Source organism: Rhodopseudomonas infernalis (genome assembly GCF_022271405.1).
Classification (GTDB): Bacteria; Pseudomonadota; Alphaproteobacteria; order Rhizobiales; family Xanthobacteraceae; genus Rhodopseudomonas; species Rhodopseudomonas infernalis.
Genome location: NZ_JAJNAL010000013.1, coordinates 1 through 57,671, shown reverse-complemented (window position 1 = coordinate 57,671; position 57,671 = coordinate 1). Strand labels below are relative to the sequence as shown.

Below are 57,671 nucleotides of genomic sequence, written 5' to 3'. Positions count from 1 at the left end.
GGCCAGAACATCACCAGCCTGTCGCCGTCGGCGATGCGTCCGATCCGCTCGAAGATGCAGATGATCTTCCAGGATCCGCACAATTCGCTCAATCCGCGGCGCACGGTCGGCAATCTGATCGCGCAGCCGTTGCAGGTCGCGGGCTACGACAAGGCCGCCATCTCGGCGCGCGTCGCCGAGCTGATGACTCAAGTCGGTCTGGCGCCGGATGCGGCATCTCGCTATCCGCACGAGTTTTCCGGCGGCCAGCGGCAGCGCATAGGTATCGCCCGTGCGCTCGCGTTGAAGCCCAAGCTGGTGATCTGCGATGAGCCGGTGTCGGCGCTCGACGTATCGATCCGGGCGCAGGTGATCAATCTGCTGCAGGATCTGTCGGACAAGCTCGGCGTGTCCTACCTGTTCATCTCGCACGATTTGACCATGGTCCAGCACATCGCCAACAAGCTGATCGTGATGTATCTCGGCCGAGTCGTCGAGACGGGCTCCGCCGAGACGATCTGGAAGCACCCCGCGCATCCCTACACCCAGGCGCTGCTCGCCGCGGCGCCGGTGGCCGACCCGCACGTCATGCGCAGCCGCAAGCGTTTCGTGCTGCAGGGCGATCTGCCCAGCCCGACCGATCTTCCGGAAGGTTGCGCGTTCTCGACGCGTTGTCCGTTCGCGACGGATCGCTGCCGGCAGGAGAGGCCGATCCTTCGGCCGCTCGGCGAAAATCGCAGAACGGCCTGTCACTACGATCTCGTCGATCAGATCGAGAACGCGGCGAGCGCGTCTGTTTCATCGCTCAGTCGGAAAGCCGAAGAGAAGTACAAGGTAGGAGCACGAGCATGAGCTTCCGATGGAAGAACCTCGGAGATTTGGTGGATCGCTCCCGCGATCTCGATCGTCCCGCGATCATCGATCTGCGGTCCCCGGAGCCGAGGGTCTGGACCCATAGCGAGATCGATCGGCTCGCAAATGGCGTGGCGTCTTATTTGACCGGGCTTGGCTTGGCGCGTGGAACGACGGTCGCCATTCTCTCGCTCAACCGTGCGGAGTACATTGCGGCGTATTTCGGCATCATGCGCGCCGGCTTCGTCGCGCTGCCGGTCAACACCAAGCAGCCGGCCGAAACGATCGATTTCGTGCTGCGCGACTCCGACACCAAGTTTGCCTTCGTCGATACAGCTTCGCGTCAGCTTCTGCCGGCGGGATTCGCGTTCCTCGACTTCGACGATGCGGGACCCGAAGGTTTTGCCGCGCGCATCGTGCCCGGCGAATTCGAAACGGTGGAGGCGCAGCCGGGCGAACTCGGACAGATCCTCTACACCTCCGGTTCCACCGGACGGCCGAAGGGCGTCGAGCTCAGCCACGACAGCCAACTGTGGGCGCTTGCCGCTAAGGGCGTCAGCGCCGACACCTGCGACGAGGTCTACATCATCGCTCAGCCGCTGTTCCACATGAACGGCCTGTTCGGCGCCAAGAGCATCTTCGCCAGCAATGCGAGCATGGTTCTGATGCCGGGCTTCGACAGCCGGCGTTATCTGCAGGCCATGGCGGATCATGGCGTCACCGCGGTGACTGCGGTGCCGACAATGTTCGCGCGGCTGCTGCGCGAGCCCGACCTCTTGGCCGCCAACGATTATAGCCGGCTGAAGCGGCTGGCGCTGGCCTCTGCGCCGATCACCAGGGCCATGGCCGACAAGATTCAGGCGGCGTTTCCGCATGCCATGCTGACTCACGGCTACGGCACCACGGAGGCCGGCCCGTCCGTATTCGGGCCTCACCCGGAGGGCAAGCCGCTGCCGCCGCTCACGATCGGCTATCCGATCGATCCGTCGATGGTGAAGCTGGTCGACGGCCCCAGCGACGACGAGGGCGTGCTGCTGATGCGCAATCCGGCGCTGATGACGCGCTATCGCGGCATGCCGGAGAAGACCGCCTCGGTGATGCGCGACGGCTGGTACTACAGCGGCGACGTCATGCGGCGCGACGCGGACGGCTTCTATTACTTCATCGGCCGCGCCGACGACATGTTCGTGTGCGGCGGCGAGAACATCTATCCGGGCGACGTCGAGAAGATGCTGGAGACGCATCCGGCGGTACGCCAGGCTGCGGTCGTTCCGCTCGCCGACGAGGAGCGCGGCCAAATGCCGGTGGCTTTCCTCGTGCTGGCCGACGGCCAAAGCGCTACGACCGAAGACATCAAGGCCTACGCGCTGCGCAACGGGCCGACCTATCAGCATCCGCGCCGCGTCAGCTTCGTGGCCGATCTGCCGTGGGCCGGCACCAACAAGATCGATCGCGCGGCGCTGATCCGCGAGGCCAAGGAACTGGAAGCCAGCAATCGCTGGTCGGTTTCCTCCCACGCCGAAGCCGCCGCATGACCGGGGCATTGGTTGGTAAGACGGCGCTGGTCACCGGCTCGAGCCGCGGCATCGGACGGGCGATCGCGATCGCTGCTGCGCGTGAAGGCGCGGTTGTCGGCGTGCACTACGCCGGTGGCGCCGATGCGGCCCAGGAAACCCTCAAGGCGATCCAGGCCGGGGGCGGCGACGGTTTTCTGCTTCAGGCGGATCTCTCCGAAAGAACGGGCCCCGACAGACTTGCGGCGACCTTCCTCGAAGCGGTCGAGCAGCGGACGGGCGAACGCAAGTTCGATCTCCTGATCAACAATGCCGGTTACGGTGGACGCTACCGGATCGATCAGGTCGACGACGAGATCTTCGATCGCATGATCGCGGTGAACTTCCGGGCGCCGTTCTTTCTGACCCGCGCGCTGCATCCGGCGATCAGGGACGGAGGCCGCATCGTCAACGTCTCGTCGATGGGTACCCGCGCGGCGTTTCCGGATATGAGCATCTACGCGCCGTCGAAGGCGGCGCTGGAGACGCTGAGCATCGTGCTCGCCAAACAGCTTGGCCCGCGCGGCATCACCGTCAACGCTGTTCTGCCGGGCGCGACGGTCACCGACATGAATCCGCTCGACAAGGATCCGGCGCGGGCGACTGCCGCCATCCAGACCATCGCGCTGGGGCGGCTCGGCCAGACCGACGATATCGCCTCGGTGGTGATGTTTCTGCTGTCGCAGGCCGGCGGCTGGGTCACCGGCCAGCGCATCGACGCGTCCGGCGGGCAGAGAATTTGATGGCCTCGTGCAAGCGGTCGGTGAGAGGCCGCTTGCATCCTCCTTCAGCCTAGATCACCAGCAGATTGATGCGGTGCTCGATTAGGCGGACCAGGCTCAGCGCAGTCAGTTCCGAGGATTTCGGATTGGTGACGAGCGGTCGGTTCTCCAGCGTGATCTCCATCCGGCCGAAGGCGCCTTTCGCCGCGATACGGTGACCGTTCATCGTCGCCGCGGGATCGGCGATCATCTCGACCCGGGTCCGATCCATGCCGATGCCGGCCAGCGCCGTCACCACCGTGGCGTTGGCGTTCTGTGGATAGTCCGCCGCCGCCTGTCTGGCGGTCCCTGAGAAGAACACGGCGCGCTCGCTCATCCGCTCCAGATCGAGCAGCCGCTCGGCCGGGGTGGCCTTCCAGGCGCGCGGCGGCTTGACGATCTGGTGCACGACGTCGTCCAGTCCGAGCACAGCCGCGCTCGCCAGCGCGTCCAGGCCGCCAATCGCGCCGGATGGAATCTCGATGCGGCTGCCATGGCGATCCGCCAGGTCGGCCAGCTTGGCCAGCACGCCGTCGTCGGCGAGGGCGCTGGTGGATGCCAGGATCACGGCGGGCGCCGCCGCCAACGCGGCCGGCCCCCATTGCAGGATCGCGGCGCGGCCGGCGGCCTCGACCACGAGATCCGGCTTGAGCCCGCGGAGCTGATCCTCGGAGGCGAGAAATTCAACGCCCTCGGGCATTTGGCTGCGTGCCTCGGGGCTGTCGATCGTCGCGATCGCCGCGATCTCGACCGGCTCGCCGCGCTCGCGCAACAGATCTCCGACGCGCGAGTTGATCGCGCCCCAGCCGATGAACACCAGTCGGAGCGGCGCCGATCGGGATCGACGCGGCAAGCGGCTCTGGTTCGGCAGCGTAGCAGCCCGCGCCATTGCGGCTCAGCCCCCGCGCGCCGGAACGACGTCGGCCAGCGTGAAGCCGGCGACCTGTTTGTAGTTCTCCGACAGCTGCCGGAGTTCGTCCTGGGTGATGTAGTCGTCGAGCTTGTCGAACGGCTTGTCGCCGACCAGCCGTTCCACCGTCGTGTTGATGAAGTCCGGCGGCGACTGCCGGTTGGTGCGAACCACTGCGGCGGCGGCCTTGGCGCGCACCGCCTCATAGGCTTTGAGCGCCTGCTTCATGTCCTGATGCGCCACCAGGGTGTCCGCGAGCGTTCGCGCGTCGATCAGGCTTTGCGCCGCACCGTTGGAGCCGCGTGGATACATCGGGTGTGCAGCGTCGCCGGCGAGCGTCACCCGGTCGAACGTCCAGGTCTCGATCGGGTCCTTGTCGACCATCGGGTATTCGAGGATCTGATGCGCGTCGCGGATCATCTGCGCGACGTCGAGCCAGTCGAACTTCCAGTCCTGGTACACCGGCAGAAAATCCTCGAGCTTGCCCGGCTGGTTCCAGTCGTTGCGAACGAAGGTGTCCCGCTCGATATCGGCCATCCAATTGATCAGCTGATTGCCCTCGTCGTCGAAGTTGTCGATGATCGGATAGATCACTATCTTGCCGGTTCGGATGGAGCCGACCCGCATGTAGGTCCGCCCGCCGAGGATCGGCTTGTGCCGGGTCACGCCGCGCCAACTGTTGATGCCGGCGAACGCCAGCTTGTCGTCCGGATAGTACTGCTTGCGGATCGCGGAGTTGACGCCGTCGCAGGCGACGACGATATCGCCGTGAACGCTGTCCAGCGTCTGCCCGGTGGTCGTCTGCCGGAAGTTCACCGTGACGCCGTCCTCGTTCTGCGTCACGCCGGTGCACTCGCAATCCGTCACCACCGCCTCGGCGCCGAGCCGGCTGCGCACTGCGTCAGCCAGGATGACATGAAGCCGCCCGCGATGGATGCCGATCTCGGGAACATCGTAGCCGGCGTATCTGCCGCGCGGCTCCTTGTAGATGAGCTGGCCGAACCGGTTGAAGAACGCGCTCTCGCGATTCTCGATGCCGACCGCGACCAGTTCGTCGCGCAGGCCCAGCGCGGTCAGTTCGCGCATCGCGTGGGGGAGCAGCGTGATGCCGACGCCGAGCGGCTTGATTTCCGGCGCCCGCTCGTACACGCGGCAGGCGATGCCGCGGCGATGCAGGTTGAGCGCGAGCGCGAGCCCGCAAATGCCTCCACCGGCGATGACGACGTTCGGCGTCTTGCTCATCTGTTCAGCCTCTCGGATTGATTGGAATTGTGAACACCCGGCGGATGCACGGCAAGCGTGCCGGCCGGGCATGGGAAAAGGGGCGACGCTCGCCTCGCGAGCCGGCCGATCGCTTTCTGCCGAATCCGTTGTATGGCAAGGTGAACGACGATCCCTTCGGAAAGCCGAAGCAGGGATCGCCGCACCAACGCGGAGGCAACGGACAAACGATGGCGTCGGAACTCGAGGTCTTCATTCTGGTGGCAGAAAGCGGCGGCTTTGCCGGCGCGGCCCGCAGGTTGCGGCTGACGCCGTCGGCGATCAGTCGGCGCGTCGCACTGCTGGAAGACAAGCTCGGTGTCCAACTGCTGTCCCGGACCACCCGCAAGGTCGAGCTCACCGCGGCGGGTGAGGCGTACTTCGCCCGGATCAAGCCGCTCCTGGCGGCGATCGCGTCGGCCGCTGACGATCTGGAGCAGTTCTCGCCGATTCCTGTTGGTCAGCTTGTCGTCGGAGCGCCGGCAGCGCTGCTGGAACGCAAGCTGGTGGGGTTCGTCGAGGAATATTTGCACGCCCATCCGCAGATGCGCATCGAGCTTGTTCCGACCGAGCTCGGCTCCAACGTCGACTACGACTTCATCGTGCAGTCGCTGGCGTCCTCGGACAAGAACAAGGTCTCGATGAAGCTGACGGCCAATCCGTGGACGATCTGCGCGGCGCCGGACTATCTCGAGCGCCACGGCACACCGCAGCACCCGCGCGACCTCCAAGCCCACAATTGCCTGGTGATAAGCACTCATCCGCATTGGCAGTTCTTCGTCGAAGACAAGGAGCTCAACATCGTTCCGCCCAGCCGCCTCATCAGCTTCGGCAGCGCTGTCTACCGCGCCGCGCTTGACGGATTCGGCATCGCGCGGCTGGCGGCCTTTCTGGTCAACGACGACCTCGGCACCGGCCGGCTGGTGAAGCTGCTCGACCGCTATTCCGACACGCGGCCGCGCGATCTCTATCTGATCGCCGATGCGGACAAGATTGCGCTGGCCAAGCATGCTGGATTCGCAGAGTTCATCAAGGCCAAGTTCGCGGCCGGGTTCTGACCGCCCCGCGTCCGCAGTTTCCACTCATCGCGCCAGCTCCTGGGCTGTCAGGCTTGGTGCTTCGACACTTCGCTGGCGGAAGAAGCCGGCAAGCGCACCGTTGTAGTCGTCGCCCCGCGTTTCCGGCAGGAAGTGGCCGCCGCGGTCGAGCACGATGTAGTCCGCGCCCGGGATCCGTTTCGCGAGCTGATCCGACATGTATTTCGGGATCAGAGTGTCGTCGCGCGCGGCGAGCACCAAGGTCGGCACCGCGACGCGCGGGCTGATCGCGCTCATGTCGGCATTCAGGATCGCGTCGATCCGCGAGATGGTGATGTCGACGTCGACGGCGCCGCCGCCATCGAAGCTGGCATCGTGGACTTCCGCATAATCCGGCGGATAGCGGAAGAACACGCCGGCCTTGTGGAACAGGTCGGTCGCGCCGAGTTCCAGCAGCGAGCGACGGAATTCGAACACGCGGCGGAAATAATTGCCGGGCGTGCACCAGGTCGACGACAGCACCAGCGCGGCAACCCGCGTCGGTGACTCGACCGCCAGCGTCTGGGCTATCGCGCCGCCGGTGGAGTGGCCGACCAGGGTGGCGATATCGATGCCGGCACTGTCCAACACGATGCGGACGTCATCGGTCATCTGGCCGATCGAATAGGGTTTGCGGGTGCGTGCGCTGAAGCCGGCACCGCGTTGATCGATCGCGATCACCCGATAGGATCGACTGAAGAACTCCACCTGGCGCTTCCAGAACGAACCGACGCCGCCGAAGCCGGGAATGAAGACGATTGCCGGGCCGTGCCCGCTGTCTTCGTAGTACAAGCTGTCGTTGTCACCCGCGTATGGCATTCTGGCTCAGGCCTCGTCGTTCATGCCGATCTCAGCCTGACGCGTAATACAAAGTGCGGTGATCGATAAGCTTCAAAAAAATCATCAATGCTCGTGATGCGGCGCCACGACCCTTTTGATCGCCGATTGTGCGCAGTGCACGATGATCGCGCGCGAGAAGCCCGAGAATTCGGCAGGCCCGACAGCCGCGCGATGAGTTTTCCGCACGCATCTTCGTGAGTTTTTTCTAGTTGCGCGCTCCGGGCCGGTTCCGGATAGCTTCGATCTACGCTCTCGCGCGCAGCACCCGCACCCGCGCTGCGGGAGTGCGCCGATGCGTATTTGACGGCCCGTCCGTTCTAACGAGAGCGAGCAGATGCTGGTTGCCTAACATCATGACGCGCGTCCGATCCGACGAGGCCGCGCATTGCCGGTGTCTGATCGGCCTGGCCCAAGCCGCGGCGAACATCCATTCTTCCTCGAGAGAAACTCAACGAAAGGCTCTGCCATGAAGGTTCTGGACCACAATGCTCAACCGCTGGAAAAGTGGCGGGACGGCGTGATGACGCGGATGCGGTTGTCGTTCCTGCTCGGCGGTCGACAGATGTGCGTGTTCGATCAGTTCTGCGATCCCGATCTCGGGGCTCCGATTCATATTCATGCGGTCGAGGAAATACTGGAAGTGATCGAGGGGCGTGCCGAAATTTCGCTGAATGGCGAAACCGCCATCGTCACCGCCAATCAGTCGGTGCTGATTCCGGCCGGCATGAAGCACGGCTTCCGGAATCTCGAAAAGACCATCCTGCACGTCCGGGCGACGCTGGCGGCGCCGATCTTCGAGGCGTCCTACGAGAACCGCGCGGAAATCTCGCGTCGCTGGGCTCCCGGGGCCTAACCGGGGACTTGCACGCAGTTTGCGTCGCATGCACGGCATCTCTTTCGATTGAACGGGCGGCTCGGCGGCCGATCGCTGGCGGCGCCGAGCCTTCGCCCTGCATATCGTTCAATCATCCACTCTCGCCGAGACGTCGGTTTCATTTGCGTACTGAAACGACGTGCGCTTTCAAGAGACGAGCAACTCGACAGTCGCGCTTCCTGCCGAATACGCGCCTTTGTCTGTCCGCCTCGAGGCTCCCGCACTTCGCAGCGCATCCACGCGTCGGTATCACCAAAGTCTGTGCGGGGTTCCATCCGCTCGCCCGCCGACGAGCGAGCCGCCAGTTGCATGTGCTGACCCGAGCCTGAGCGGGATGCATGTTGTTTGGGCGAGAAACGCCTGTCCCGCAGGCAATATCGCCTCGCCGACGATGCATTTTTCGAACCCATCTTCGTGAGTTTTTTCTACATTGCATGACGGAAAACGCGCCAAGATAGTCTACGCCCGGGAGCGTTCGGCACCAGGATTGATCAGCGCTGAACCGACATGCGAGGGGCGAGACTCATGGCAAGGACGAAACTGATTGCGGCAGCCGCGTTGCTGCTGTCTTCGATGGCGTGGACGGCTGCCTCTGCAGAAGAGTGGCCGTCAAAGAGTATTCGGCTGATCGTGCCCTATGCTCCAGGCGGCTACACCGATACGGTCGCGCGCATCACCGGCAACTATCTGCAGAAGACGTTCGGACAGACGGTGATCGTCGAGAACCGCGCCGGCGGCGGGGGCATCGTTGGAACCGACTTCGTGTCCAAGCTGCCGGGCGACGGCTACGCACTGTGCGTCTGCAGCATCGGCGCGGTGTCGATCGCGCCGGTCGCCCAGGGTGTGAAATACGATCCGCTCAAGGATCTGACGCCGATCAGCATCATCAGCACCATCCCGCAGACTGTGATCGTCAACCCTTCGGTGCCGGCGAAATCGATGCAGGAGCTGGTCGACTACGCCAAGGCGAATCCGGGCAAGCTGAGCTTCGGGTCGAGCGGTGCTGCCGGGCTGATGTACTTCTCGGTCGCGCTGTTCCAGGCGCGCACGGGGACCAAGATGACGCACGTGCCGTTCAAGGGCGGAGCGCCGGCGACCGCGGCGGTGGTGTCGGGCGAGGTCAATTTGTCCTTCACCAACATGACGGACGCGCTTCCGCAGATGGAGGCCAATACGGTGCGGGCGATCGCCGTGACCAGCGAGAAGCGCAGCGAGTTTGCTCCGGACCTGCCGACCGTCGCCGAAGCCATTCTGCCGAATTACAGCGCTGAATCGTGGAATGCCATCATGGCGCCGGGGGGGACGCCTGCCCCCGTGGTGGAGAAGCTCTCGCAAGCTCTCAAGAAGATGGCCGACGATCCGGAGGTCAAGAAGGCGATGGCTGTGGTGGGCGCGTCGACTGTTTTCACCACGCCCGATCAGTTCAGAGCCGCGATCGCCACCGAACTCGATCAGTGGAAAGAACTGATGAAGGAAATCCGCGGGAACAAGACCTGATTCGAGTGCCGCGCAGTACGGTCGTCCCGACCGGTACAGGTCGGGCCGACCCCATAGTACGCGGCATCGCCCGTCCGCGATCAACGTCCCGCAATCAACGGAATGACTCAATGAAATCGGTCGGACAAAGCGTCAACGAGGACGTCTGCACCGGAGCACTGCTGGCGGTGGTTGCGATCGTGGCGCTCAGCTACATCCGGACGCTGGAAGTCGGGACTGTGTTGGAGATGGGCCCCGGTTATTTCCCCTTCGGGCTGGCGGTGGCGCTGCTCGGGATGGGGCTGATCCTGATCCTCAAGGGCGTGCTGATCGGAGGCGTGCCGGTGCAGCACTTTCATCTGCGGCCCCTGTTCTTCATCCTCATCTCGTTCGCAGCATTCGGCGCGCTGCTGGAGCGGGCCGGCATGGTCGTGGCGGTTCTGGCGCAAGTCGGCCTCGCCGCGCTGGCGTCGCGCGAAACGACGCTGCTGCAGACCGCGGTGACCGCCGTCGGATGCGCGGCGGCGAGTTCAGTGCTGTTCGTGTGGGTCCTCCAGATTCCAGTCAGCGTCTGGCCATGATCGACATCTTTGCCTTGCTGGGCCACGGCTTCGCGGTCGCCGCCACGCCTGAAAACCTGCTGTACTGCCTGTGCGGCGCGCTGTGCGGCACGTTGATCGGCGTGCTGCCCGGCCTCGGGCCGGTCGCGACGATCTCGTTGCTGTTGCCGGTGACCTTTGCGCTCAATCCGATTTCGGCGATCATCATGCTGGCCGGCATCTACTACGGTGCGCAATATGGCGGCTCGACGACGGCGATCCTGGTCAACATCCCGGGGGAATCGACCTCGGTGGTGACCGCGATCGACGGCTACAAGATGGCGCGGCAAGGCCGTGCGGGCGAAGCGCTGGCGATCGCCGCGATCGGTTCGTTCGTGGCCGGATGCTTCGGGACGCTTGTCATCGCCCTGATGGGACCGCCGTTGGCCCTCTTGGCTCAGCGCTTCGAGTCGCCGGACTACTTCTCGCTGATGGTGCTCGGCTTGGTCGCGGCCGTGGTGTTGGCGAACGGGTCGGTGTTCCGGGCCGTGTGCATGATCTTCCTTGGCCTTCTGCTCGGCATGGTTGGCATGGACGTCAACACCGGCGAAGCGCGGATGACCTTCGGGCTGATCGAGCTGTCCGACGGCATCAATTTCGTCGTGCTGGTGATGGGCCTGTTCGGCGTGGCGGAGGTGATCTCCAATCTCGAAGGGCCTTCGACACGAATGACTGATCGGGCGCAAATCTCCAGCATCTGGCCGTCGTTCAAGGTGCTGCGGGGCGCCTGGGGCGCGGTGACGCGCGGTACGCTGCTGGGATCGATCTGCGGCCTGCTTCCCGGCGCCGGAGCCACGATGGCGTCGTTCTCGTCCTACGCGCTCGAGAAGCGAGTCGCGAAGGATCCGAGCCGTTTCGGCAACGGCGCCATCGAGGGCGTCGCCGGACCGGAATCGGCCAACAACGCCGCCGCGCAGACCTCGTTCGTGCCGCTGCTGACGATGGGCATCCCCACCAGCGCCACCATGGCGCTGATGGTCGGCGCGCTGACATTGCACGGCATCGCGCCGGGGCCGATGATCATCTCGCGTCAGCCGGACCTGTTCTGGGGCCTGATCGCCAGCATGTTCATCGGCAACGCCATGCTGGTGATCATCAACCTGCCGCTGATCGGCATCTGGGTTAGGCTGCTGTCGGTGCCTTATCGCGTTCTGTTTCTTGTGATCTGCGTGGTCTGCGCGATCGGCGTGTATTCGGTCAACAATTCCAGCTTCGACATCTATCTGACGGTCGGATTCACGCTGCTGGGTTACGTCCTGCTCAAACTCAGAGCGGAGCCGGCGCCGCTGCTGATGGGCTTCGTGCTGGGGCCGCAGGTCGAGGAAAATTTCCGTCGCAGCCTCATCAGTTCGCACGGCGATCCGGCGGTGTTCCTCGAGCGGCCGATCAGTTGCGTGCTGCTGCTGGCGAGTGTCGCGCTTCTGGTCTCGACGCTGATGCCGCAGATCGTTCGTCGTCGCCAGGAAGTGTTCCAGGAATGACCGATCGCGGTGCTGGCTGCAAAGTATCGATCCGGGGAATTCGAACATGAATGTCCAGCCTTCAGCCGGATCGGCGTCGCCGACCGGAGCGCGTCTGCGGAGCGGCGGCGAAATCCTGGTCGCGGCGCTGCGGAGCAACGGCGTCGATCGGATGTTCGGGGTGCCGGGCGAAAGTGCGCTGCCGGTGTTCGATGCCCTGGCCGACGCCGACGCCGGGGTACGCTTCATCGTCTGCCGGCACGAGGCGACGGCGTCGCACATGGCGGAAGCCGACGGCAAGCTCACCGGCCGCCCGGGTGTGTGCATCGTCAGTCGAGGCCCCGGCGCGATGCACGCGATGGTCGGCGTACACACCGCGTGGCAGGATTCCACCCCGCTGCTGCTGCTGATCGGCCAGGTGCCGCGGGCCTATCGGGGCCGCGAGGCGTTCCAGGAAGTCGACTACACCGGCGTGCTCGGCGGGATGACAAAATGGGTGGCCGAAGTTGAATCGGCGGAGCAGATCTCCGAGATGGTGGCGCAGGCTTTCGCCGTCGCGATGCAGGGACGCCCCGGTCCGGTGGCGCTGTCGCTGCCTGAGGACGTATTGAGCGAACTCAGCGCGGCCGCCGATGCCGCGCCCGTCAAGATCGACCGCACTGCGCCGTTTCCCGCTCAGATGCAGCAGGTGCGGGCGCTGCTGCAGCAGGCGCAGCGCCCTCTGATCGTCGTCGGCAATCTTGGATGGAGCAACGCAGCATCCGAGACGTTCCGCCGGTTCGTGATGGACAACGATCTGCCCGTCGTTGCCGGCTTCCGCTCGCAGGACGTGCTGGACAACGACTGCGAGCAGTATCTCGGCGATTTGAGCCTCGGCTGCAGCCGCAAGTTGGTCGATCGCGTCAAGCAGGCCGACTGTGTGCTGGTCATCGGCGATCGGCTCGGCGATGTCACCACTCAGCACTACTCATTGTTCGATCTTCCCGCTCCGCAGCCCACCTTGATCCACGTGTTTCCGGAAGCCGGTGAGCTTGGCAAGGTCTATACGCCGTCGCTGGCGATCGAAGCCGACGCCTCGCTTTTCATTGCGGGGCTCGCCGATCTCGCGCCGTTGAGTCCGGCCGCCTGGACGGCGTGGCGCGCCGCCGGGCGCGATGAGTACGTCGCCTATCAGCAGGCCCGACCGCATCGTCCGCCGTTGGATCTCGCGGAGATCATCTCGCACCTGCGCGATCGATTGCCGTCCGACACGATCGTCACCAATGGCGCCGGCAACTACACGATCTGGCTGCACCGCTACTTCCGCTACCGCCAACTGGGCACTCAGATCGCGCCGAAGTCGGGCTCGATGGGCTACGGCTTGCCGGCAGCGCTGGCGGCCAAGCTGAGGCACCCGGATCGCACGGTCGTCTGTCTGGCGGGCGACGGCTGCTTCATGATGGCATCTCAGGAATTTGCGACGGCGTTCCGCGAGCAGCTTCCGATCATCGTCATCATCGTCAACAATGTGACCTACGGCTCGATCCGGATGCATCAGGAGAACCAGTTTCCGGGGCGCCCCAGCGGAACGGCCTTGAACAATCCCGATTTCGTTGCGCTGGCGCAGAGCTACGGCGCCTACGCTGAGGCGGTCCAGACCCATGCTGCATTTCCCCCAGCGCTCGAGCGGGCGATCGCGGCCGAACGTCCATCCGTGATCGAATTGCATGTGGACCCCAGGCTGCTCACGCCAGACCGGCTGATCTGACGCTCGGAGGGCAGGGTCATCGGACGAATCGCCCACAACCGGCGCAGCCTCCGACGCCGATCGCTCCGGGAAATGACCGGTCTTTGCCGCCCAGCGGCGGAGCAAGATCGGCAGGCGTCGGGACGGGCAGGATCATAAACCTTCCGTTGCAATCCGACGCCCCAGCCTGCGGCGGAACGTCGCAATTTTCCGGGATCCGCGTGGCGGACTGCGTGCCGACTGCCCCCGGCGCAGGGGGCGGGATTTCGGGCGTCGGTCGGCCGATTGCGCGTCAATTACCTCCCCGCCCAGCGTGGAGCTCATGCTGCATCGCAGTTGCAGGATCGACTCCGGTGAAGACGATCGGCAGGTCGTGAGGCGAGCCAGCCGGACGTCTTCAGCTAACGAACAGTGCAGTAATTACCTGGCGTGATCGAGCCCATAACGGCGGGCGCAACTTGGCGGTCGCGCTGCACAGCAACACCAGGGCCGGGAGCTGCTGCGCCCAGATTTTCGGCGGTGCCCCAGATCGGTCACCGTGCCGCGCTGCTGGATGATCCTCATGGCCACCGGCAACAGCCGCCTCGCCTCTCGCGGCCACCGCTGAGAGGGGGAGGGACGCCGTAATTCGCGGGGATAGTCCGAAAAATTGGAGCAGGCGCGGGGAGGGATATGTGCTGTTGAGCACATGCAGTAACACTGTGATAACGCTCGGAACTCGCAATTGTCGGTTGCCCAAAGAGCGCTCATCAGGTACACGGGTAAGTGAAGATATGAACACAATTTAAGGAATTGCTCGGGGAGCGATCATGAACGATGTAAGCTCCCGAATTCGCCGAGTTCTCGTCCAGCCCGGACTTTTCGTGGCTGATTATGTCCATGCCGCTGATGCGTCGAACCCCCCGATGGTGGTGGTCGAGGCTGAGGATCCTGGGGCTCCCGGGTTTTCGGTGATCTCTTGCCCGGGCAGGCCTTTGGGGCAATTGCAGCAGGTTAAGGATTGCGTGGTCATTTTCGCCGCGGTTCAGGGTGCGGTCACCATCACTGTTCATCCGCGGGTTCAGGGTGGGTCTGTCGAGGCCGCCGTCGAAATAAAGCGGCTTGGGCTGGATCCGCTCCAGGTCAAGGATTTGCCCAGCCCCCCCGTCGAGCTGCCGAGCCTCCCGCGCTTGCGTGCGCAGTCGTGGTCTACGGCTGAGGCGCGTGAAGAGGAGCGGCGTGCCGCTCCCGGCGTGAAGCTGCTCTGCCACGTTGCGGGCAAGGGCGACGTCGCCGTTGCGGCCGGTCAGTGGATCGCTGGGCCGGAAAGTCCCGCTCGGATCGAGGGGATTGCTCTCGTGCCTGAAGATGACGGCTCGCGTCCGCGTCTTCGCTACCGCGTGAGGTACGAGGAGAAGAAAACTCGTGACGGTACGAGAAATCTCAATCGCGACTTCGTTTCTCTGGGCGAATACGCCGGAACCAAGCGTCGGGCGCTGGCTCTTGTCGGGCTCGATGTCGAACTCGACGAGCCGCACGCCGACTATGAGATCACGGCACGTGCTCTGTTCCTGGGGGCGCAGGTCGTCGAGAAGTCCGGGTCGTCGGTGCAGTTGTCGGGGCCGACCGGGCGGGAGCCTTTGATTGGGCTGTCCGTCGCCATCACGCCGCTTTGGTCGGCGCGGGCCAACGGCAATCATCAAGGCTTGATAAAGTCGTCATCGCTAGCTGACGATCGCTCGATAAAGTCGGCGCAAGGTTCGCGGGTGAGGGTGTTTCGATCTTCTCCCAATGCTTAGTAAGTTGCTTGGTACAAAAAGCTGGAGATAATTATGGCGACATATAATCTTGATCAAACGCAGTTCAACGAGGACTATGCGGGGCTGCCCCCGGATACGTTAAGTGCGCTCGATGCGGCCTTGAACCAGGCAGGCGTCTTCACCGAGGGTGATCAGCAGGCGACGACGACGCTGGACGAAAATCCGCCTCTTGGCTCGAACGTCAACGTTGCAAGCTTCAGCTACGGCGGCACTTTCAACGGCTTACCCGCTGCTATCACCGGCCTCACCTTCGATACGTCCGATAACGTCTCTGTCGATATCAGCGGCGTGGGTCCGAAGGTCGTGCTGACCGGCTCCGGCAACGACATCATTTTCACCAGCGGCGGCGGCGCGACGAACGACTACGTCAATGCCGGAGCCGGCAACGACACGATCGGAGCCGGCGCTGGTGACGATACCTTGTTGGGCGGGATCGGCGACGATCTGCTGGCGGGCGGATCGGGTGACGACTCGTTGATCGGTGGCACCGGCGATGATATTCTGTTCGGCGATGACGGCGGCGATACCGTCGATGGTGGCGAGGGCAACGACATCCTCGTCGGCGGTAGCGGCGACGATTCGTTGATCGGCGGCGAAGGCAACGATGAACTCTGGGGTGACGCCGGCAACGACACCATGGATGGCGGCGAGGGTGATGATACCATCGGTGCCGGCAGCGGTGATGACAGCCTGATCGGCGACAGCGGCAACGACTTGCTCGCCGGTGGCACGGGAAATGATACGTTGATCGGCGGGGACGGCAACGACACCCTGTTCGGCGATGATGGCAACGACAGCCTGGTCGCTGGTTCTGGAGACGATTATCTGATTGGTGGTGTTGGTGACGACACGCTGATCGGTGACGACGGCAATGACACCATCTTCGGTGGTACCGGCAACGACAGCATCTCGTCGGGCGCTGGAAATGACGTCATCGGCTACAACATTGGTGATGGATCCGACACCATCGATGGCGGTGCCGGCAACGATCTGCTGTTCATCAACGCGGCGCAGTCTTCTGCTCAGGTCGCGACGGTCAATGGTGTCACGACGGTTGCCTTCACCAACGGGTCGACCCTCACGGTCACGAACGTCGAGACGATCCAGTTCTCGGATCAGACCAACAACATCTCCTGAGCTTAGGCTTATTGGAAATCGGAGGCCCGCCATGGCGGGCCTCTCTCATTAGTTAGGTCGTGCAAACGTGCGGTCAGCTCCGCTGCAATTCGAGTTCTGTGCAGTTAGATCGGGCATCCCTTGCGGATGAGGGCTGTGCGAGATGGCTTTCCTCGCTGAACCCGCGGGCTGGTTGATTGACAATCCTCTGAGGTTCGATCGATCGTTCGACGATTGCCGAGAGCTCGAGCGCTTGGGCGTCCGTGCTTATGAGGACGGTGACCTGCGCTTGGCGCATTTTCTGATCGATCGCATTCGTCGAATCGGAGTTGCGCGAGCCGAACTGCTCTGCCTCAAGGCCGACCTCTCGGCACGCCTCGGCTTCCAGCACATCGCTGCAGAGACCCTCGATCGTGCGCTCGAGCTGGATCCCGAAAATCTTCACGCAAATTCCCGCTTGATCGGCTGGAGCGACGACGCGGCCAAACGCGTTCATGCCGCCGAACAATTGGTTCGACTGTGCCCTGACAATCAACGAACGTTGCGCCTCGCATTGCGCGTACTTCGTGATGCAGGACGAGAGATCGTCGCGTCCGGACAGGCTATCGCAGACGAATTCGTCGGGTGGGTCACCTGGGACGGTGAGGACTCGATCAGTCTCCAGGTCCGCGATGGCTCCGACGTTCGGAGACTGACCGTCTGTGCGGAACAGGCTCCCGCGTGGGCCGGGATCTTCGACCACTTCGGACAATTTCGTCTTCCGTTCCACGTCGACGAAAGACCTGTTCATCTCTCGATCGAATCTGAAGATGCCTTGCTCTGTCGCGTGAGCAGCTACCCCACCGAGCAAAGGCGTCCTCTTGTTCGGCCGCAATCGGCCGGTCCCACGAACGATGCGGACCTGACGATCGTCGTGCCGATCTACAGTGATTTCGAGGCGACGCGGGATTGTCTCGACAGCCTCCGTCCGCAGCTTCAGGCGTCGAAGAGAATCGTCGCGATCTTGGTGGACGATGCCACGCCGGACGACCGGATCAAGCAGTTGCTTCAGCTGTACGCTGCAGACCCCGCCATCACGGTTTTGCACAACGACACCAACCTTGGCTTTGCCGGAGCCGTCAATCGGGCGCTGTCGATCATCCCGCACGGAGACGTTCTCGTTCTGAACGCGGACACTGTGCTGCCCCCGGGCGCAATCGACGAATTGGCGCGCGCAGGCCGTTGCTCTCCCGATATCGGAACGGTGACCCCGCTCTCGAATAATGGTGAGTACACCAGCTTTCCCGAACCCTTCCGCGTCAATGACCTTCCATCCATCGAAGCGGTTTCGGACATCGATCGGGCCGCTAAAGCCAATCGCGACACGCTCGTCGACCTGCCCAATGGGATCGGATTTTGTCTCTACATCACCCGGCGATGCCTCGATTCAGTTGGAGGCATCCCGCAGCTTTACGATCGCGGATATTTTGAGGACGTGGAATTCTGTTTGCGCGCCCGCCAGAACGGCTTTCGGAACGTCTGCGCGCCCTGGATCTATGTCGGACATGCGGGATCGCGCTCGTTTGGTGGGGACAAGCGTTCTTTGGTGATGCGGAACCTCAAGAAGCTGGAGGTCAGATTTCCCGACTACAACAACGAAAGCACCGCATTCACCAAGTGTGACCCGCTCCGCGACGCGCGCGGAAGGATCGAAAAGGAGATGATCAAGACGATCAGGTTCGATCGATTTCTACTCGCTCCGGATGACCTCGTCGGCGAAGTTGCGATGGAGCGTGCGCAGAACTTGCAGCAGAGTGGCGCGACGGTTCTGGTCTGTCTGCTGTCGACCCAGCACCGATCCGCGACGTTCCGCTACGTACAACAGGGGTATCGGTCGCTCCAGTTCAGCATCAGCTCCGCCGAAGAAGCCGACAGGTTGACGGAGTACATCGCAGAACTCAAAATTGCGCAGTTCGAGTTTGCCGGATCATCGAGCCTGATGATCGACGTGGTCGATCGATTGAAGCAGTTGCGGAAGCCGTCAGACGTCTTCATGGCGGACGCGGCTTCGTTCGACTTGCGAGGATGCCTCGAAGGATCTGAGAAAGTAACGCGCGCTCGTAAGAGCAAGGTGTCACGAGGCTCCGTCTCGTCTTCCTCTCGGGTCGGACGCTACATCGCGCCGAACGAAGAGGCGCGCGCGTTCCTGACGTCGAAACGGATTGGTGCGAACAGAATCGTCGCTGAGCCGAATCGGACTCCTGCAGGAAAATTTCGCGCGATCTTCTCGGAAAGCCGGACAATCGGATGCGGGGTCGTTCTGGACGAGCGATGTCCATCCGCCTTCCAGTCGTTCGCGGAACTGGCTCGGCGATCAAGCCGCGTCAAGGACCTTCAATTGTTCGTCCTGGGCGGCACGCTCAATGATGATTACCTGATGGCATTGGGGAATGTCTTTGTGCTTGGTCCCACGGAGGCTGATGAAATCGCGACGCTGGTTGACATCTATCGGCTCGAGAAGCTCATGATCTATCTGCCACGACCAGTTTTCGGATGGAGTAAGGCCGAACGCGCGTGGGACGTCGGACTGCCGACTGCTTACTTCGCGTGGCCGTTCACCCCGGTGCGGCCCCAGGGCAGCTTGCGGATGGACCCATCGCAGCCGCCAGCCGTGTTGGCGGATCGCTTATCCTCGTGGTTTGTGGGCGTCAACGGCGAGGCCGTCGATGCTGCATGACCGCGCCAAGGCCAACGAAGCCAAGGCCGGCTTGCTGGTCCGCTTTGCGCAGACGGGTCCCACGTCATTCGCCGGATATGTGGTGAATGAAGATGACCTGGCACTTCGCTATGTGATCGACGTTCTGGGTGACGGCGTGCCCCTGGCTCTGGTTCGCTGCACCATGCGCTCGGATGAACTGGTTGCGGCCGGCACCGGCGATGGGTGCTACGGTTTCTCGGTCGAGTTCGGCCCTGAGGCGCTCGGGCGTTTCCAGTTCCTGGAGGCGAGAATTGCGAATACCGGGATCCCGCTGGGGCAGGCCATTCCGATTGTGCGTGCTGAGCTCGATTCAGAATCTGCCAGAGGCGAGGTCAAGTGGCTGGGTGAGCTCAGGATCGCAGGTTGGCTCGCCGGCTCCAGGGGGACCGACCACCTTGTAACAGCACGACTTGACGGCCAGATCGTTCACCAGTCCCGCGCTCTGCAATGGGCACATCTCGGGTCTGGACGTGAAATGGGTTCGGCCGTTCCGCGCTTTGACTTTCACCTTCCTCAGCACCTCGCGGACGGAAGAGCGCGGACGCTCCAGGTCGTCGACGGCGCTGGGAATGAGTTGAAGGGAAGTCCACTCAGGTTCGTCGCGTATGGCGATACGCTCGAGGAATTGACCGCGACGTTTTCAGACGTCAGCGCGGAGCGCCTCCGCACCGAACAGTTTCGGCGGCTGTTTCCGCGCTCCCTTCCGTTCTCGGCCTATCCGCAGATCCACACCGCTCTCGACGAACAGTTCAAGTGCAGCGCGAAAGCTGCGGTCCCTCCGATCGTCGCCATCGTCGGCGACGACAATTGCGAGGACACGCTCGAAAGCCTGCGACTGACCGCCGATCAATGGACCGCGGGGGTCATTTCACTGAATGAGCGAGGAGAGTTCTCCGGCGATTTCGTCGATTTCCTCGACAGCGAAGCCGAAGCCGACTGCGTGGTGTTCGTCAGATCGGGCCTCGAGTTTGCGCCGGGCGCGCTGCAGCGCCTGGTGAGTGCCTATTGTGAGGCCCCTGACGCGGCCTTTGCGTACGCCGATTTGATCGTCACCGCGTCGGACGGTTGCGCGCGGCTCATTGCGTTCACGTCCTTCGACTATGAGCGGCTGGTCGAGCAAGGCTATTGCGCCCATCTGTTTGTCACGTCACGTCAGCGCGCAATCGAACTGCTCCGCCGCGGCGCTGCGACCAACATTTACGATCTGCTCCTTGCGCTCGCCAACAGCCCGACGCAGGCCAACGTGGTTCACGCGCCTGGCGGCGCTGGCGTGCTGCCGCCGCTCGACATAGAAGCGGAAGAAACCAGGCTGCTAGCCGCCGCCGTCCGTCATTTCTCGGAGAGGAAAGTAGCTGCCGAGTTTCGACCTGCGGGCGGATCCATGTTTCCGTCCGTCCGGGTGTCACGTCGTCCCGAGGACGGCACCACCACGATCGTCATCCCGACACGCAATCAGGCGCGTTTGTTGGAGAAGTGTCTCAAGAGTATCAGAGGTGCCGTGAGGCGTGCCCGCGCCAAAATCGTCGTCGCCGACAATGATACGACCGATGCGGACACCCTGAACCTGTTCGATCGTATCGCGGCCGACGGCGTCTCGGTGATCCGTATTCCCGGCTACTTCAACTATGCCGACATCATGAACCGGGCCGTCGGGCAACTGGATTGCGACCGGGTTTGCCTGTTGAACAATGATATCCTTGCGCTGGATGACGACTGGCTGGATGAGATGACCGGGCGGCTCGCCGAGCCCGACGTCGGGGCGGTTGGCGCATTGCTGTCGTTGCCGAGCGGCGTCACGCAACATGCCGGAATCGTCTTGGGACCTAAGCAGTCCGCCGTCCACGTCGGCACCGAAAGGCTTTTCGGAGATCCCGGCTATTCTGATATGCTCAGGGTTGCACGACAAACCAGCGCCGTCACGGCGGCTTGTCTGGTGACGCGAACGTCCGACTATTTCGCCGTCGGCGGCTTCGATTCGGCATTCTTTCCAATCGACTACAACGACGTCGATTACTGCCTCAAACTGCGGGCACTCGGAAAGCGGATCGTGGTAACTCCGCACGCACGCCTGCTGCATCTCGAGTCGGCATCGCGCGGACCCGTGGATGGAGAAACACCGCAGTTCAAGCTGTCGCTGCAACGGCTGCGTGATCGTTGGATCGACGCGCTGGCTGACGATCCATATTACAATCCACTGCTGGCTCTGGATGAAACGCCATTCACCGCACTGGCATGTCCGCCGCGAAATCTCGAACCGAGGCGTCTTCATCATCCGAGGATGGTGGAAATCGCTGTCGCATCGTGATCGCTCGACGATTTTGACGACGTGAGAATTCGATAGAACAATGACGAGCGTGCTGTTTGTTCATAACAATCTCCCTGGGCAATATCTCAGGCTGATCGAGCGATTGCGGGATCGTGGCGGATTTTCTCTCGCCGGGATTGGAACCACGCGCGCCCGCGGGATCGCAGGCCTGAAGATGAAGCGCTATTCGATTTCGTCGGCTGGCATTGCAGAGGTGCATCCGTTCGCTCGTCGGTTCGATCTCGAATGCCGGCGCGCCGAGGCCGTTCTATACGCGGCGGTTGCCATGCGTGATGAGGGCTTCGTTCCGGATGTGATCTTTGGTCATCCTGGTTGGGGTGAAGTCCTTCCGTTGAAGGAGGTTTTTCCGAAAGCCCGGTTGTACTGCTATTCGGAATATTTCTACCAGGCAGACAACGACTTCAACTTCGACCAGGGAGGCGAACGCTTCGGTTTGCCGAATCGAGTCGGGCTCGACATGAAGAATGCCGCGACCCTGATCTCGCTCGCGGCTTCGACTGCTGGAATCGCACCGACCGAGTGGCAACGTTCGTTGTTTCCGAACGAGTTTCAATCCAAGATCAAAGTCATCCACGACGGCATCGACACCGCAAAGATCAGGCGGGATCGAGCTGCAGAACTTCGTCTTCCCGACGGCAGAACGTTGACCTCGCGGGACGAGGTCATCACCTACGTGGCCCGCAATCTCGAGCCCTATCGCGGATATCATATCCTGATGAGGGCGTTGCCGAAGATCCTGTCCGAGCGCCCTGGAGCGCAGGTGGTGATCATCGGAGGCGATGGAACGTCATATGGCGCCCCGCCACCGGATGGCCGTCGCTGGAAAGATATCTATCTGGACGAAGTGACGGAGCAGTTGCCGCTGGACCGGGTGCACTTCCTCGGGCGGGTTTCGTATGAAGATTATCTCAACGTGTTGGGCATATCGTCAGCGCACATCTATCTCACCTATCCGTTCGTACTCTCGTGGTCGATGCTCGAGGCGATGGCTTCGGAATGCCTGGTGATCGGGTCGAGCACCGCGCCAGTCGAGGAAGTGATCGAGGATCGCCATAACGGCTTGTTGGTTCCGTTTGGTGATCCCGTGCAACTGGCGGAGACCGTGATCGAGGCGCTGGCGAAGCCCAAGGCGTTCCAGAAGATTCGAAGAACTGCACGTCAAACCGTGGTCGATCGGTTCGATTTCGAAACTCGATCTTGGCCGCAATTCGAAACCCTTCTGGGCTAAGCGGTGTTGGGAATAACGACGAAAACCAACCTTGAGTTGTGGTTTGCTTGGATTGCGCGATTGTGATTCGGAACTCCGACATTCGGGCCCGAACCGGGGAGATTTGGGTTGCACGACTACACGAGAGAGGTGAAGCAGTGCATTGGAGTTATCTTGGAGCTGGTGCTGGACGAAGGCCGGACTTGGGCAACCCAGGAGGAGCAGCGGGCTGGCACGCGGCAGCCGGGGTCCAGTCCGAGGCACGCGTCCGCTGCATCAGTTCCGTTCTGTGTTCTACGCGCTAGGGAAGACAATCAATGAATCTGGATCGAACCCGCAATGCGCGACCTGCGTTCATTTCGCAGACCTCGACGTGGCGGCCGAGCTACCTGCCGGTTTCTGCTTGGCTGGAGCACGGAGCATTCGGGTTTTGGGTCGTCGAAGCGACTTCGCCGGGGTTGGTGGTCGAACTGGGAACGGACTACGGTTTCTCCTATCTGACCTTCTGCCAAGCCATCAAGGGGCTCAATCTCGGCACGAGGGCTTTCGCGGTCGATACCTGGCAGGGAGATTTCCACGCGGGGTTTTATGGAGATGACGTCCTCCAAGCCCTCAAGCAGACCCACGATTCCGAATATCGTGGCTTCTCGACGTTGCTACAAATGACCTTCGATGAAGCCGCCGACAAGTTTGCCGATGGCAGCATCGACCTGTTGCATATCGACGGGCGGCACCTCTACGACGACGTTCGCCATGACTTCGAAACCTGGTTGCCGAAGCTTTCCGATCGCGCCGTCGTGCTCTTTCACGACACCAACGTCAGAGAACGAGACTTCGGCGTCTTCCGATTCTGGGAAGAGATCACGGCGGCCTACCCGTCGTTCGAGTTCTTTCACGGTCATGGATTGGGCGTTCTCGCCGTTGGTCCGAATCAGCCCAACGGCATGCGCGCGCTGCTGGAAGCCGACGAGGTGGAACGAAATCTGATTCGATCCGTGTATTCCTACCTCGGCAGCGTCATCAACGATCGCCAAGCGTTGCAGTCCGAGCGGAGCGCCTTCCAGCAAGAGAAGAACAAACTCGAACTCACCATCGCCGAGCAGCATGAGACTATTCAGCGATTGGAGGGCGACTTTCAGGAGCAGCTCCAGGCGCAGGTGAGTGAGTCGACCGAGCGCGAGAGCGAGCTGATCCAGCGCGAGAGCGAGCTGACCCAGCGCTTGGCGAAGCAGGCCGCGGAGCTGGCGGACACGAAGAATCGGCTGGCCATGGAAGCTGTTCGGATCCATGAAGTCTTCTCCAGCAGTTCCTGGTGGCTGACCGCGCCGCTGAGAAGAGCCGCCACCTGGGTTCGGCATCGGCGCCGGCGGTCTCCGCTGCTGCTCCAGAAAGCCAGCAATATCACCGCCTCCTGGAAGCCGAAGTCCACCGACGCTCGCCACATCGTGCTGTATTCGGGCGAGCCGGAGACACCGGGCCATATGTATCGCGTGGGGCGGTTTGCGAGCGCTGCGGAGGTGCTCGGTTGCAAGACCACCATCGTCACCGACGAGGCCGATCTGATCGACACCCCGCCGGGTGACGTCCTTTTTGTTTGGCGGGCGCGTTCCAGTGACAAACTCGGCAAGGCGGCAGCGGCGGCGCGTGAGCGTGACGCGAGCATCTTGTTCGACGTGGACGATCTGATGATCGAGCCGGAAATTGTCAGCGTCGAAATGATCGATGGAATCCGTAGCCAGGGGATTTCGGAAGCTTCCGTCGCGTCGCATTTCGGAGAAGTGCGCGATGCGTTCCTCCAATGTGATTTCGGCGTAGCTCCAACGGCCTATTTGGCCGAGCGAATGCGTCGCTATCAGAAACCTGCCGTTGTGCTGCCGAACGGGTTCGACGATGGCACGCTGAAGCGATCTCGTCGCAGCGTTCGCTTGCGGAAATCGCGTCAGGCCGATGGCTTGCTTCGAATCGGCTACGCCGCAGGCACGCGCACTCATCAGCGGGACTTCGGGATCGCGGTCGGGGCTCTGAGGCGGATTCTCCAGGAGCGCGACAACGTCAGGTTGGTCTTGTTCTGCGTCAATCGAGATCCGATCGTTCGGCTCGACGAGTTTCCGGAGCTTTCCGGGCTGGCGGATAAGATCGAGTGGAGGGAGGCCGTCGGCCTCGCGGATTTGCCCGAGGAGATTGCGCGCTTCGATATCAACATCGTGCCGCTCGAGGCCGGCAACACGTTCTGTGAAGCGAAGAGCGAACTGAAATATTTCGAGGCCGCTTTGGTCTCTGTGCCGACGGTGGCGAGTCCGACCAACGTGTATGCGTCTGCCATCCGCGAAGGTGTCACCGGTTTCCTGGCTGCCAATGAGGACGAGTGGTATGCCAAGCTCTCACGGCTGCTCGACGATGAGGCGCTGCGCACCACGATAGCGCGCGATGCACTTCATGACTCGCTGTGGAAGTACGGTCCTGAGCGACGGATCGAGCTGGTCAGCGAAATTCTGGATCGAGCGGATCTGAAACAGCAGTCGCGACCTGCTCACGCAATTCGGCTGCGTGACGAGATGGCCACGCGGTTGCCGGAAATTCCTGACCATAGGATTCTGTTCAAGCGCGATGCGCTGAAGGAGGCCGAGGTTACGGTGGTCATTCCACTGTACAACTACGCCCGATATATCGAGGAGGCGCTCGAGTCGGTCGCCGGCCAGAGCCTCGAGCTCATCGATCTCGTCGTCGTGGATGATCGATCGACCGACGAGTCCCAAGCCGTCGCCGCAAGCTGGCTGGAACGGAACGCCAAGCGTTTCAACAGAGCCCTTCTGATCGAGAACGGCGAGAATTCCGGGCTTGCGAGATCCCGGAACGTCGGCTTTGCGAATTCAGAGACGACCTTCGTGTTGCCGCTCGATGCCGACAATGAATTGATGCCGGACTGCGCGACCAAGTGTTTGGAGAAGTTGAGGCACTCACGCGGGGCCTTTGCGTTCCCCGAGATCGCGAAGTTCGGTGAGAGCGAAGGCGTCTTCAATCAAGGCCCATTCCTCGCCGAGCGCTTCGTCGGGGGCAACTTTATCGATGCGATGGCATTGGTGCGCAAGGCTGCCTGGTGTGGTGTCGGTGGGTACGAGCACATTCAGTATGGCTGGGAAGATTATGACTTCTGGTGCAAGCTGGTCGAGCTCGGGTTGATTGGCGTCGCGGTCCCGGAAGTTCTGGCTCGATACCGGGTCCATGGTCAGTCGATGCTGAAGACGCAGACCGATGTGGCAAAGAACAAAGCTCTCGTCGTGGCAGAGTTGGAAAAACGGCATTCTTGGCTGAGAATCGCTCAGTAGTCGGCTGAAACTGGTCGCCGTGATGGCGTCGGCAGACTGGCTTGTTGCGGTCTGAGAGGTCCGCGAGCGGGAAGGACGGCCGCGCGCGCATCTGCCTCATGGATGTGCAGCGGATCTGGTTGCAGAGGGTGAAGTAAGAGACGCGACGATGGAGGCCTCATAAGATTCCTCGCCGCTGCGACGCGACCGGACGCGCCATTTGTCGGCAGCTGTTTGTCGGCGGTTGTTTAACAGGGGCGTCTCGATCATAGTTCGACCTGCGGAACCGAGAATCCAATCAGCACGGCCTCGAACCGTCGGAAATTGCAGCGGCAAGGCGCAGCTCTGTTTCGCGCCACACGCTTCGTCCAGGTGAGAATTGAAATGAAGAAGATTCTGAACGTCGGATCTGGTCCCGGAACAGCCCAAAGGCTTAGTCCGATCACCATCGACAACCGTTGGGAAGAGGTTCGCTTCGATATCGATCCCGAGGTGAAGCCGGACGTTCAAGGATCGATCTCGGATCTGTCATCCTTCTTCGGTGAGAATTCCTTTGACGGAGTCTGGTCGTCGCATGTGTTGGAGCATCTCTACGCCCACGAGGTGTTCCCGGCCCTGAGCCATTTCCATCACATTCTGCGGCCAACCGGGTTTGCAATCATTCTGTGTCCAGATCTGAGTGCAGTGGCGAAGTTCATCGTCGAGAAGGGGATGACGGCGGTTGCGTACAACTCACCATCGGGCCCAATTCGTCCGTTGGATATGTTGTACGGTCACTCCCGGGCCATTGAGAACGGCCGGCTGGCCATGGCGCATCGGACTGGCTTTACGGCAAAGCGTCTCGGCAATCTGCTCCGGATGGCAGGGTTCGATAAGATTCTTGTTCGGGCCGCACAGTTCGAGCTTCGGGCCCTGGCGCTGATGCCGGAGGCCGACTCCGAAGCCATCACCAGAGAGCTTGCTCCCCTCAAGTTCGACTTCGAGGGCGGCTCGCTGACGACCAGTCGAGAGTTTGAGGATTCTGTGACTGCCCGGCGATGATTTCAAGGCAAGCGCAGTTGGAGTTGAACTCCGGCAACGGCTAGTTCGGTCGGCTGTGGCGGCCGGCGAGCCCGTCCGAGTGGTAGGTGATGCTCTGCGGACCATTGCTCGAGGTGGCGCGCATCTTTTGCCTGTTAGGCAACGCCCTGCGCGCCCGTCACAGGCTGGTCCTATCAAGGGCATTCCCGAGGTCGCTGCAATCTGATACGGTACGACATGATAATCTTCTGTTTCGATGAAGCTTTTTCGGCTGCTCGCGGTGACGAGGAAACGTTCGGATGACCAATTCGATTGAGCTCGATCGAAACGAAGGCCTCGGTGCGGAGGACGAGCAGCCCGTGACCGGCCTGAAGGCGTTGGTGATCGTCGCCAAGCACCACGGCCTCCATCTCACTGTTTCCCAACTGGTACACGACAATGTACTCGACGGCGGCGAAGTCTCTGCGGCGCAGATCGTTCGTTGCGCCGAAAATTCGGGCATGCGGTCCAAGGCCGTCAAGCTCGATTGGTACGATCTGCAAGGCGCGGAGAAGACGTTTCCCCTGATCGTGTCGCTGAAGGACGGCACCAAAATGGTGCTGCTCCGCCTGGAGGGAGACGAAAATAATCCTCGCGTCGTACTGCAGGATCCAGCCCGCGATGATGACTCGGTGCTGGTCATCGACCGGATACGGCTGGAACAGGTCTGGACTGGTGAGGTTGTGCTCGCCAAGCGAGACTATGAGATCTCCGACGAGAGCCAGCCGTTCAGCCTGGGGATGATCACGGCCTTGGTGTTCCGCGAGCGGCGGATCGTTCGGGATGTAGCCATTGCAGCGTTTGCTCTCGGCTTTCTTGCCCTGGCGCCGATCATGTTCTGGCGGCTGCTGATGGACAAGGTTATCTTCTACCACGCCTTTAATACGTTCGCGGTTCTCTGCATTGCGATGGCGGTCGCGATCCTGTTCGAAACTCTGTTCTTCGTACTTCGTCAATTCCTGGTCCACCAATTGACGGCTCGTATAGATGTCAAGCTATCGACCTATATCTTCGAGAAGGTGCTGAGCCTCCCGATCGATTTCTTCGAGCGAACGCAGGTCGGTCTGGTCGCCCGCGACATGCGGGAGATCTTCCGCATCCGCACGTTCTTAATCGGTCAACTGTTCGGGACGATTCTCGACTCGACGACGCTGTTGTTCTTCATTCCGGTGATGTTCTTCTTTAGTCCCCTGTTGACGTTCATTGTGTTGGGGATCGCCGGGCTTATTGTGGTTTGGTTGCTCGTGATGCTGCCGTTCTATCGCAAGCATTCCGCTGCGGTGATGGCGGCGGAAGGTGCTCAAGGCGCCTTCATGGTGCAGAGCCTCAACGGCATCCGGACGGTAAAGTCTCTCGCCCTCGACTCGCGTCAGAAGCATATGTGGGACGTGCATGTTGCCCGCGTCGCGCGAGCAAGGCTCGCCGAGGGACTGGCGGCGGTCTCCATCCAGGCGGTGGTTCGACCGCTGGAGCGACTGGCGGTCAGCGGGTCGTTTGCTGTGGGAGTCTATCTCGCGATTACGACGACCGACACGTGGTATGTCGGAGCATTGTTCGCCTTCTTGATGCTGGCCCAACGGGTGGCTTCGCCGTTGATGCAGATGGCTCAGCTCGTCAATCAGTTCGATGAAGCGCAATTTGCTATCAACATCGTGTCCAAATTGGTCAATCAGCCGCCCGAAGAGGGGCGCTCAGGCCATGGTGTCCGCACGCCGTTGCGCGGACACGTGGAATTTTCCAATGTCGTCTTCAAGTATAAGGGGGCGGTTTCACCGGCTTTGAATGGTGTCTCTTTCGAGGTTCCGTTCGGAACGACTTTAGGGGTCATGGGAAAGAGCGGGTCTGGTAAGACCACGATCACCCGATTGATCCAGCGCCTGCATTCCGATTATGGCGGTTTGATCAAGATCGATGGCGTGGATGTACGCGAGTACGATGTCGACCATCTCCGTCGGAACGTCGGCGTCGTTCTTCAAGAGAATTTTCTGTTCACCGGCAGCATCCGCGACAATATCGCTGCCGCAAAGGCAGATGCCAGCTTTGATGAAGTTGTGAGAGCTGCGCGGCTTGCCGGCGCTGAGGAGTTCATCGACAAGCTGCCGCGCGGATACGAAACCCACATCTACGAGGGATCGCCGAACCTGTCCGGTGGCCAGCGCCAACGCATTGCCATCGCACGGGCGCTCATCGTGGATCCCCCGATCCTGATTCTGGATGAGGCGACCAGCGCGCTCGACGCCGAGAGTGAGGCAATCGTGAACGCGAACATTTCACGGATCGCGAGTGGGCGGACGATGATCATCATCTCGCACCGTCTATCGTCCCTGATCAAGGCGGACGCAATTCTCGTGCTCAATCGTGGTTCGATCGACGACATTGGGCGTCACGACGAACTGCTGATGCGAAACGATATCTACTCCGGTCTTTGGCACCAGCAGAATAGTCACGCCATCGTCGCGCCAGCGCGCGCGCGCAGCAACAGCGGAGGGCCGTCACTTGTCTCGTAGCCGATCCGCTGCCGCCGTCACGGTCCGGCAGTTTCAGTCCGAGACGGACGCCATCCGAGAAGCGCCGGAGCCCTTGCTTGCCCGCGCGACCTTGTGGGTCCTGTTCTCGCTTTTGGTCGCGACGATCGCGATATTGTTTTTGACGTCGCTGGATCGGGTCGTATCGAGCGCCGGCGGCAAAATCGTTCCGGTGGATCAATCGATCAGCGTTGTGCAGGCCCTGAATCCCTCGATCATCAAGTCGATTAATGTGAGAGAGGGCGAAGAGGTCGAAGGTGGGCAACTCCTCGCGACGCTGGACTCGACCTTCACCTCAGCCGACCTGCTTCAGTTCAAGAAGCAGGTCGCGAGCTTGCAGGCGCAACTCATCCGGGACAAGGCCGAACTGAGCGGTGCGCCGCTCGAGTTTCCGCATCAGAAGGATCCGGAGTTCGCGGCCTATGCCTCGGTTCAAAGAGCTCTTTATGACCAACGTAACGCGCAGTATGCCGCGCAGGTCGCGAGTTTCGATTCGAAGATCGCGCAAATGCAGGCCACGATCAACAAGTTGCGGAATGAGGATCAGCGATACACTCAACGCGATGACGTGCTGAAAAAGATCGAGGATATGCGGTCGTCACTGGCGGAGAGCGGCAGTGGCTCGAAATTGAACCTCTACCTCTCGCAAGACGCACGTATAGAAATCCAGCGGCAGATCGATTTCACCCATAACAGCTTGATCGAGTCTGAAAACCAGCTCAAGTCGATCGAGGCTGATCGACGCGCCTTTATCGAACAATGGCGGAGTAAGCTGAGCGAGGATCTCGTCAATACCCAGAGTCTGCTCGATGCGGCGAATGCTTCTTACGATAAAGCGCTCCGGAACCAAGACCTTGTGAGATTGACTGCCGACGAGGCGTCGGTGGTGCTCACTTTAGCAAAGTTGTCGGTCGGTTCCGTGCTGAAGCAAGGCGATGCGCTGATCACCTTGATGCCGCTACGCACGAAGCTGGACGCAGAAATCAGAATTGTCTCTCGCGATATCGGCTTTGTCAGGCCTGGCGACAGTTGCACCATGAAGATCGAGGCGTTCAATTTCGCTGAGCATGGTACGGCCCAAGGCAAGGTCCGCTGGATCAGTGGAGGCGCCTTTACAACTGACGACAACGGCCAGCCCGTCGACGCCTACTACAAGGCGCGTTGTTCCGTCGATGCGACGAATTTCAGAAACGTACCTTCGAACTTCAAGCTTATTCCCGGGATGACGCTGACAGCCGACATCAATGTGGGCACTCGATCAGTCGCCATGTATGTAATCGGCGATATGATGAAGGGGCTCGGTCAGGCGATGCGCGAGCCGCAATGAAGGGGTCGGTTCGACGATTGCAAGATCGAGTCGCGCGCGCGCGTGCACGGTTGCTCAGTCCGGAGACTCTTGTCCAGCGCGGACACGCCGCGTTTGGACGAGGAGAGCCTTTGGAGGCCTTTTATGCGTGGCGAGACGCTGCCGCGAAGGGCTCGGTCGAGGCAACTGCTCTGATCGCCAAGCTCTATTTCGACGGCAAAGGCGTCGCTCGATCAATCCCGGATGCAGTGATTTGGTACGAGAAGGCTGCTCGTGTTGGCGATGTCGCGTCTCAGTTCCAGTTGGGGAAGATCATGCTGCATGGATCCGATCCTTGGATCCCTGCAACGTCTCGGGATGACAGCCTTCGCTGGAGCAAGTCCTCTGCGATGACGACGGTTTTCCCCGCTGGCGTGACCCTCGACAAAGCGCCGGAAGCGGGGTTCGCCTGGATTGAAAAGGCCGCAGCCGCCGGCCTGCGTGACGCGCAGGCCATGTTGGGAGATTTGTTGCGAGCTGGGCGTGGCTGCGACGTAGACCTCGATGCGGCGCGGCTCTGGTACACGAAGGCGGCGGAACAAGCATCGGCCAATGCCGCGTTCGGCCTAGGAGACATCTATTATCAGGGCCTTGGGGTTGAGAAAGACGTTGCCGTTGCGTCGGAGTGGTACAAGAAAGCGGCTTCGGAAGGTCATGTCCGCGGCCATACGGCGCTCGGATATCTCCACATGAACGGTGAGGGTGTCGAGAGAGATCTCGTTGCTGCCGGGAAGTATTTCCAGGAGGCGGCCCGCCACGCTGACGTGAATGCGCTGTTTAGTCTTGCCGAGATGCATATCGAGGGCGCCGGGGTCTCCAAGTCCATCAACAAAGCAGAGACTTGCCTTCGAAAGGCTGGACGTCGCGGGCATCTTCCGTCGATGATCAAGCTCGGCGAGCTCTACTCTCGGGGGTTTGGGGCCGAGCCAAACCTGACCGAGGCCGCAGAGTGGTATTCACTGGCGGCGGAAAAAGGGAATGTTAACTCACAGTTCGTCCTTGGCCGCTTCTACGCGAACGGGACGGGTGTGCCTCCGAGCCAGCGTTTAGCGGCGAAGTGGTTTGAAAAGGCGGCCGAGGGTGGACATGCGGCGGCAGCTCACCAGATCGGGCTGATTCTTCTGAATGGCCGAGGCGTCGAACCGGACTTGCAGCGAGCCATCCACTGGCTCCGCCGCGCAGCTGAGGCAGGGATCGGGCAGGCCCAGCTTGAACTCGGTCGCCTCTATTTCACGGGCAACGGCGTGCCTGTCGACGGCGACGAGGCCGCGAAGTGGCTCGAGAAGGCGGCCGCCGCTGGCGATTCGAAATCTGTTCTTGCCGTGGTCGATGTCCTGGTACTTGGGGGCAAAGAAGCAAGAGCGCGCGATCTTCTCGAACGACTGGCCGAAGGCTCGAACGGCCCGGCGAAATTGCGGCTTGCGCAACTGCTGACCAAAGATGCAGCGGCGGCTGCCGATATCACGAGAGCGCTGCGGCTGTACGGTGAAGCGGGAGAACTCGGGCATCCGGAAGGCTTCCTCGCCAAGGGCATATGCCTGATGAGCGAAGGCACCGAAGTCTTCGATTCCAGAGCCGCAGAGGTCGCCCTCCAGCGAGCGGCCAGCGAGGGGGCGGGACAAGTCAAGGCCTCGGCATTTTTTCAGCTTGGGGTGCTGTTCTGTCGCCGTGAAGACGGAAAAGCGGAAGTTGACAAAGGTTTGGCTTACTACGAACAAGCCGCGAAGCTTGGCCACGCTATCGCCCAGTACAACGTTGCGGTGATGATGCAAAAGGGCGTGGGCTGCTCCGCGGACCCGAGTGGCGCGTTGGTCTGGCTCAAGAAGGCGGCCGACTCGAAACTTCCTCAGGCGCAAGTCGCGCTGGCCGACGCCGAAGTCGCGCGACGCGGCACGAAAGACATTCCAGGCGACGTCTTGAGCCTGTATCAGCTGGCCGCCAACGCAGGCAATGAGATCGCGCGCAAGCGATTGCGGGATCTGCAGGGAGGCAGTCAGCGGGCTCCTTCGGAAGGCAAGCCACAATGACGGGGCGGGCCGAACGTCAGGTTTGCTGACAGCCCGTCATGCCGACCGCGATGCATGATCCGACCGCGACCGCTCGACCAGTCGATGGGGGCTCGGCGTCGGCCGCTGATCGGCGGCGCAATGCTGGCGCGCCAGGTGGAGCCGAAACACTGTTACGGATTGCCGCGGTCCCGGCGCTGATCGCCGCCGCAGCCTGCCCGCTATCGGTGCACAGCACGGAGCGCAATGAACTCACTGTCCGTTTTTGCGAGAAGCGCAGCGACGAAGCAATCCAGCTCCGAGCACCGGGGCTGCTGGATTGCTTCGCTTCGCTTGTAATGACGGCGTGGAGCCGTTGATCGCGTTGTAGGTCGCTTACAGCGTCAGTTCGTGACGACCGACGACCATCCAGTGCACCTCGTCCGGACCGTCGGCGAAGCGGAGATGGCGGACGTCGGTGTACATCTCGGCCAGCGGGGTCCACTGCGAGATGCCGGTGGCGCCGTGCATCTGGATCGCCTGGTCGATGATCTTGCAGGCGCGCTCCGGCACCATGGCCTTGACCATGCTGACCCAGACACGAGCCTCCTTGTTGCCGAGCACGTCCATCGCCTTGGCGGCCTTCAGCACCATCAGCCGCATCGCTTCGATCTCGCAGCGGGCCTGCGCGATGATCTGCATGTTGCCGCCGAGATGCGCCAGCTTCTTGCCGAACGCCTCGCGGGTGAGACCGCGTGCCACCATCAGGTCGAGCGCCTTCTCGGCCTTGCCGATGGTGCGCATGCAGTGATGAATGCGGCCCGGGCCGAGGCGGAGCTGCGAGATCTCGAAGCCGCGGCCTTCGCCGAGCAGGATGTTCTCCTTCGGCACGCGCACATTGTTGAAGCGCATATGCATGTGGCCGCGCGGCGCGTGGTCGTGGCCGAATACGTGCATCGGGCCGAGCACTTCGACGCCGGGGGTGTCGACGGGCACCAGGATCTGCGACTGCTGCTTGCTGGGCGCGGCGGTCGGATCGGTCTTGACCATCACGATCATGATCTTGCAGCGCGGGTCGCCGAGGCCGGAGATGTAGTACTTCTCGCCGTTGATCACCCACTCGTCGCCGTCGAGCACGGCCGAGGTCGAGACGTTCTTGGCGTCCGAGGACGCGACGTTCGGCTCGGTCATCACATAGGCCGAACGGATCTCGCCGTTGAGCAGCGGCTTCAGCCACTTCTCCTTTTGCGCGGCCGTGCCGACACGTTCCAACACTTCCATGTTGCCGGTGTCGGGCGCCGAGCAGTTCATCACTTCGGAGGCAAGCGGTGCTTTGCCGAGTTCGACCGCGATATAAGCGTAGTCGAGATTGCTCAGGCCTTCGCCGGTCTCGGCGTCGGGCAGGAAGAAGTTCCAGAGACCGACTTCCTTGGCCTTCGCCTTGGCCTTGCCGAGCAGATCGAGCTGCTCCTGCGAGAACGACCAGCGGTTCGTATTCTTAGCTTCCGCGATATCGAACTCGTGCTGCATCGGCTCGACTGTCTCGGCGATGAACTTCTTGACGTGATCGTACAGCGGTCGGACCTTCTCCGACATCCGCAGATCATTCAGTTCGTCTTCCGGAGACAGCGTGTAGGGGGTCTGGCGGGGCACATAGGCCACTTGCATCGTATCGTCCTCCCGATGTGATCATCGCGTTGGTCCATCCTGGATGGATGGTTGCAGGTCTTTATAGACACGAACGAGCGGCGTTGTCGAAGGTCGGCGGCGAATTAGCCGCACGATTGTGTTCCATCATGCCGCCGCTTCCATGCAGGCCGGATCGAATTCCGCTGTCGGAAATAAACAAACAAATCGCCAATACCTTGCTGTTGATTCCGCGAACGGACTCGCGTGATCGGTCGCAGCGAGTGTCGACGTCGATCGCGAATGGTGGCGATGCGGCACCGCCCGATATTCCGTCTGATGACACGTTGCGGCGCTCGGCCGCACGCGCACGGCAGACCGCCGTCACACGATGGCAGACGCCTCCTTGCGCATCGGCCGCTCCGCCGGGGCTTGGTGACAACACGCCATCGGTCATTTTTGCGGGCAGTGCGGAATGCTACGGGCAGCCCCTCCACTACCCAAGCAAGCCATTGCATCTGATCAACTTTTAACCTCCGGACGAGTACGGAGGTATCCCGCTCCGCGTTGACAATTGCTGCGCTGCGACGGATTGATGACCCATCAGTTCGGACTGCAAGGCGCTTGCGATTGCGTCGCCCTGGTCCGGCAGGACAGCACGGGAGAGAGATGTGAAAGGCCTGGTCCGAGCGTTCTACTACGTGCCGGTGATCGGCTGGTTGACCAAGGATGCGGTCCACGGCACTCCGGAAGCGAAGTACTTCTTCGCGTTCAATCTGGTGGTGCTGCTGTTCGGCGCGATCTATGTGATCGGCTATCCGCTGGTGATCACGCTCGGCCTGATCGGCTCCGCCGCCGGCCTCTCTGGCCTCGTCCTGCTCACCGCCGGCGATGCCTTCGACAGCCGCGCCTCGCGCGCCGTCGCGAAAGCGCCGGCCCCGCCGCTCCGCAAGCCCTCGATGCGCCGCGCAGCGTAGGCGCTACGCCGCCGCTGCGGGCCGCTCGGCACGATCTGACCCCGTCATGCCCGGGGCTCAGCCTGCGGCAACGTTCGCGGCTTTTCGTCCTTGCAACGTCGCGCACACCTGCTCCAGCCGTTGCCAGGCGGCTGCATCGCCCGGCAGGCCGAAACGATAACACTGCGGGCTGTGTGTGAAGCCTCGGATCAAAATGCCCGCGCGGGCAAACGCGTCCACCAGGTCACGCCCGTCGTTGTCCTCATAGAGGCCGAACAGATCGGTGCCGCCGCGCGCCGTCAGACCTGCGGCGGTCAGCGTTGCATCCAGTCGCCGGCGATCGGCGGCGAGCCGCTCGCGCGCTGAGGCGATCCACGCTGTATCGCGCATCGCGCGCGTGCCGATCGCGCAGGCGGGGCCGGAGGCGGCCCAGTCGCCGAGCAGATCACGCCACGGCGGCGCATCGCCGGCATTCACCGCCACGAAACCGAGCCGCAATCCCGCGAGGCCGAAGAACTTGCCGAGCGAGCGCAGCACCACGAGGCCGGGCGGCAGCGCCGCGCCGCGGAGCAGCGACAGCTCCGGCCGCACCTCGGCGAAGGCCTCATCGACGACGAGCCGCTTGCCGGACGCGCACCACGTCGCCGCGAAGGCCGCCAAGGTCCCGGCGTCGATGCCGCGGCCGTCCGGATTGTTCGGATTCACCACCACCAGCGCGTCGAGCGCGGCGTCAGGATCGGGCAGGGCGCCGAGTTCGTGCACCCGCGCGCCGGCCGCGCGCCACGCCGCAGCGTGCGAGCTGTAGGTCGGCGTGAGGATGCCGACTTGCGCGGCGGGGCGCGCCGCGAGCACCCGCGGCGTCAGCCGGATCGCGATCTCGCTGCCGGGCGCCGGCAGCATCGCGGCGCCTTGCGGCAGGCCATAAGCATCCGCCGCGGCCGCGCACAGCTCGTGCAGTTCGGTCGCCAGCGGCAGCCGCGCGAACGCCTCCGGCGGCAGCGGCGGCACCGGATAGGCGATCGGATTGATGCCGGTCGACAGGTCGATCCACGGCAGCGGCGCGTCCGGATAGGCCTGGGCGGCGAGATCGACGCGCCCGCCGTGGATCCGCAGCGCCGCCGCAGCGCTGCCGGTCAAGGCGTCACCAGCCAGTAGCCGCCGATCACCAGGATCAGCGCCAGCGTCACGATCACCGCCAGCACCGCGCCGATGATCGCGCCGAGGCCGTGGCCGTCGAGCCAGCTCTGTAGCTTGTTCCCCAGTCCGAGACCCATCGCCTGTCCATTCCTGTCCGATCGGAAGCGACGATGTAGCACGTCGCGCGCCCGGCGCAGCAGCTGTGGTTCTCTCGCCTCGGCATTGACACGGATCAATTGGACGAAGCCGCGCGTCGATCATACGATCGACCAGCCATGCTGCGGCGAATGGAAGTCCCGTGTCCAATCTCGACTGGTTGAAGCAGTTTCCCGCCCTGGCCACGATGCCGGAGGGCGAACGCGCGCCGCTCGCCGGCGGCGCGATGGCGATGAACGCGCCTGCCGGCACCACCGTGTATGCGCCGGGCGAGCCGTGCAACGCTTTCATCCTGGTGATCGACGGCGCGGTGCGGGTGTATCAGCTCGATGCCGACGGCAACGAGATCGTGCTGTATCGGCTCGGCCCCGGCAGCATCTGCATTCTCACCACGCTGGCGCTGCTCGCCTCCGATGCGTACAGCGCCTTCGCGGTGACCGAGACGCCTGTCCATGCGATGGCGCTGCCGGCTGCGACCTTCAACGATCTGATGGCGCGCTCCGCGCAATTCCGCAGCTTCGTGTTCGGCGCCCAGGCGGCGCGGATGGCCGACCTGATGGCGGTGATTCAGAACGTCGCCTTCGCGTCGATCGAGTCGCGGCTCGCGGCGCGGCTGCTGACGCTCGCCGGCGGCGGCGGCGAATTGTCGATCACCCATCAGCAGCTCGCGGCCGAAATCGGCAGCGCCCGCGAGGTCGTCAGCCGGCAGCTCAAGGCGTTCGAACGGCGCGGCTGGGTCAGCCTCGGCCGCGGCCGCGTCGAACTGCGCAACGCCGCGCCGCTGCGCGCCGCCGCCGGGCACTGAATTCATTCGGCGGTGACTTCGTCACAGACCGCTTGTCCCCCGCGCCCTAGACATACGGCGTCACTCAACCAAGCGAGGGGAAAACACGATGTCCGTGAATGTTGGAATGATCGATCGTCTGCTGCGCGCCGTCGTCGGCATCGGCCTGATCTATTGGGCGCTGACCGGTGGCCCGATCTGGGCATGGATCGGCGTCGTTCCGCTGCTCACCGCCGCTGTCGGCTTCTGCCCGGCCTACACGCTGTTCGGCATCCGGACCTGCCCGGTCAAGCAGTCCTGATCGACGCGTTCGTCATCGCTCCCGGAATCGGCTAGAGGCCGATCCGGGAGCTGTTCTCATTCAGGTGAAACCATGCACAAGAACTGGATCGATCTGACGGGCGAATTGTCGACGGCGCTGCGCGAAGTGCGCACTGGCGCGCCCGACGTGATGAAAGGGTTTTCGGCGATCGCGCAGGCGGCGCTCAAGGCCGACGCGCTCGATACCAAGACCAAGGAGCTGATCGCCCTCGCGATCTCGGTCGCGACGCGCTGCGACGGCTGCATCGGTTTCCACGCCGAGGCCGCGGTGAAGCAGGGCGCCACCCGCGACGAGATCATGGAGACGATGGGAATGGCCATCTACATGGGCGCCGGCCCCAGCGTGATGTACGCCGCCCAGGCCGTCGAAGCGTACGATCAGTTCGCCAAGAAGAAGGCGGCGGCTGCGGCGACACCGGCGTGAGCACGCGCCGCCGTTTCCATGCGTAGCAAAGCGCCTCGCCCCTTGTAGGGTGGGCAAAGGCGCATAGCGCCGTGCCCACGCGCCGGGCTCTTCCGCGTGGGCTTCGCTTCGCTCAGCGCCACCCTACGGGGGGAGCCGAGCCTCAGTGCTCGCATGGCTTTCATCGCTCGCCCAAGAGCACTGACCAACCCTCTCCCCGCAAGAGCGTGGCGAGGGAGCTCGCCGTGCTTGGGGCGAGAACCCATGCGGGCCGAGGGGAGCTCGCCACTGTGCGTTCCTGTCATCACCTTCGCATTCCGCTGTGCGACACTCGCAACGGCCTCGCAGCGGCGCGGGTTGCGTCGCCGCGCGGGCTGCGTCATATGGTCTGCTCTTGTTCCAGAGAGTGACCCATGGCGCACCCGATCCAGGACGTTCTGCAAGCCTTCGCTGCCGGCGAAATCGTCGTCGTCACGGATGATGATGATCGCGAGGGCGAGGGCGATCTCGTCGTCGCCGCCTCGTTGTGCACGGCCGAGAAGATGGCGTTCATCATCCGCCACACGTCGGGCATCGTCTGTGCGCCGATCACCATGGACGACGCCCGCCGGCTGCGGCTCGATCCGATGGTGGCGCACAACGACAGCAACCACACCACCGCCTTCACGGTGTCGATCGACTACAAGCCCGACAACGGCACCGGCATCTCGGCCGATGAGCGCGCGTCGTGCTGCCGCGCGCTGGCCAACCCGAACGCCGGCGCCGCCGACTTCGCACGGCCGGGCCACATCTTCCCGCTGATCGCCCGCGACGGCGGCGTGCTGATGCGCTCGGGCCATACGGAGGCCGCGGTCGATCTGTGCCGGCTCGCCAGTCTGCCGCCGGTCGGCGTCATCAGCGAGTTGATGAACGACGACGGCACCGTCACCAAGGGCGCACAGGTCGTTGAATTCGCCAAGAAGCACAACCTCAAGCTGGTCACCATCGCCGACCTGATCGCTCATCGTCAGGCGCGCGAGAAGCTGATCGAGCGGGTTGCGACGTTCCCGCTGGAAAGCCCGATCGGCCCGATGCAGGGCTACGCCTATCGGTCGCCGTTCGATTCCATCGCCCACGTCGCCTGCGTCTACAACGGCATCGGCGACGGGCGGAACGTGCTGACGCGGTTTCACAAGCCGAACATCGTCAAGGAGATCTTCACCGGTGCGCGGCGCATGGAAGCTGTGCTCGAGCATTTCAAGAAGAACGGTTCCGGCGTGCTGGTGTATCTGCGCGACGGCGCTGCCGGCGTTCCGGTCGCGCCGATCGACGAACCGAAATCGGCCGAGGCCGATCGCCACCGGCAGTGGCGCGAGATCGGAGTCGGCGCACAGATCCTGCGCGATCTCGGCGTGTCCTCGATCCGCCATCTCACCTCGTCGCAATTCGACTACAAGGGCCTGTCAGGGTTCGGCATCGAGATCGTGTCGAACGAGCACCTTGAAGGCACCTGACCAACGTTTTAGCTTCAGCTCGTCGCGACATGCGGCGGCGTCGTGAAAGGATGATCGATGAGCGTTCGCGCGCAAACCAAGGACAAGCCGGTTCCCGCGAGTTTCAAGTGGGACGATCCGCTGCTCCTGGAAGATCAGCTCACTGAAGACGAGCGGATGATCCGCGACACCGCGCGCGCCTACGCTCAGGACAAGCTGCTGCCGCGCGTGTCGCAGGCGTATCTTGAAGAGAAGACCGATCGCGAGATCTTCAACGAGATGGGCTCGCTCGGCCTGATCGGCATCACGCTGCCGGAAGACTACGGCTGCGCCAACGCCAGCTACGTCGCCTACGGCCTGGTGGCGCGCGAGATCGAGCGCGTCGACAGCGGCTATCGCTCGATGAACTCGGTGCAATCGTCGCTGGTGATGTATCCGATCTACGCCTATGGCGACGAAACCCAGCGGAAGAAGTATTTGCCCAAGCTCGCGTCCGGCGAGTGGGTCGGCTGCTTCGGTCTCACCGAGCCGGATGCCGGTTCCGATCCGGGCGGCATGAAGACCAAGGCCGAGAAGGTCGCCGACGGCTATCGGCTCTCAGGCTCGAAGATGTGGATCTCGAACGCGCCGATCGCCGACGTGTTCGTGGTGTGGGCGAAGTCCGCCGCGCACGACAACCAGATCCGCGGCTTCATTCTCGAAAAGGGCATGAAGGGTCTGTCGGCGCCGAAGATCGGCGGCAAGCTGTCGCTCCGCGCCTCGATCACCGGCGAGATCGTGATGGACGGCGTCGTCGTGCCGGAAGAAAACCTGCTGCCGAACGTCTCCGGCCTCAAGGGCCCGTTCGGCTGCCTCAACCGCGCCCGCTACGGCATCTCCTGGGGCGTGATGGGCGCTGCTGAAGATTGTATGCACCGCGCCCGGCAGTACACGCTGGACCGCAAGCAGTTCAACCGTCCGCTCGCCGCCACCCAGCTGGTGCAGAAGAAGCTCGCCGACATGGAGACCGAGATCTCGCTCGGCCTACAGGCCAGCTTGCGCGTCGGCCGGCTGATGGACGAGGGCCGGTTCGCGCCGGAGATGATCTCGCTGATCAAGCGCAACAATTGCGGCAAGGCCCTCGACATCGCCCGCGTCGCCCGCGACATGCACGGCGGCAACGGCATCCAGATCGAGTACCACGTGATGCGCCACGCCCAGAACCTCGAGACGGTCAACACCTACGAGGGCACCCACGACGTCCACGCCCTGATCTTGGGCCGTGCCATCACAGGGCTGCAGGCGTTTTCGTAAGCCTCGGTGTGGGCCGCGCCGGCGCCCACCCGTAAACGTCATCGCCCGCGCAGGCGGGCGACCCAGTATCCCAGGGCGTTTACTATTGGGGGGGACGGTGATTACTGGATCCCCCGCATTCGCGGGGGATGACGGCCGAGGGGGAACGCGGCGATAGCTAACCCATCGCGACGACCAAGATGGGTTTCGCTGACGCTCAACCCATCCTACGAACTAACAACAACAAACATCACCGGGAAACGCATGAGCGACGCCAGCGACACTTCGGACGACGTTCCGTTCAATCGCGACTTCCCGCTGAAAGCCGGCGTCGTCGAGGAGATCAGACCCGGGCTGCGCCGCGTTCTCTGCAACAATCCGTCGCCGTTCACCTTCACCGGCACGGTCAGCTACATCGTCGGCACCGGCAAGGTCGCGATCATCGATCCCGGTCCGGACGACGAGGCGCACGCGCAGGCGCTGATCGATGCGGTGAAGGGCGAGACCGTCACCCACATCCTCGTCACCCACACCCACAAGGATCATTCGCCCGGCACGCCGCGCCTCAAGGCCGCGACCGGCGCGACGGTCTATGCCGAAGGCCCGCACCGCGCCTCGCGGCCGTATTTCGAGAGCGAGACGGTGTCGACCGAATCCGGCGCCGACCGCGCCTTCCGGCCCGACGTGACGATCCGCGACGGCGATGTCATCGAAGGCGATGGCTGGGCGGTCGAAGCGGTGGCGACCCCGGGCCACACCGCCAACCACATGGCGTTCGCCTGGAAAGAGCGCGACGCGATCTTTGTCGGCGATCACGTGATGGGCTGGTCGACCTCGATCGTGGCGCCGCCGGACGGCTCGATGGTCGACTATATGACCTCTCTCGACCGCCTGATCGCGCGCGACGAGCAGCTGTATCTGTCCGGCCACGGCGCCGAGATCCTCGAGGGCCCGCGCTACTCGCGTTTCCTCAAGCGCCACCGCGTCGCCCGCGAAGCCTCGATCCTGCACCGCCTCGGCAAGGGCGAGACCGACATCCCCACCATGGTCCGCGCCATCTACATCGGCATCGACCCCCGCCTGATGGGCGCCGCCGGCTACTCCGTCCTTGCCCATCTCGAAGACCTCGTGACCCGCGGCATCGTGGCCACCGAGGGCGATCCGCTGATCGGCGGAAGGTACCGGTTGGCGAAGTAACACGCACTGCCTCGTAGGATGGGTTGAGCGCAAGCGAAACCCATCGCCACCACGCCGCACTGACGTGATGGGTTTCGCTGCGCTCAACCCATCCTACAGCCGCTTTTGTCAGGCAGAATCTCGCCACCAGCACAGCGCAACCTCTCCCGCTTGCGGGAGAGAGCCTGCCCTCGGGCTTGACCCGAGGGTCGACGCGCGTAGCGCGGCGGGTGAGGGCACTCCTCTCCGCGAGTCGCTGAGTCACTGCCTGGGGCGCCCTCACCCCAGCCCTCTCCCGCAAGCGGGAGGGCGAGCGCGCTGTGCTTGGGGCAAGGTGGCAACCAAAATCGCGACGCGCGCGCCGCCTACTTCTTCGGCGCCGCCTTACCCTTCGCGGGCTGCTTCGGTGCGGGCTCCGGCTTCGGCGCGGGTGCATTTTCCGCGGCGGTAGTGATGTCTTCGCTGAGCTTGGCGATGCGCGCGGCGTTGCTGCCGAGGTCGCTTTCGAAATAGCGCGAGGCGGAGCGGATATCGATCCGGGCGCCGTCGCCGTCGGGCAGCACGCGGATCGTGACGTCCTCGGGCAGGCACATCACCTCGGTGCGCGCCACCGCTTCGATATGGCCCTCGCGCCGCGGCGGCTGCGGCGGCCGAGAATCCACCACGCGCCATTTGCGGCGGTTGACCAGATTGAGCGTGATGTCATAGGCGCGCTGCACCGGCAGGTCGACCTGCACGGTCTCGAGATTCGGATAGGCGGCGCGCTGCAGCTCGGCCGAATACAGCCCGGCATAGACCGCGGTGTTGACGCCGTCGCCGACCCGCAGCCGCGCCAGCGTCTCGAACTTCGGCGGGTCGATCGCGTCGGTGGTGATGTCGTGGATCTTCGGCAGGCTGCGATATTTCCAGCCGAGATAGGCCGGATAAGCCAAAATCATCACGTCGATCAGCAGCGCCAGCAGAATGCGCGCCATGCCGCGGGAGCCGTTCTGCCAGATCGCCGCGAAGCCGGCCAGCGCCAGCACGATCGACAGCCCGGCCAGCGCCAGCGCGCCGAAGAAGGTGACGATCGCGGGCCGCACTTCGAGGAAGTCGAACCGCACCACCAGCGTCGATACCACCGCGGCGATCGCGGCGAACACCGCGAGCCGGCGCGCCCACACCGCGAGGCTCGACACGGGCTCCATTTGATAGGGAGCGGAAAATCTGCGCGCCATCGGGTCCGTTCTGCCGGGTTGGAGCCGCATCGCCGGCAATCCCGCCGCGCTGCAACGGTCCGTTGAGATCATGGACGGCGGCTGATTTCAAGATGCGGCGACGCTTGTGTGTGCCACCGCCCAGAGAATGCCGATCATCTGCGCGGTTTTGCTTGGCCTGCCTCGGCCAAGTGCTGCAGCCGCTTCACGAGTTGCTTGATCCAAACGTCGCCGTATTGCTCGACGATGGATTGCTCGCACCCGTCGGCGCTCAGCTGGATCTGCGACCAAAGGCTGCGCCCCTTGTCGGACAGAAAGACCACGACCTTCCGTCGATCGCTGCTGTGAGGAGTGCGATAAATCAGGGCCTCTCCGACCATGTGATCGACCGTGCGGGTCGCCGTCGGCATACTCAGCAGCGCGGCCTCCGCGAGCTCGGTCATCGTCCAGCCGGCGCCGTCGGCGAGATGCGTGAGAATCCGCCAGTGTTCGAGTGCAATGCCGTAGCTTGCAAGTTCCGCCGCAAGGGCTTGGCTCATCCGGTGACTGGCGACGGCGAGCATGTATTCGAGGTTCGGCCGGGGCATCGAATTCTCAATCATCTTCGGAATCAGTTTTTCCTGCGCTGATAGCTTACCTGATTGGCGGAAAAGGAGCTGATGGAAGGTTTGTGGTTGGCACGAAAATTGGATAGCGAGAGTCATGTTCGCGGAGGATTGCATGATGCGCACGGGTAGCGGCAGCGTGATCAAGATCGGACTAATGACGCCACAAAGTGGGCCGATCGGTCTTTATGGTCCATCCTCGATCGACTGTGCGAAGCTTGCGGTCGAAGAAATCAATGCGGGAGGCGGCCTGTTCGGAAGTCGTCTGGAACTGGTGTTTGGTGACGGCGGGGCTCGTCCGGAGCGCGTCGTCGCCGATACGTCGCATATGATCGAAGAGCACCGCATCCGCGCGATGATCGGCTCTCATGTGAGTCCCAATCGAGACGCTCTGGTCAGTGCGATCGGAGGCCGCATTCCTTATGTCTATACGACGCTTTACGAAGGCGATCAGTATTCGTTCGGCGTCTTCATGTGCGGCGAGACGCCAGTCCAGCAACTCGACCCGCTGATTGTCTGGCTTCGATCGAATCGCGACGCCCGCAAATGGTTCATCGTCGCCAACGACTATAGTTTTCCGCTCAAATCCTGCCGGATCGCCAAGGACTATATCGCGCAGGCGGACGGCGAGATCGTCGGCGAGGAATATCTCCCGCTCTACACCGAGGATTATCACGCGACATTGCGGCGGATCGAGCGGAGTCGCGCCGATGCGGTGCTGATCTATCTCGTCGGTATGGACGCAATTGTGTTTAATCGCCAATTCAGCTCGGTCGGACTCCACCGCAAGATCGCCCGAGCTGCCCCCGTGCTCTGTGAGAATACTCTGTTGGGGATAGGATGCGACGCTGTCGACAACATGTATTCGACAGCGGGTTTCACCAATCATCTGCAGACGAATTCCGGGGGACGCTTCCGCGACAGCTACCGTCGAAGGTTCGGGCCGGGCGCGCCTGTCCCGAACCGATTCGGCGTGTCTTGTTACGAAGGCCTGCATCTGCTCAAGGCGCTCGCGGAGCAGGCTGGCAGTCTTGATCTGTACAAGATGCAGGCGTTCGCGGACGGGTTGGCTATCTCGACTCCTCGCGGCGATTGCCGAATGCAGTCCAACCACCTCGGTGCGCCGATTCATCTCGTGGAGGCGAGGGGCTACGATCTCTGCGCGCTCGAAGATGTCGGCTACCGCACCGCGACCTCTCGATCCATCCAGATCACTTCCCCCGTCGTGATGGGCAACGCCTGAGAGCCCGCGACCGCGAACCGATAATATCTGAAACCGAAATATTTTCACTTGAAAATAAATTCTGGCCGGCTGTATGTTGACCTCGCCTGAGGAGGTGACATATGGCCGACTACAAACTCATTCCGTCCAGGACCGCGCTCGTAAACGTCGATATGCAGAATGCCTTCGTCGAGGGCACGCCCCTGGCGGCGCCCGACGGCGTGGCTCTGCTGCCCCAGGTGAACCGGCTGGCTTCGGCCTGTCGCGAGGCGGGCATGATGGTGATCCATACGCTTCATGTCACCCGCGCGGACGGCTCGAACCACGGCACGATGGGCGAACTGATCGAACCGGTCAGGGCGGGCTATATCAACGAAGGCACCGAGACGGCGAAGCTTCATCCGGGAGTCGAGGTCGGCCCCCGGGACATCATGCTCTACAAACCTCGCTACGGCTCGTTCACCGGCACCGATCTGGATCAGATCCTACGATCGAACGGAATCGACAGCATCATCGTAACGGGCATCTGTACCAATATTTGCTGCGAAACCACGGCGCGAGAAGCGGGGATGAGGGACTATCATGTGTTCTTCCCCAGCGACGGCACCGAAACGTTCCCCGCTGGCGGGCTGACCGTCGAGGAAATCAAGAAGGCGACGCTGGCGACGCTGGGTGTGGCGTTCGCCAAGATCCTGACAATCGACGAAACGATCGCCGCGATCCGCACAAATTCGAACCAGCCCGGCGTTGAGGCCGTCGTCTGAGCGGGTCTTTCGCGCAGCAAGGGAAGGGGCTGCCGAACGGCAGCTCCGGTCTGCGTGGTCGACACACGTTTTCGACTGAACACTCTGATCCACGGTCCGGTGCGCCAGGGCTCCTCGGAGAGGTTGCGACGCCGGCAACGAAGCTTGGCCGTCTCGGAGTCTGGGTCGCGTAGCGAACCTGTACAATCGCCGCATTCCGTACGACAAGGTCCTATCCCGCCCGGCCAGCCTCGGCCGCAAATCCAGGGGAGTAGGAACTTTGCGCCGCGTGACCGTGTCGAAATCAGAGCTGATGCCCAAGGGCGATGACGAAGTCTTTCGTACCTTCATTCACGACTTTCTGGCGTTCAGCGCGCGCGTCGATCAATGTCGCGCCGGTTTCGGCGATCGTCTCGGCATCTCCGGCATCGCCTACACGACGTTGATCTCGGTGGCGCATCTGCAGGGCGAGGAGGGCGTCGGCGTCAGCCGCATCGCCGAGCATCTGCATCTGTCCGGCGCCTTCGTCACCATCGAGGTCTCCAAGCTGGTCAAGGCCGGCCTCATTCACAAGCGGGCCAATCAGGAAGACCGTCGCCGCGTGCTACTCACGGTGACGCCGAAGGCGCGCAAGTTGCTGGAGCAGCTCGTCGAGATCCAGGCGCCGGTCAACGACGCGTTGTTCGACTGCCTCAGCGGGCCGGAATTTCGCCAGCTCGCGTCGATGATGGCGCGGCTGGTCGCCTGCGGCGACAAGGCCGTGACGCTGATGAGCTTCCTCACTGCGCCTTCGACGCTCGCGGCCGAGTCCACGCGCAAAATGTCGCGGCGGCGCTGAAGCCCGCTCGTCTTCCGCACGACAATTCAAGTTGATCCTGCGTTTCCGGCGCTGGCGGCGCTTGGCCGTGCCCAAATCGATGTCGCACTGCCGCATCTTTTCTCAGAGATTGCCTCGCATTCGCGCTTGACTAGCTTTTTATAATAGCTTTGGATCAAAGGTAATTCGAGCGAGGGTTGATGACGCAAGGTGTGCGGGAATTTCGATCGGCGTTGTCGCAGTTCGCGACCGGCGTCGCCGTGATCACGGCGCGCGGCGGGGCTGGCGTGCCGATCGGCATGACGATGAGTTCGTTCAATTCGGTGTCGCTCGATCCGCCGCTGGTGCTGTTCAGCGTCGACCGCCGTGCACTCAGCCTGCCTGCGATGCAGGCGGCCGAGGGCTACGCGGTCAACATCCTCAGCCGCGGCCAGGAGGCGTTGTCGAACCAGTTCGCCAAGGCCGCGACCGACAAATGGAGCGACGTCGCACATTCGCTCGGCCATGCCGAGGCGCCGCTGCTGGCGGGGGCGCTCGCGCATTTCGAGTGCGCGCCTTACGCGCAGTACGACGGCGGTGATCATGTGATTTTCGTCGGCCGCGTGGTGCGTTTCAGCGCGCGCGACGACGAGGAGCCGTTGGTGTTTTTCCGCGGCAAGTATCAGAGCCTGAGCCGGCAGGGTGGCAGCGAGCCGATGTGGCCGCTGCCGATCCACTACTGACCCGGGCGAGCACAGCATAAGGAAGCGTGTGACGATGAAGACAGGACAACAACACATTGCCGGCCTCCGCGACGGACGCGCCGTGTTCATCGACGGCCGTCGGGTCGACGACACCACGCGGCATCCGGCGTTTCGCAACGCGATCCAGTCGGTAGGCAAGCTGTTCGACTTCGCCGCCGATGAAGCCAATCGCGAGCTGATGACCTTCGCGACTCCGGCCGGCCGCGCCAACCGGATCTGGCAGCTTCCCGAGACCTTCCAAGAGCTTCGCCAGCGCCGCACCGCGCTGGAAGAGTGGGGCGGGCTCCATGCCGGCTTCCTCGGCCGCGCGCCGGATCACGTCGCCTCCTGCATCGCCGGCATGTATATGGGGCTGGATCAGTTCGAGGCCTACGACAAGGATCGCGCCAAGGCGCTCGCCGATTACTACACCTATGCGCGCGACAACGACCTGTACCTGACCTACGTCATCATCAATCCGCAGGCCGACCGCTCCAAGAGCGCCGCCCAGCAGAAGGATGCGTTCCTCACCACCGGCGTGGTCGATCAGGACGCCGAAGGCATCACCGTGCGCGGCGCCAAGATGCTGGCGACCGGCGGCATCATGGCCGATGAAGTCTTCGTCACCTGCATCCAGCCGCTGCAGCCGGGCGACGAGCCCTATGCGCTGTCCTTCGCGATCCCGATGAACAGCAAGGGCCTGCAGATCCTGTCACGCAAGTCCTACGAGGCGTCGTCGCAATCGGTGTTCGACAATCCGCTGTCGAGCCGCTTCGACGAGAACGACGCGGTGCTGTATTTCGACGACGTGAAAGTGCCGTGGGATCGCATCTTCGTCTACAAGAACCTGGAAATGTGCCAGAAGCAGTTCCACGCGACGCCGGCGCACGTCTATCAGAACTATCAGGCGATGGTCCGGCTGTCGGTGAAGGTGCGCTTCCTGATCGGCATGGCGCGGCGGATCGCCGAGACCAACGGCGTGCTCGGCTTCCCGCAGGTTCGCGAGACGCTTGGTCAGCTCGCCGCCGAGGGCGGCATGGTCGACGCCTTCGTGGCCGCGATGGAAATCAAGGGCACCAAATACGGCCGCTACTATGTGCCGGATCGCCACACGCTGTATGCGGCGCAGACCCTCACTCAGCAGCTGTATTCCAAGATCCTCAACACGCTGCGCGAACTCGCCGGCGGCGGCATGATCATGTTGCCGTCCTCGGTGCAGGATCTCGCCAATCCGGAGATCGCCGCGCTGGTCGAGAAGACCCAGCAGTCGCCTGCGGCGAGCGCGACCGACAAGGTCAAGTTCTACAAGCTGGCCTGGGACGCGGTCGGCTCGGAATTCGCCTCGCGCCATCAGCAGTACGAGATGTTCTACGCCGGGGCGACCTTCGTCACCAAGAACCATTCGTTCCGCACCTACGACTGGGACGCCGCCGGCGGCCTCGTCACCAACATGCTGTCCAGCTACGAGCTCGCCGACGAGCTGAAAACCTCGCAAGCCGCCTGATCAGGAGCGCACCATGCCAGTCAACAAAATCCACGACGAGTTCCGGGCGGTCGACATGACCACCGGCTGGGAAGTCCCGGCCGGCTATCCCAAGGGCATCCAGCAGAAGATCCTGTCCGGCGGCCTCGACGAAGAAAACCACCGCGGCTCGCGCAGCCGCCTGCTGCGGTTCGAGCCGGGCGAGTTCACCACCAAGCCGTTCGTGCACGAGTACTGGGAAGAGGTGTTCCTGGTCTCCGGCGACCTGACCGTCGGCAACGACGAGAACGGCAATGGCGGCGAGAGCTTCAAGCCGTTCACCTACGCCTGCCGTCCGCCGGGCGCGTTCCACGGTCCGTTCAAGTCCGAGACCGGCTGCGTGCTGTTCGAACTGCACTACTTCGACCCGGTCTAAGGCACGCGATGACGGACAGCTTCACCAGCACTTTCGGCGGCCATCGCCGCGGCGTCCGGGCGACCACGTCCGGGCTCGCGGCGGCGTGCGGAGATCGGGCATGATCGCGCAGCAGTTGATCAACGGCCTGATGCTCGGCTCGATCTATGTGCTGGTGGGGGTGTCCTTCACGCTCGCGATCGGCATCCTCAACTTCCTCAACTTCTCCATCCCCGGCCTGTTCATGATCGGCGGCATGGTGAGTTGGGTGCTGCTCACGCAGGGCTGGCACTGGGCCTTCGCGATCGCCGGCGCTCTCGCGGCGGCCGCGCTGGTGTCGCTCGCGGTCGAGCAGCTGTCCTATCGCCGCACCCGCGGCGCCGATCCGGAAGTGCCGCTGGTGTCGTCGCTCGGCTTTCTGGTGCTTCTCGAGAATCTCGTGCTGGTCGGCGTCGGCTCCGATCAGCAGACGTTTCCGTCGCTGCTCGGCGATTTCAACTTCCGCATCGGCGGCCTGGTGATCGGCGCCGCGCAGGCGATCAGCCTGGTGCTGACCTTTGCGCTGGTGGTCGGGCTGTCGTTCCTGCTCGGCAAAACCAATCTCGGCCGGCAGATCCGCGCGATCGCCGAGAGCCGCTCGACCGCGGTGCTGCTCGGCGTCGATGTCGGCCGGCTGGTGCCGAAGATCTTCGTGCTCACCGCATTATTCACCGCGCTCGGCGGCGTGATGTTCGCGCTCAGCTATCTGCAGGTGTCGCCGTTCATGGGCGAGGGCGTCGGCTTCAAGGGTGTCGCCGCGATGATCATCGGCGGCATGGGCAGCGTCTGGGGCGCGGTGATCGGCGGGCTGATCATCGGCCTGATCGAGGTCGGGTCGATCTGGGCGTTCGGCGCCGACACCGTCAACATCGCGGTCTATGGCTCGCTGCTGGTGCTGCTGATCCTGCGGCCGCACGGGCTGTTCGGCAAGCCGGCGATCCGGGAGAAGCTGTGATGAGCGGCTATCAGACCGGCGTCCTGATCATCCTGTGCTTCAACATCATGGCGGCCTATGCGGTGTATCTGCCGCTGGTCGCCGGCCAGCTCAATCTCGGCATCGCCGGCTTCATGGCGATCGGCGCCTACACGGCGGCGTATCTCACCAACGAGATGGGCTGGTCGCTGATCACGGCGATCCCGAGCGGCGGCCTGGCGGCCGGCGCGCTGGCGCTGCTGGTCGCGGTACCGATCCTGCGCACCCACGGCATCTATCTGGCGCTCGCCACCTTCGCGCTCGGCCAGGTGATTTCGGCGGTGTTCCTCAATCTCGAAGTGGTCGGCGCCGCGGCCGGCTATCCGGTCTCGACCTACGCGTCGCCGGTCTCGGTGTTCTCGGTCACGGCTGCGGTCGTGCTGTTCGTGGTCGGGCTGTCGCAGACCCGCTTCACGCTGTATCTCACCGCCATCAAGAACGACCGGCTGGTCGCCGATCTGCTCGGCCTGAAGGTCTGGGGCCTGCAGGTCGCGGCGTTCACGCTCGGCGCGGCGATCGCCGGCATCGGCGGTGGGCTCTACGCGCATCACTTCAGTTTCATCGAGGCGCAGCATTTCAGCGTTCAGCTGAGCATCTACACGGTGCTGTACGTGCTGCTCGGCGGCACCCAGACGGTGTGGGGGCCATTGGTCGGCGCGCTGTTCTTCAGCGTGGTGCCGGAACTGCTGCGCGCCGGTGAGGCGTGGCGCTACGTGCTGTTCGCGGTGCTGATCGTCGGCTTCATGGCGGTGCGGCCGCAAGGTCTGGTCACCCCGGCGTCGCTGCGCAGCCTCGGCCGCCTGTTCAAACGCAAGCCCGCGGGAGCGCAGCCATGACCGCACCGGCTCCGCTGCTCGCACTGGAGAACGTGTCGAAATCGTTCGGCGGCCTGCACGTCATCCGCGACCTCAGCTTCACGGTGGCGCGCGGCCAGACCGTCGGGCTGATCGGCCCGAACGGCGCCGGCAAGACCACGGCGTTCAACATGGTCAGCGGCGTGTTCCGTCCCGATGTCGGCAAGGTGTCGTTCGAAGGGCGTGACATCACCACCATGGCGTCGCGCCGCCGCATCAAGCTCGGCATCGCGCGCAGCTTCCAGAATGTGCGGCTGATGCAGCATCTCACGGTGTGGGAGAACCTGCTGGTCGGCCAGCACGTCCGCGCCTCCGGCCTGCTCAATCTGCTGACGCCGTTCCGGCTGATCCCCAACCATCGCTGGCGGCGCGACGCGGTCGCGGCGCTCGATGAGATGGGGCTCGGCGCCTATGCCGACGCCATGGTCAGCGAGCTGCCCTACGGCATCCGCAAGCGCATCGATCTGGTCCGCGCCACGCTCGCCGGCGCCTCGCTGCTGATGCTCGACGAGCCGGCGGCCGGCCTCAACCCGGTCGAAACCCAGGCGCTCACCGCGCATCTGGAAGCGCTGAAGGCGCGCGGCATCACGCTGTTGATCGTCGAGCACGACATGCATTTCGTCGGCACGATCTGCGACCACGTCGTGGTGCTGAATTTCGGCAGCAAGATCGCCGAGGGGCCGCTCTCTGTGGTGCAGCACGATGTCGTGGTGCGCACTGCCTATCTCGGCGCGGAGCAGGCGGCATGAGCGCGATCCTCTCGGTTTCCGACCTCACCGTCGCCTATGGCGGCGTCACCGCGCTCGACGGCGTCTCGCTCACCGTCGAGGAGGGCGAGATCGTCACCGTGCTGGGCGCCAACGGCGCCGGCAAGACCACGCTGCTGCTCGGCATCATGGGGGCCGTGCCCGCCGTGCGGGGCTGCATCCAGTTCCGCGATCAGGATCTGTCGCGCGCGCGTCCGCACACGCGATTGGCGCAGGGGCTGGTGCTGGTCCCCGAGGGCCGCCAGGTGCTGGTGTCGCTGACCGTCGAGGAGAACCTCTTGCTCGGCGCGCATCTGCGCCGCGACAGGCATGCGGTGCGCAGCGAGATCGACGCGATCTACGAGCGCTTCCCCAATCTCGGCCAGCGCCGCCACGTCGCCGCCGCGACGCTGTCCGGCGGCGAGCAGCAGATGGTGGCGATCGGCCGCGCGATGGTGGCGCGGCCGCAGGTGCTGATGCTGGACGAGCCGTCGCTCGGCCTGTCGCCGCTGTTCGTCTCCAAGGTGTTCGACCTGATCCAGGAAATGAACCGCAGCGGCCTGACCATCGTGCTGGTCGAGCAGAACACCGGCAAGGCGCTGTCGGTCGCGCACAGCGCCACGGTGCTCGAGCTCGGCAAGGTCGCAGTGGCCGGCCCGTGCGAGTCACTGCGTAACGATCGCCGGCTGCTCGACGCTTATCTCGGCGGCGGCAGCGACGAGACGCCGGATACGCCGCAGCCGATGCGGGCGAACTCTCACTAAGTCAGAGGAAGAAGGAGCAGGGTTGATGAAGGCGACGGGGATCATTGCAGCGGGCTTGGCGCTGGGACTCATGAGTGTTGCAGGCAATGCGAGCGCAGCGGACTTGGTACTCGGCTTCTCGATGGCCAAGACCGGTCCCTATGTCAGCCTCGCCAATACCAACGAGGTTGCGGTCGACATGGCGGTCGACGAGATCAACGCCAAAGGCGGCGTCGGCGGCAACAAGATCAAGCTGGTGAAGTTCGACACCGGCGGCGATCCGAAGCAGGCCGCGCTGGCTGTGCGCCAGTTCGCCGAGGACAACAAGGCGCTGGCGGTGATCGGCCCGTTCTCGTCCGGCGAAGTCCGCGTCGCGTTCCCGGCCGGCGAGCGTCTCGGCATCGTGCAGATGTCGATGTCGTCCTCGGCGCCCGGCCTGACCAAGGGCTTCAGCTACGCGTTCCGCAACACCCGCGACGAGAAGACCGTGATCGACGAGGTGCTGGCGACGCTGCGCGACAAGAAGCTGCCGATGAAGACCGGCGCCACGGCGTTCGCGACCGACGACACCGTGTCGAAGTCGATCGGCACCGCGGTGCTGCCGGTGCTGTTCACCAAATACGGCGTCGAGAGCAAGGGCGCGGTCGACTTCCAGTACAACGCTTTCGATCTGTCGCCGCAGGTCTCGCAGCTCGCGCAGATGAAGCCGGACATCATCGGCCTCGGCGCGCCGCCGGAAGCCGCCGTCAACCTCGCCAAGGAGCTGAAGCGTCAGGGCGTCACCGCCCGCCTGATCGCCGGCACAACCGTCGCCGATCCGGATCTGCCGAAGCGCATGGCCGGCGCCGGCGAACTGATGACGATCGGCACCACCTTCTTCGCCGAGCTGAACGACCGGACCAAGGCGTTCGCCAAGGAGTTCGCCAAGCGCACCTCTGCGGCCGGCATGACCCGCCAGGAGCCGAACCAGCAGGACGCCTCGGCCTACGACATCGTCTATCTGCTGGCCGAAGCGATGAAGACCGCGTCGGTCACCGGCGCGGCCGACAAGGCCGCGGCCGAACGCACCGCTATCCGCGATGCGCTGGCCAAGATCAAGAACCTGCCGGCGCTCGAAGGCGCGATCTCGTTCGGCGATGATCACGACGCGATCAAGCCGATCTACGTGATCGAGGCCAAGGACCAGCACTGGACGCTACTCGACACCCGCAAGGGCGAGTAGTCTACTCATCGCGTCGTGCGGGCGGTCCCGCACGACGCTGTTTCCCTTCATCCTGCGAGAACCGTCCATGTATGCCGCTCCCATCGATGTCGTCGTTCACGAACAGGGCCGCGAGGTGCCGCGATCGGTCCAGATCGGCGATCTGATCATCGCCGGCTGGACCGGCCGCGATCCGGTGGCGCGCGACAAGCACATCAAGGAACTGGAAGAGCTCGGCATTGCGCCTCCGGCTTCGACCCCGATCTACTACCGCGTCGCCGCAAGCCGGCTGACGACGCGCACCGCGATCGAGGTCAGCGACGAGAATTCCAGCGGCGAAGTCGAGTTCGTGCTGATCAAGTCCGGCGGCCAGCTGTATGTCGGCGTCGGCTCGGACCACACCGACCGCAAGGTCGAGACCTACAACATCACTGTCTCGAAGCAGATGTGCGACAAGCCGGTCGCGCCCGAGCTGTGGGCGTTCGATGACGTCGCGGCGCACTGGGATCAGCTCGTGCTGCGCTCCTTCGCAACCATCGGCGGCGAGCGCGTGCTGTATCAGGAAGGCACCCTCTCCGGCATGCTGCCGCCGGCCGAGCTGATCGAGCGCGAATTCGGCAAAGATGGAATGCCCAACGGCGCCGCGATGTTCGGCGGCACCTTCGCGGCGAAGGGCGGCATCCGCCCCGCCACCCGCTTCGACTACGAACTCACCGACCCGGTCCTGAACCGCACCATCAGCAGCGGGTATGAGGTACGGACGTTGCCGGTGTTGGGCTGATCGGAGTTAGTTCTTCAAGGCGAAGCACAGCGTAGCCCCAAGCACAGCGCGCCCCCTCTCCCGCCTGCGGGAGAGGGCTAGTGTGAGGGCGCCCCGGGCGCGGTGCTTGGGGACCCCCACCCCCGACCCCTCCCCGCAAGGGGGAGGGGAGCAGAGCACAGCGCGCTCCCTCTCCCGCTTGCGGGAGAGGGTTGGGGTGAGGGCGACGCAGGCAGTGAGTCTGCGCCGCGTGCCGCTGACTACGCCGCCGCCCCCGGCAGCGTGTAGGTCTTGAACTGATCGCGCAGCGCGGTCTTGAGGATCTTGCCGGTCGCCGTATGCGGGATGGCGTCGACGAACACGATGTCGTCGGGCATCCACCATTTGGCGATCTTGCCGTCCATGTATTGCAGGATCTCGTCGCGGGTGCAGGTGACGTCGGGCTTGAGCTGGCAGATCAGCAGCGGCCGCTCGTCCCATTTCGGGTGATACACGCCGATCACCGCGGCTTCCGCCACCTTGGGGTGGCCGACCGCGAGGTTCTCGAGGTCGATCGACGAGATCCACTCGCCGCCGGACTTGATCACGTCCTTGGAGCGGTCGGTGATCCGCATATAGGCGTCCTTGTCGATCGTCGCGACGTCGCCGGTGTCGAAGAAGCCGGTCTCGTCGAGGATCTCCTTGTCGACGCGGTAATACGCCTTGGCGATCGCCGGGCCCGACACCTTGAGCCGGCCGAAGGTCTTGCCGTCCCACGGCACGTCCTTGCCGGCGTCGTCGGTGATCTTCATCTGCACGCCGAACGGCGGATAGCCCTGGGTCGCCAGGACGTCGAGCCTTGCGTCGCCGGTGGTCTGGTCGAACGGGGGCTTCAGCGTGGCGAGGGTGCCGAGCGGGCTCATCTCGGTCATGCCCCAGGCGTGGCGGGCTTCGGCACCCATGTCGACGAACGCCTTGATCATTGAGCGCGGCATCGCCGAGCCGCCGCACACCACCATCTTCAGGTCCGGCAGCGTCAGCTTCTCCTTCTGCATGTGCTGCAGCAGCATCAGCCAGACGGTCGGCACACCGGCCGTATGCGTCACCTTCTCGGTCGACAGCAGCTCGTAGACCGAGGCGCCGTCGAGCTTGGCGCCGGGCATCACCAGCTTGGTGCCCATCGACGGCGCCGAGAACGCGATGCCCCAGCTGTTGGCATGGAACAGCGGCACCACCGGCAGCATGGTGTCGGCGGCGCGGGTGCCGAGCGCGTCCGGGTTGTTGGCCATCAGCGCGTGCAGCACGTTGGAGCGGTGCGAATACAGCACGCCCTTCGGGTCGCCGGTGGTGCCCGAGGTGTAGCACATCGCCGCCGCGGTGTTCTCGTCGAAGGTCTTCCATTCGAAGTCGCCGTCGGCTTCCTTCAGCCATTCCTCATAGGCGACGACGTTCTTCAGCGTGGTCTGCGGCATGTGCGCGGCGTCGGTGAGCACCACGTAGCGCTCGATGCTCGGCATCTGGTCGGCGATCTTCTCCAGCACCGGGATGAAGGTGAGGTCGGTGATCATCACCCGGTCCTGGGCATGATTCACGATCCAGGCGATCTGGTCCGGAAAAAGCCGTGGATTGACCGTATGGCAAATCGCGCCGATTCCCATAATACCGTACCAGCATTCGAGATGCCGGGCGGTGTTCCAGGCGATCGTCGCGACGCGGTCGCCGAGCTTGATGCCGGCGCGGTCCAGCATCTGGCTCACCTTCAGCGCCCGTTGATGGATCTGCGCATAGGTGGTGCGGACGATTGGACCCTCGACCGACCGGGTGACCACCTCCTGGTTGCCGTGGACCTGAGCCGCGTGCTCGATGATCCGATGACACAGCAAAGGCCAGTCTTGCATCAGTCCCAGCATCCGAATTTTCCTCCTGATTGTTATCCCCTCGGGATTGTGGGCGACATTAGCGCGGTCGCGGCCCGCGGAAAACTGTTCTGTCGCAATCTGTTCCGCGGCAAAGCGCCGGCGCTGGCGATGCTGATCGCGGTACTGACGCTCGGCGCGCCGGGCGCCGAGGCGCGTGAGCGGATTCCGCTGCCGAAGCCGCGCCCGGCGGCGGCTCCGCAGCCGGACGAGCGCGCGGCCGCCACAGAGGCGGACAAGCCGGATGCCGGCCGGCCGGAGGGCGAACCGCAGCGGGCCGAGGCCGAGAGCGCGAAGCCGCAGCCGGCGCCGCCGAGCGCCTGCAGGCTGGCGCTGACCGAGCAGATCGCCATCGCCCCGAGTATTCCTGATATCACCGGGCCGGGCGGTTGCGGTGGCACCGATCTGGTCAAGCTCGAGGCGATCGTGTTGCCCGATGGCACCCGCGTGGCGATGACGCCGGCGGCGATCCTGCGCTGCCCGATGGCGGCGGAGCTGGCCGACTGGGTCCGCAGCGACGTGGCGCCGATCGCGACGTCGCTGGAATCGCGGCTCGCCGCGCTCGATAATTTCGATTCCTACGAATGCCGTGGCCGCAACCGGGTGCGCGGCGCCAAGCTCAGCGAGCACGGCAAGGCCAACGCGATCGACATCCGCGGTCTCAAGCTCGCCAGCGGGCGGATGGTGTCGCTGACCGATCGCGCCAGCCCGCGCGCGGTGCGCGAGAGCGTGCGGCAGTCGGTATGCGACCGCTTCGCCACCGTGCTCGGCCCCGGCTCCGACGGCTATCACGAGGACCACATCCACCTCGACCTCGCGCAGCGGCGCCGGGACTATCGGATGTGCCAGTGGGACGTACTCGAGCCGATGCCCCAGATCGCGCCGCTGCTGCCGGCGGAGCGTCCTGCCGAGGCTCCGCCGCGGGACGTCGCCGCCGATCGCCCGCAGGACCGCGAGCCAACGCGCGAACCGGCCCGCGCCGCTCCGCCGGAGCAGGCCGAGCCGGAGACCGCCGAGCCAGCCGCTCAACCCGAAGCGCCGCCACCGGTGGCCAAGAAAACCAAGGCGAAGCCGAAGAAGCCCCGGGGTGAGCGGCCGCCCGAGCTGCGCTAGTCAGCGCAACCTCTCCCGCTCGCGGGAGAGGTTGGATCGCGCAGCGATCCGGGTGAGGGCACTCCGTTCCGCGAGTCGCTGAGTCAGTGCTC

At 63.5% G+C, this 57,671-nt stretch carries 49 protein-coding genes (1 of these 49 running past the window's edge); 40 read left to right on the top strand and 9 right to left on the bottom strand.

Annotation, left to right across the window (positions count from 1 at the left end; all coding sequences use genetic code 11):
- The 3 genes in view from LPW26_RS11350 to LPW26_RS11340 are tightly spaced (each overlapping or abutting the next) and all read left to right on the top strand, a layout consistent with a single transcriptional unit that may run on beyond the window.
- Window positions 1-831 carry the 3' portion of an ABC transporter ATP-binding protein gene (locus LPW26_RS11350; RefSeq protein ID WP_238735230.1) on the top strand. The gene continues 201 nt to the left of window position 1, outside the view, so 831 of the gene's 1,032 nt are visible here — the last part of the coding sequence; its start codon lies off the left edge, out of view; its stop codon occupies window positions 829-831.
- Entirely contained in the window at window positions 828-2,366 is a 1,539-nt protein-coding gene (locus LPW26_RS11345) for a class I adenylate-forming enzyme family protein (protein ID WP_238735228.1), read from the top strand. The genes LPW26_RS11350 and LPW26_RS11345 overlap by 4 nt, the downstream gene beginning before the upstream one ends.
- A complete protein-coding gene (locus tag LPW26_RS11340; protein WP_238735226.1) occupies window positions 2,363-3,127 on the top strand; it encodes an SDR family oxidoreductase in 765 nt (254 codons plus the stop codon). Before LPW26_RS11345 ends, LPW26_RS11340 begins: the two co-directional genes overlap by 4 nt.
- Window positions 3,128-3,176: 49 nt before the next feature.
- On the opposite strand, the gene LPW26_RS11335 is transcribed toward LPW26_RS11340, so the two are convergent.
- The gene (locus LPW26_RS11335) at window positions 3,177-4,034 is read right to left on the bottom strand and encodes an aspartate dehydrogenase (protein WP_238735225.1); all 858 of its coding nucleotides are present in this window, start codon (window positions 4,032-4,034) and stop codon (window positions 3,177-3,179) included.
- Between the two features lie 6 nt (window positions 4,035-4,040).
- A complete protein-coding gene (locus LPW26_RS11330; protein WP_238735224.1) occupies window positions 4,041-5,297 on the bottom strand; it encodes a flavin-dependent oxidoreductase in 1,257 nt (418 codons plus the stop codon).
- A gap of 209 nt (window positions 5,298-5,506) precedes the next feature.
- Between LPW26_RS11330 and LPW26_RS11325 the strand changes: the two genes are divergently transcribed.
- On the top strand, window positions 5,507-6,373 hold the full coding sequence (locus tag LPW26_RS11325) for a LysR family transcriptional regulator (protein ID WP_238735223.1): 867 nt from the start codon (window positions 5,507-5,509) through the stop codon (window positions 6,371-6,373).
- A 24-nt stretch (window positions 6,374-6,397) separates the two neighbouring features.
- On the opposite strand, the gene LPW26_RS11320 is transcribed toward LPW26_RS11325, so the two are convergent.
- Window positions 6,398-7,210: an alpha/beta fold hydrolase gene (locus tag LPW26_RS11320; protein WP_238735222.1), complete on the bottom strand. Its 813-nt coding sequence runs from the start codon at window positions 7,208-7,210 to the stop codon at window positions 6,398-6,400.
- A 487-nt stretch (window positions 7,211-7,697) separates the two neighbouring features.
- Here LPW26_RS11320 and LPW26_RS11315 point away from each other — a divergent pair, with 487 nt between their 5' ends.
- From LPW26_RS11315 to LPW26_RS11245, 15 genes are all read left to right on the top strand, one after another.
- Window positions 7,698-8,084 carry a cupin domain-containing protein gene (locus LPW26_RS11315; RefSeq protein ID WP_238735221.1) on the top strand — a complete coding sequence of 129 codons (387 nt, stop codon included), beginning with the start codon at window positions 7,698-7,700 and terminating at the stop codon, window positions 8,082-8,084.
- 546 nt (window positions 8,085-8,630) lie between these two features.
- Complete coding sequence (locus LPW26_RS11310; protein ID WP_238735220.1) at window positions 8,631-9,602, top strand: Bug family tripartite tricarboxylate transporter substrate binding protein; 972 nt, start codon at window positions 8,631-8,633, stop codon at window positions 9,600-9,602.
- Window positions 9,603-9,712: 110 nt separating this feature from the next.
- On the top strand, window positions 9,713-10,162 hold the full coding sequence (locus tag LPW26_RS11305) for a tripartite tricarboxylate transporter TctB family protein (protein WP_238735219.1): 450 nt from the start codon (window positions 9,713-9,715) through the stop codon (window positions 10,160-10,162).
- Window positions 10,159-11,661 carry a tripartite tricarboxylate transporter permease gene (locus LPW26_RS11300; protein WP_238735218.1) on the top strand — a complete coding sequence of 501 codons (1,503 nt, stop codon included), beginning with the start codon at window positions 10,159-10,161 and terminating at the stop codon, window positions 11,659-11,661. The genes LPW26_RS11305 and LPW26_RS11300 overlap by 4 nt, the downstream gene beginning before the upstream one ends.
- A gap of 46 nt (window positions 11,662-11,707) precedes the next feature.
- Window positions 11,708-13,387: a thiamine pyrophosphate-binding protein gene (locus LPW26_RS11295; protein WP_238735217.1), complete on the top strand. Its 1,680-nt coding sequence runs from the start codon at window positions 11,708-11,710 to the stop codon at window positions 13,385-13,387.
- 842 nt (window positions 13,388-14,229) lie between these two features.
- Window positions 14,230-15,144, top strand: a complete 915-nt coding sequence (locus LPW26_RS11290; RefSeq protein WP_238735216.1) for a hypothetical protein — start codon at window positions 14,230-14,232, stop codon at window positions 15,142-15,144.
- 33 nt (window positions 15,145-15,177) lie between these two features.
- Entirely contained in the window at window positions 15,178-16,302 is a 1,125-nt protein-coding gene (locus tag LPW26_RS11285; RefSeq protein ID WP_238735215.1) for a calcium-binding protein, read from the top strand.
- Between the two features lie 142 nt (window positions 16,303-16,444).
- Complete coding sequence (locus LPW26_RS11280; RefSeq protein WP_238735214.1) at window positions 16,445-18,997, top strand: glycosyltransferase; 2,553 nt, start codon at window positions 16,445-16,447, stop codon at window positions 18,995-18,997.
- The gene (locus tag LPW26_RS11275; RefSeq protein WP_238735213.1) at window positions 18,987-21,323 is read left to right on the top strand and encodes a glycosyltransferase family 2 protein; all 2,337 of its coding nucleotides are present in this window, start codon (window positions 18,987-18,989) and stop codon (window positions 21,321-21,323) included. Before LPW26_RS11280 ends, LPW26_RS11275 begins: the two co-directional genes overlap by 11 nt.
- Window positions 21,324-21,363: 40 nt before the next feature.
- A complete protein-coding gene (locus LPW26_RS11270; protein ID WP_238735212.1) occupies window positions 21,364-22,572 on the top strand; it encodes a glycosyltransferase in 1,209 nt (402 codons plus the stop codon).
- Window positions 22,573-22,868: 296 nt separating this feature from the next.
- Complete coding sequence (locus LPW26_RS11265) at window positions 22,869-25,877, top strand: class I SAM-dependent methyltransferase (protein WP_238735211.1); 3,009 nt, start codon at window positions 22,869-22,871, stop codon at window positions 25,875-25,877.
- A gap of 363 nt (window positions 25,878-26,240) precedes the next feature.
- Window positions 26,241-26,897: a class I SAM-dependent methyltransferase gene (locus LPW26_RS11260; RefSeq protein ID WP_238735210.1), complete on the top strand. Its 657-nt coding sequence runs from the start codon at window positions 26,241-26,243 to the stop codon at window positions 26,895-26,897.
- Window positions 26,898-27,175: 278 nt separating this feature from the next.
- A complete protein-coding gene (locus LPW26_RS11255) occupies window positions 27,176-29,422 on the top strand; it encodes a peptidase domain-containing ABC transporter (protein ID WP_238735209.1) in 2,247 nt (748 codons plus the stop codon).
- Window positions 29,412-30,767 carry an HlyD family type I secretion periplasmic adaptor subunit gene (locus tag LPW26_RS11250; protein ID WP_238735208.1) on the top strand — a complete coding sequence of 452 codons (1,356 nt, stop codon included), beginning with the start codon at window positions 29,412-29,414 and terminating at the stop codon, window positions 30,765-30,767. The genes LPW26_RS11255 and LPW26_RS11250 overlap by 11 nt, the downstream gene beginning before the upstream one ends.
- Window positions 30,768-30,877: 110 nt before the next feature.
- Window positions 30,878-32,812 carry a tetratricopeptide repeat protein gene (locus LPW26_RS11245; protein ID WP_238735207.1) on the top strand — a complete coding sequence of 645 codons (1,935 nt, stop codon included), beginning with the start codon at window positions 30,878-30,880 and terminating at the stop codon, window positions 32,810-32,812.
- A gap of 354 nt (window positions 32,813-33,166) precedes the next feature.
- Here the strand turns inward: LPW26_RS11245 and LPW26_RS11240 are convergent, their stop codons facing one another.
- A complete protein-coding gene (locus tag LPW26_RS11240) occupies window positions 33,167-34,438 on the bottom strand; it encodes an acyl-CoA dehydrogenase family protein (RefSeq protein ID WP_238735206.1) in 1,272 nt (423 codons plus the stop codon).
- Between the two features lie 83 nt (window positions 34,439-34,521).
- Here LPW26_RS11240 and LPW26_RS11235 point away from each other — a divergent pair, with 83 nt between their 5' ends.
- On the top strand, window positions 34,522-34,929 hold the full coding sequence (locus LPW26_RS11235; protein WP_238735204.1) for a hypothetical protein: 408 nt from the start codon (window positions 34,522-34,524) through the stop codon (window positions 34,927-34,929).
- A gap of 138 nt (window positions 34,930-35,067) precedes the next feature.
- Window positions 35,068-35,373, top strand: a complete 306-nt coding sequence (locus tag LPW26_RS11230; protein ID WP_238735202.1) for a hypothetical protein — start codon at window positions 35,068-35,070, stop codon at window positions 35,371-35,373.
- Between the two features lie 57 nt (window positions 35,374-35,430).
- On the opposite strand, the gene cobD is transcribed toward LPW26_RS11230, so the two are convergent.
- Both cobD and LPW26_RS11220 read right to left on the bottom strand, forming a co-directional pair.
- Window positions 35,431-36,489 carry a threonine-phosphate decarboxylase CobD gene (gene cobD / locus LPW26_RS11225; RefSeq protein WP_238735201.1) on the bottom strand — a complete coding sequence of 353 codons (1,059 nt, stop codon included), beginning with the start codon at window positions 36,487-36,489 and terminating at the stop codon, window positions 35,431-35,433.
- Window positions 36,486-36,626, bottom strand: coding sequence for a hypothetical protein (locus LPW26_RS11220; RefSeq protein ID WP_238735198.1), 141 nt, complete (start codon window positions 36,624-36,626; stop codon window positions 36,486-36,488). Before LPW26_RS11220 ends, cobD begins: the two co-directional genes overlap by 4 nt.
- A 206-nt stretch (window positions 36,627-36,832) precedes the next feature.
- On the opposite strand from LPW26_RS11220, the gene LPW26_RS11215 reads away from it, so the two are divergent.
- The 6 genes from LPW26_RS11215 to LPW26_RS11190 all read left to right on the top strand — a co-directional run bounded on the left by LPW26_RS11215 (window position 36,833) and on the right by LPW26_RS11190 (window position 42,094).
- Window positions 36,833-37,450 (top strand): Crp/Fnr family transcriptional regulator, encoded by a 618-nt coding sequence (locus LPW26_RS11215; RefSeq protein ID WP_238735319.1) that lies wholly within the window; start codon window positions 36,833-36,835, stop codon window positions 37,448-37,450.
- 88 nt (window positions 37,451-37,538) lie between these two features.
- A complete protein-coding gene (locus tag LPW26_RS11210) occupies window positions 37,539-37,730 on the top strand; it encodes a YgaP family membrane protein (protein ID WP_238735196.1) in 192 nt (63 codons plus the stop codon).
- Window positions 37,731-37,802: 72 nt separating this feature from the next.
- On the top strand, window positions 37,803-38,174 hold the full coding sequence (locus LPW26_RS11205; RefSeq protein ID WP_238735194.1) for a carboxymuconolactone decarboxylase family protein: 372 nt from the start codon (window positions 37,803-37,805) through the stop codon (window positions 38,172-38,174).
- Between the two features lie 392 nt (window positions 38,175-38,566).
- The gene (gene ribB / locus LPW26_RS11200; protein ID WP_238735192.1) at window positions 38,567-39,646 is read left to right on the top strand and encodes a 3,4-dihydroxy-2-butanone-4-phosphate synthase; all 1,080 of its coding nucleotides are present in this window, start codon (window positions 38,567-38,569) and stop codon (window positions 39,644-39,646) included.
- Between the two features lie 57 nt (window positions 39,647-39,703).
- Entirely contained in the window at window positions 39,704-40,918 is a 1,215-nt protein-coding gene (locus LPW26_RS11195) for an acyl-CoA dehydrogenase (RefSeq protein WP_238735190.1), read from the top strand.
- Window positions 40,919-41,161: 243 nt separating this feature from the next.
- Complete coding sequence (locus LPW26_RS11190) at window positions 41,162-42,094, top strand: MBL fold metallo-hydrolase (RefSeq protein ID WP_238735189.1); 933 nt, start codon at window positions 41,162-41,164, stop codon at window positions 42,092-42,094.
- 344 nt (window positions 42,095-42,438) lie between these two features.
- Here the strand turns inward: LPW26_RS11190 and LPW26_RS11185 are convergent, their stop codons facing one another.
- Window positions 42,439-43,290: a DUF1499 domain-containing protein gene (locus LPW26_RS11185; RefSeq protein ID WP_238735188.1), complete on the bottom strand. Its 852-nt coding sequence runs from the start codon at window positions 43,288-43,290 to the stop codon at window positions 42,439-42,441.
- 134 nt (window positions 43,291-43,424) lie between these two features.
- Window positions 43,425-44,021: a MarR family winged helix-turn-helix transcriptional regulator gene (locus LPW26_RS11180; protein ID WP_238735187.1), complete on the bottom strand. Its 597-nt coding sequence runs from the start codon at window positions 44,019-44,021 to the stop codon at window positions 43,425-43,427.
- Between LPW26_RS11180 and LPW26_RS11175 the strand changes: the two genes are divergently transcribed.
- The 12 genes from LPW26_RS11175 to LPW26_RS11120 all read left to right on the top strand — a co-directional run bounded on the left by LPW26_RS11175 (window position 43,993) and on the right by LPW26_RS11120 (window position 54,592).
- A complete protein-coding gene (locus LPW26_RS11175; protein ID WP_238735186.1) occupies window positions 43,993-45,117 on the top strand; it encodes a substrate-binding domain-containing protein in 1,125 nt (374 codons plus the stop codon). The two genes, LPW26_RS11180 and LPW26_RS11175, sit on opposite strands and share 29 nt — an antisense overlap.
- A 101-nt stretch (window positions 45,118-45,218) precedes the next feature.
- Window positions 45,219-45,860, top strand: coding sequence for a cysteine hydrolase family protein (locus tag LPW26_RS11170; protein WP_238735185.1), 642 nt, complete (start codon window positions 45,219-45,221; stop codon window positions 45,858-45,860).
- A gap of 268 nt (window positions 45,861-46,128) precedes the next feature.
- Window positions 46,129-46,677 carry a MarR family winged helix-turn-helix transcriptional regulator gene (locus tag LPW26_RS11165; protein ID WP_238735184.1) on the top strand — a complete coding sequence of 183 codons (549 nt, stop codon included), beginning with the start codon at window positions 46,129-46,131 and terminating at the stop codon, window positions 46,675-46,677.
- 179 nt (window positions 46,678-46,856) lie between these two features.
- Window positions 46,857-47,378 (top strand): flavin reductase family protein, encoded by a 522-nt coding sequence (locus LPW26_RS11160; RefSeq protein ID WP_238735183.1) that lies wholly within the window; start codon window positions 46,857-46,859, stop codon window positions 47,376-47,378.
- A gap of 34 nt (window positions 47,379-47,412) precedes the next feature.
- A complete protein-coding gene (locus LPW26_RS11155; RefSeq protein WP_238735181.1) occupies window positions 47,413-48,882 on the top strand; it encodes a 4-hydroxyphenylacetate 3-hydroxylase family protein in 1,470 nt (489 codons plus the stop codon).
- Between the two features lie 13 nt (window positions 48,883-48,895).
- Window positions 48,896-49,276, top strand: coding sequence for a cupin domain-containing protein (locus tag LPW26_RS11150; RefSeq protein ID WP_238735180.1), 381 nt, complete (start codon window positions 48,896-48,898; stop codon window positions 49,274-49,276).
- Between the two features lie 100 nt (window positions 49,277-49,376).
- Complete coding sequence (locus tag LPW26_RS11145) at window positions 49,377-50,249, top strand: branched-chain amino acid ABC transporter permease (protein ID WP_238735179.1); 873 nt, start codon at window positions 49,377-49,379, stop codon at window positions 50,247-50,249.
- A complete protein-coding gene (locus LPW26_RS11140) occupies window positions 50,249-51,103 on the top strand; it encodes a branched-chain amino acid ABC transporter permease (protein WP_238735178.1) in 855 nt (284 codons plus the stop codon). The genes LPW26_RS11145 and LPW26_RS11140 overlap by 1 nt, the downstream gene beginning before the upstream one ends.
- Window positions 51,100-51,870, top strand: coding sequence for an ABC transporter ATP-binding protein (locus LPW26_RS11135; protein WP_238735176.1), 771 nt, complete (start codon window positions 51,100-51,102; stop codon window positions 51,868-51,870). Before LPW26_RS11140 ends, LPW26_RS11135 begins: the two co-directional genes overlap by 4 nt.
- Window positions 51,867-52,631: an ABC transporter ATP-binding protein gene (locus LPW26_RS11130; RefSeq protein ID WP_238735175.1), complete on the top strand. Its 765-nt coding sequence runs from the start codon at window positions 51,867-51,869 to the stop codon at window positions 52,629-52,631. The genes LPW26_RS11135 and LPW26_RS11130 overlap by 4 nt, the downstream gene beginning before the upstream one ends.
- Before the next feature lie 25 nt (window positions 52,632-52,656).
- Window positions 52,657-53,832: an ABC transporter substrate-binding protein gene (locus LPW26_RS11125; RefSeq protein WP_238735174.1), complete on the top strand. Its 1,176-nt coding sequence runs from the start codon at window positions 52,657-52,659 to the stop codon at window positions 53,830-53,832.
- A gap of 67 nt (window positions 53,833-53,899) precedes the next feature.
- Window positions 53,900-54,592: a DUF2848 domain-containing protein gene (locus LPW26_RS11120; protein ID WP_238735172.1), complete on the top strand. Its 693-nt coding sequence runs from the start codon at window positions 53,900-53,902 to the stop codon at window positions 54,590-54,592.
- Between the two features lie 239 nt (window positions 54,593-54,831).
- On the opposite strand, the gene LPW26_RS11115 is transcribed toward LPW26_RS11120, so the two are convergent.
- Window positions 54,832-56,460 (bottom strand): fatty-acid--CoA ligase, encoded by a 1,629-nt coding sequence (locus LPW26_RS11115; RefSeq protein ID WP_238735170.1) that lies wholly within the window; start codon window positions 56,458-56,460, stop codon window positions 54,832-54,834.
- 117 nt (window positions 56,461-56,577) lie between these two features.
- Between LPW26_RS11115 and LPW26_RS11110 the strand changes: the two genes are divergently transcribed.
- Complete coding sequence (locus tag LPW26_RS11110; RefSeq protein ID WP_238735168.1) at window positions 56,578-57,579, top strand: extensin-like domain-containing protein; 1,002 nt, start codon at window positions 56,578-56,580, stop codon at window positions 57,577-57,579.
- Window positions 57,580-57,671: the final 92 nt, after the last annotated feature.

Excerpts from the sequence above, each read along its gene's own strand:
- LPW26_RS11315 (WP_238735221.1), top strand. The coding sequence starts at position 7,698 with ATGAAGGTTCTGGACCACAATGCTCAACCGCTGGAAAAGTGGCGGGAC.
- LPW26_RS11210 (WP_238735196.1), top strand. The coding sequence starts at position 37,539 with ATGTCCGTGAATGTTGGAATGATCGATCGTCTGCTGCGCGCCGTCGTC.
- LPW26_RS11195 (WP_238735190.1), top strand. The coding sequence starts at position 39,704 with ATGAGCGTTCGCGCGCAAACCAAGGACAAGCCGGTTCCCGCGAGTTTC.
- LPW26_RS11275 (WP_238735213.1), top strand. The coding sequence starts at position 18,987 with ATGCTGCATGACCGCGCCAAGGCCAACGAAGCCAAGGCCGGCTTGCTG.
- LPW26_RS11255 (WP_238735209.1), top strand. The coding sequence starts at position 27,176 with ATGACCAATTCGATTGAGCTCGATCGAAACGAAGGCCTCGGTGCGGAG.
- LPW26_RS11305 (WP_238735219.1), top strand. The coding sequence starts at position 9,713 with ATGAAATCGGTCGGACAAAGCGTCAACGAGGACGTCTGCACCGGAGCA.
- LPW26_RS11320 (WP_238735222.1), bottom strand. The coding sequence starts at position 7,210 with ATGCCATACGCGGGTGACAACGACAGCTTGTACTACGAAGACAGCGGG.
- LPW26_RS11175 (WP_238735186.1), top strand. The coding sequence starts at position 43,993 with ATGCGCACGGGTAGCGGCAGCGTGATCAAGATCGGACTAATGACGCCA.
- ribB (WP_238735192.1), top strand. The coding sequence starts at position 38,567 with ATGGCGCACCCGATCCAGGACGTTCTGCAAGCCTTCGCTGCCGGCGAA.
- LPW26_RS11310 (WP_238735220.1), top strand. The coding sequence starts at position 8,631 with ATGGCAAGGACGAAACTGATTGCGGCAGCCGCGTTGCTGCTGTCTTCG.
- LPW26_RS11205 (WP_238735194.1), top strand. The coding sequence starts at position 37,803 with ATGCACAAGAACTGGATCGATCTGACGGGCGAATTGTCGACGGCGCTG.
- LPW26_RS11150 (WP_238735180.1), top strand. The coding sequence starts at position 48,896 with ATGCCAGTCAACAAAATCCACGACGAGTTCCGGGCGGTCGACATGACC.
- LPW26_RS11120 (WP_238735172.1), top strand. The coding sequence starts at position 53,900 with ATGTATGCCGCTCCCATCGATGTCGTCGTTCACGAACAGGGCCGCGAG.
- LPW26_RS11110 (WP_238735168.1), top strand. The coding sequence starts at position 56,578 with ATGCTGATCGCGGTACTGACGCTCGGCGCGCCGGGCGCCGAGGCGCGT.
- LPW26_RS11295 (WP_238735217.1), top strand. The coding sequence starts at position 11,708 with ATGAATGTCCAGCCTTCAGCCGGATCGGCGTCGCCGACCGGAGCGCGT.
- LPW26_RS11115 (WP_238735170.1), bottom strand. The coding sequence starts at position 56,460 with ATGCTGGGACTGATGCAAGACTGGCCTTTGCTGTGTCATCGGATCATC.
- LPW26_RS11335 (WP_238735225.1), bottom strand. The coding sequence starts at position 4,034 with ATGGCGCGGGCTGCTACGCTGCCGAACCAGAGCCGCTTGCCGCGTCGA.
- LPW26_RS11220 (WP_238735198.1), bottom strand. The coding sequence starts at position 36,626 with ATGGGTCTCGGACTGGGGAACAAGCTACAGAGCTGGCTCGACGGCCAC.
- LPW26_RS11170 (WP_238735185.1), top strand. The coding sequence starts at position 45,219 with ATGGCCGACTACAAACTCATTCCGTCCAGGACCGCGCTCGTAAACGTC.
- LPW26_RS11125 (WP_238735174.1), top strand. The coding sequence starts at position 52,657 with ATGAAGGCGACGGGGATCATTGCAGCGGGCTTGGCGCTGGGACTCATG.
- LPW26_RS11145 (WP_238735179.1), top strand. The coding sequence starts at position 49,377 with ATGATCGCGCAGCAGTTGATCAACGGCCTGATGCTCGGCTCGATCTAT.
- LPW26_RS11345 (WP_238735228.1), top strand. The coding sequence starts at position 828 with ATGAGCTTCCGATGGAAGAACCTCGGAGATTTGGTGGATCGCTCCCGC.
- LPW26_RS11130 (WP_238735175.1), top strand. The coding sequence starts at position 51,867 with ATGAGCGCGATCCTCTCGGTTTCCGACCTCACCGTCGCCTATGGCGGC.
- LPW26_RS11285 (WP_238735215.1), top strand. The coding sequence starts at position 15,178 with ATGGCGACATATAATCTTGATCAAACGCAGTTCAACGAGGACTATGCG.
- LPW26_RS11215 (WP_238735319.1), top strand. The coding sequence starts at position 36,833 with ATGCCGGAGGGCGAACGCGCGCCGCTCGCCGGCGGCGCGATGGCGATG.
- LPW26_RS11300 (WP_238735218.1), top strand. The coding sequence starts at position 10,159 with ATGATCGACATCTTTGCCTTGCTGGGCCACGGCTTCGCGGTCGCCGCC.
- LPW26_RS11185 (WP_238735188.1), bottom strand. The coding sequence starts at position 43,290 with ATGGCGCGCAGATTTTCCGCTCCCTATCAAATGGAGCCCGTGTCGAGC.
- LPW26_RS11240 (WP_238735206.1), bottom strand. The coding sequence starts at position 34,438 with ATGCAAGTGGCCTATGTGCCCCGCCAGACCCCCTACACGCTGTCTCCG.
- LPW26_RS11135 (WP_238735176.1), top strand. The coding sequence starts at position 51,100 with ATGACCGCACCGGCTCCGCTGCTCGCACTGGAGAACGTGTCGAAATCG.
- LPW26_RS11155 (WP_238735181.1), top strand. The coding sequence starts at position 47,413 with ATGAAGACAGGACAACAACACATTGCCGGCCTCCGCGACGGACGCGCC.
- LPW26_RS11190 (WP_238735189.1), top strand. The coding sequence starts at position 41,162 with ATGAGCGACGCCAGCGACACTTCGGACGACGTTCCGTTCAATCGCGAC.
- LPW26_RS11330 (WP_238735224.1), bottom strand. The coding sequence starts at position 5,297 with ATGAGCAAGACGCCGAACGTCGTCATCGCCGGTGGAGGCATTTGCGGG.
- LPW26_RS11325 (WP_238735223.1), top strand. The coding sequence starts at position 5,507 with ATGGCGTCGGAACTCGAGGTCTTCATTCTGGTGGCAGAAAGCGGCGGC.
- LPW26_RS11140 (WP_238735178.1), top strand. The coding sequence starts at position 50,249 with ATGAGCGGCTATCAGACCGGCGTCCTGATCATCCTGTGCTTCAACATC.
- LPW26_RS11280 (WP_238735214.1), top strand. The coding sequence starts at position 16,445 with ATGGCTTTCCTCGCTGAACCCGCGGGCTGGTTGATTGACAATCCTCTG.
- LPW26_RS11160 (WP_238735183.1), top strand. The coding sequence starts at position 46,857 with ATGACGCAAGGTGTGCGGGAATTTCGATCGGCGTTGTCGCAGTTCGCG.
- LPW26_RS11270 (WP_238735212.1), top strand. The coding sequence starts at position 21,364 with ATGACGAGCGTGCTGTTTGTTCATAACAATCTCCCTGGGCAATATCTC.
- LPW26_RS11340 (WP_238735226.1), top strand. The coding sequence starts at position 2,363 with ATGACCGGGGCATTGGTTGGTAAGACGGCGCTGGTCACCGGCTCGAGC.
- LPW26_RS11265 (WP_238735211.1), top strand. The coding sequence starts at position 22,869 with ATGAATCTGGATCGAACCCGCAATGCGCGACCTGCGTTCATTTCGCAG.
- LPW26_RS11260 (WP_238735210.1), top strand. The coding sequence starts at position 26,241 with ATGAAGAAGATTCTGAACGTCGGATCTGGTCCCGGAACAGCCCAAAGG.